Origin of the sequence: Novosphingobium sp. CF614 (assembly GCF_900113255.1) — a bacterium.
In the GTDB taxonomy this organism is placed as follows: domain Bacteria; phylum Pseudomonadota; class Alphaproteobacteria; order Sphingomonadales; family Sphingomonadaceae; genus Novosphingobium.
The window spans coordinates 167783-222286 of sequence record NZ_FOOR01000006.1; the positions used below are offsets into that span (position 1 = coordinate 167783).

The 54504-nt window shown below is 65.4% G+C and carries 47 protein-coding genes and 2 riboswitches (1 of these 49 running past the window's edge); of the genes, 25 read left to right on the forward strand and 22 right to left on the reverse strand.

From position 1 onward, the window contains the following. The 8 genes from BM052_RS09450 to BM052_RS09485 all read left to right on the forward strand — a co-directional run. Positions 1-286 carry the 3' portion of a hypothetical protein gene (locus BM052_RS09450; protein ID WP_091145943.1) on the forward strand. Its footprint begins 32 nt before the window's first position, so only the last 286 of its 318 coding nucleotides appear in the window; the start codon falls outside the window, past its left edge; its stop codon occupies positions 284-286. Between the two features lie 40 nt (positions 287-326). After that, the gene (locus BM052_RS09455) at positions 327-1487 is read left to right on the forward strand and encodes a deoxyguanosinetriphosphate triphosphohydrolase (protein WP_091145946.1); all 1161 of its coding nucleotides are present in this window, start codon (positions 327-329) and stop codon (positions 1485-1487) included. Positions 1488-1504: 17 nt separating this feature from the next. Beyond that, on the forward strand, positions 1505-2200 hold the full coding sequence (locus BM052_RS09460) for an NAD(P)H-binding protein (RefSeq protein ID WP_091145948.1): 696 nt from the start codon (positions 1505-1507) through the stop codon (positions 2198-2200). Between the two features lie 64 nt (positions 2201-2264). Beyond that, a riboswitch (glycine riboswitch) is annotated at positions 2265-2367 on the forward strand. A 1-nt stretch (position 2368) separates the two neighbouring features. After that, positions 2369-2488, forward strand: a riboswitch (glycine riboswitch). Positions 2489-2526: 38 nt separating this feature from the next. Then, positions 2527-3681, forward strand: coding sequence for a glycine cleavage system aminomethyltransferase GcvT (gcvT, locus tag BM052_RS09465; protein WP_091145951.1), 1155 nt, complete (start codon positions 2527-2529; stop codon positions 3679-3681). Positions 3682-3695: 14 nt separating this feature from the next. Continuing rightward, positions 3696-4067 (forward strand): glycine cleavage system protein GcvH, encoded by a 372-nt coding sequence (gcvH, locus tag BM052_RS09470; RefSeq protein WP_091145954.1) that lies wholly within the window; start codon positions 3696-3698, stop codon positions 4065-4067. 336 nt (positions 4068-4403) lie between these two features. Beyond that, the gene (gene gcvPA, locus BM052_RS09475) at positions 4404-5774 is read left to right on the forward strand and encodes an aminomethyl-transferring glycine dehydrogenase subunit GcvPA (protein WP_091145957.1); all 1371 of its coding nucleotides are present in this window, start codon (positions 4404-4406) and stop codon (positions 5772-5774) included. Then, entirely contained in the window at positions 5771-7354 is a 1584-nt protein-coding gene (gene gcvPB, locus BM052_RS09480; RefSeq protein WP_091145959.1) for an aminomethyl-transferring glycine dehydrogenase subunit GcvPB, read from the forward strand. The genes gcvPA and gcvPB overlap by 4 nt, the downstream gene beginning before the upstream one ends. Next, complete coding sequence (locus tag BM052_RS09485) at positions 7351-8352, forward strand: bile acid:sodium symporter family protein (protein ID WP_255406050.1); 1002 nt, start codon at positions 7351-7353, stop codon at positions 8350-8352. The genes gcvPB and BM052_RS09485 overlap by 4 nt, the downstream gene beginning before the upstream one ends. Here the strand turns inward: BM052_RS09485 and BM052_RS09490 are convergent. Both BM052_RS09490 and BM052_RS09495 read right to left on the reverse strand, forming a co-directional pair. Further along, a complete protein-coding gene (locus BM052_RS09490) occupies positions 8340-8477 on the reverse strand; it encodes an entericidin A/B family lipoprotein (protein ID WP_091145961.1) in 138 nt (45 codons plus the stop codon). The genes BM052_RS09485 and BM052_RS09490 overlap by 13 nt on opposite strands. A gap of 81 nt (positions 8478-8558) precedes the next feature. Further along, positions 8559-9485: a DMT family transporter gene (locus BM052_RS09495; protein ID WP_255406051.1), complete on the reverse strand. Its 927-nt coding sequence runs from the start codon at positions 9483-9485 to the stop codon at positions 8559-8561. 47 nt (positions 9486-9532) lie between these two features. Between BM052_RS09495 and BM052_RS09500 the strand changes: the two genes are divergently transcribed. After that, positions 9533-9739 (forward strand): LPXTG cell wall anchor domain-containing protein, encoded by a 207-nt coding sequence (locus BM052_RS09500; protein WP_091145964.1) that lies wholly within the window; start codon positions 9533-9535, stop codon positions 9737-9739. 29 nt (positions 9740-9768) lie between these two features. Here BM052_RS09500 and BM052_RS09505 read toward each other — a convergent pair whose 3' ends face one another. From BM052_RS09505 to BM052_RS09545, 9 genes are all read right to left on the reverse strand, one after another. After that, complete coding sequence (locus tag BM052_RS09505) at positions 9769-10344, reverse strand: LysE family translocator (RefSeq protein WP_091145966.1); 576 nt, start codon at positions 10342-10344, stop codon at positions 9769-9771. A 569-nt stretch (positions 10345-10913) separates the two neighbouring features. Beyond that, positions 10914-12458, reverse strand: coding sequence for a CpaF family protein (locus tag BM052_RS09510; protein ID WP_177198409.1), 1545 nt, complete (start codon positions 12456-12458; stop codon positions 10914-10916). Between the two features lie 151 nt (positions 12459-12609). After that, a complete protein-coding gene (locus tag BM052_RS09515) occupies positions 12610-14166 on the reverse strand; it encodes a hypothetical protein (RefSeq protein ID WP_143084796.1) in 1557 nt (518 codons plus the stop codon). Between the two features lie 64 nt (positions 14167-14230). Beyond that, on the reverse strand, positions 14231-15805 hold the full coding sequence (locus BM052_RS09520; protein WP_091145971.1) for a hypothetical protein: 1575 nt from the start codon (positions 15803-15805) through the stop codon (positions 14231-14233). A 117-nt stretch (positions 15806-15922) separates the two neighbouring features. Next, positions 15923-16180, reverse strand: coding sequence for an ATP synthase F1 subunit epsilon (locus tag BM052_RS09525; protein ID WP_091145973.1), 258 nt, complete (start codon positions 16178-16180; stop codon positions 15923-15925). 175 nt (positions 16181-16355) lie between these two features. Next, entirely contained in the window at positions 16356-17813 is a 1458-nt protein-coding gene (gene atpD, locus BM052_RS09530) for a F0F1 ATP synthase subunit beta (protein WP_091145975.1), read from the reverse strand. A gap of 25 nt (positions 17814-17838) precedes the next feature. Beyond that, on the reverse strand, positions 17839-18714 hold the full coding sequence (locus BM052_RS09535; RefSeq protein WP_091145977.1) for a F0F1 ATP synthase subunit gamma: 876 nt from the start codon (positions 18712-18714) through the stop codon (positions 17839-17841). Between the two features lie 148 nt (positions 18715-18862). Further along, entirely contained in the window at positions 18863-20392 is a 1530-nt protein-coding gene (atpA, locus tag BM052_RS09540) for a F0F1 ATP synthase subunit alpha (protein WP_091145980.1), read from the reverse strand. 14 nt (positions 20393-20406) lie between these two features. Next, the gene (locus BM052_RS09545) at positions 20407-20961 is read right to left on the reverse strand and encodes a F0F1 ATP synthase subunit delta (RefSeq protein WP_091145983.1); all 555 of its coding nucleotides are present in this window, start codon (positions 20959-20961) and stop codon (positions 20407-20409) included. A gap of 225 nt (positions 20962-21186) precedes the next feature. On the opposite strand from BM052_RS09545, the gene BM052_RS09550 reads away from it, so the two are divergent. Both BM052_RS09550 and BM052_RS09555 read left to right on the forward strand, forming a co-directional pair. After that, positions 21187-21678, forward strand: a complete 492-nt coding sequence (locus tag BM052_RS09550) for a DUF1203 domain-containing protein (protein WP_091145986.1) — start codon at positions 21187-21189, stop codon at positions 21676-21678. Then, entirely contained in the window at positions 21675-22712 is a 1038-nt protein-coding gene (locus tag BM052_RS09555) for a bifunctional transcriptional activator/DNA repair enzyme AdaA (protein ID WP_091145989.1), read from the forward strand. Before BM052_RS09550 ends, BM052_RS09555 begins: the two co-directional genes overlap by 4 nt. A gap of 25 nt (positions 22713-22737) precedes the next feature. Here the strand turns inward: BM052_RS09555 and BM052_RS09560 are convergent, their stop codons facing one another. Then, the gene (locus BM052_RS09560; RefSeq protein WP_143084797.1) at positions 22738-24297 is read right to left on the reverse strand and encodes a hypothetical protein; all 1560 of its coding nucleotides are present in this window, start codon (positions 24295-24297) and stop codon (positions 22738-22740) included. Between the two features lie 30 nt (positions 24298-24327). Continuing rightward, a complete protein-coding gene (locus BM052_RS09565; protein WP_091145993.1) occupies positions 24328-26505 on the reverse strand; it encodes a primosomal protein N' in 2178 nt (725 codons plus the stop codon). A gap of 48 nt (positions 26506-26553) precedes the next feature. Between BM052_RS09565 and BM052_RS09570 the strand changes: the two genes are divergently transcribed. Both BM052_RS09570 and fsa read left to right on the forward strand, forming a co-directional pair. After that, complete coding sequence (locus BM052_RS09570) at positions 26554-27246, forward strand: DUF4197 domain-containing protein (RefSeq protein WP_091146089.1); 693 nt, start codon at positions 26554-26556, stop codon at positions 27244-27246. Positions 27247-27343: 97 nt separating this feature from the next. Next, positions 27344-27994 (forward strand): fructose-6-phosphate aldolase, encoded by a 651-nt coding sequence (fsa, locus tag BM052_RS09575; RefSeq protein ID WP_091145996.1) that lies wholly within the window; start codon positions 27344-27346, stop codon positions 27992-27994. Between the two features lie 98 nt (positions 27995-28092). On the opposite strand, the gene BM052_RS09580 is transcribed toward fsa, so the two are convergent. Beyond that, positions 28093-28539: a hypothetical protein gene (locus tag BM052_RS09580; protein ID WP_255406052.1), complete on the reverse strand. Its 447-nt coding sequence runs from the start codon at positions 28537-28539 to the stop codon at positions 28093-28095. A 77-nt stretch (positions 28540-28616) separates the two neighbouring features. Between BM052_RS09580 and thiE the strand changes: the two genes are divergently transcribed. Continuing rightward, positions 28617-29288, forward strand: coding sequence for a thiamine phosphate synthase (gene thiE / locus BM052_RS09585; protein ID WP_091145998.1), 672 nt, complete (start codon positions 28617-28619; stop codon positions 29286-29288). A gap of 121 nt (positions 29289-29409) precedes the next feature. On the opposite strand, the gene cofC is transcribed toward thiE, so the two are convergent. Both cofC and npdG read right to left on the reverse strand, forming a co-directional pair. Next, positions 29410-30027 carry a 2-phospho-L-lactate guanylyltransferase gene (gene cofC, locus BM052_RS09590; protein ID WP_091146001.1) on the reverse strand — a complete coding sequence of 206 codons (618 nt, stop codon included), beginning with the start codon at positions 30025-30027 and terminating at the stop codon, positions 29410-29412. 4 nt (positions 30028-30031) lie between these two features. After that, on the reverse strand, positions 30032-30682 hold the full coding sequence (gene npdG / locus BM052_RS09595; protein WP_091146002.1) for an NADPH-dependent F420 reductase: 651 nt from the start codon (positions 30680-30682) through the stop codon (positions 30032-30034). Between the two features lie 121 nt (positions 30683-30803). Between npdG and cofE the strand changes: the two genes are divergently transcribed. The 3 genes from cofE to cofH are packed head-to-tail and all read left to right on the forward strand — an operon-like array spanning position 30804 to position 34887. Then, positions 30804-31586: a coenzyme F420-0:L-glutamate ligase gene (gene cofE / locus BM052_RS09600; protein ID WP_091146005.1), complete on the forward strand. Its 783-nt coding sequence runs from the start codon at positions 30804-30806 to the stop codon at positions 31584-31586. Then, positions 31583-32542, forward strand: coding sequence for a 2-phospho-L-lactate transferase (gene cofD / locus BM052_RS09605; protein WP_091146006.1), 960 nt, complete (start codon positions 31583-31585; stop codon positions 32540-32542). Before cofE ends, cofD begins: the two co-directional genes overlap by 4 nt. Beyond that, the gene (gene cofH / locus BM052_RS09610) at positions 32539-34887 is read left to right on the forward strand and encodes a 5-amino-6-(D-ribitylamino)uracil--L-tyrosine 4-hydroxyphenyl transferase CofH (RefSeq protein ID WP_369821518.1); all 2349 of its coding nucleotides are present in this window, start codon (positions 32539-32541) and stop codon (positions 34885-34887) included. The genes cofD and cofH overlap by 4 nt, the downstream gene beginning before the upstream one ends. A 46-nt stretch (positions 34888-34933) precedes the next feature. Here cofH and BM052_RS09615 read toward each other — a convergent pair whose 3' ends face one another. After that, positions 34934-36037, reverse strand: a complete 1104-nt coding sequence (locus BM052_RS09615; RefSeq protein WP_091146012.1) for a helix-turn-helix transcriptional regulator — start codon at positions 36035-36037, stop codon at positions 34934-34936. A gap of 117 nt (positions 36038-36154) precedes the next feature. On the opposite strand from BM052_RS09615, the gene cysD reads away from it, so the two are divergent. From cysD to BM052_RS09630, 3 genes are read left to right on the forward strand one after another with little or no spacing between them, the layout of a single operon-like run. Continuing rightward, positions 36155-37057 carry a sulfate adenylyltransferase subunit CysD gene (cysD, locus tag BM052_RS09620; RefSeq protein WP_091146014.1) on the forward strand — a complete coding sequence of 301 codons (903 nt, stop codon included), beginning with the start codon at positions 36155-36157 and terminating at the stop codon, positions 37055-37057. Further along, positions 37057-39003 carry a sulfate adenylyltransferase subunit CysN gene (gene cysN, locus BM052_RS09625; protein ID WP_091146016.1) on the forward strand — a complete coding sequence of 649 codons (1947 nt, stop codon included), beginning with the start codon at positions 37057-37059 and terminating at the stop codon, positions 39001-39003. The genes cysD and cysN overlap by 1 nt, the downstream gene beginning before the upstream one ends. Further along, positions 39003-39740: a 3'(2'),5'-bisphosphate nucleotidase CysQ gene (locus tag BM052_RS09630; protein ID WP_091146019.1), complete on the forward strand. Its 738-nt coding sequence runs from the start codon at positions 39003-39005 to the stop codon at positions 39738-39740. The genes cysN and BM052_RS09630 overlap by 1 nt, the downstream gene beginning before the upstream one ends. A gap of 181 nt (positions 39741-39921) precedes the next feature. Here BM052_RS09630 and BM052_RS09635 read toward each other — a convergent pair whose 3' ends face one another. From BM052_RS09635 to ribB, 4 genes are all read right to left on the reverse strand, one after another. Further along, positions 39922-40488, reverse strand: coding sequence for a helix-turn-helix domain-containing protein (locus tag BM052_RS09635; RefSeq protein ID WP_091146021.1), 567 nt, complete (start codon positions 40486-40488; stop codon positions 39922-39924). Between the two features lie 188 nt (positions 40489-40676). Then, complete coding sequence (locus BM052_RS19880) at positions 40677-40841, reverse strand: hypothetical protein (RefSeq protein ID WP_177198410.1); 165 nt, start codon at positions 40839-40841, stop codon at positions 40677-40679. 367 nt (positions 40842-41208) lie between these two features. Beyond that, positions 41209-41631 (reverse strand): 6,7-dimethyl-8-ribityllumazine synthase, encoded by a 423-nt coding sequence (gene ribH, locus BM052_RS09640; RefSeq protein WP_091146024.1) that lies wholly within the window; start codon positions 41629-41631, stop codon positions 41209-41211. 1 nt (position 41632) lies between these two features. Beyond that, entirely contained in the window at positions 41633-42946 is a 1314-nt protein-coding gene (ribB, locus tag BM052_RS09645; RefSeq protein WP_091146027.1) for a 3,4-dihydroxy-2-butanone-4-phosphate synthase, read from the reverse strand. A 224-nt stretch (positions 42947-43170) separates the two neighbouring features. Between ribB and BM052_RS09650 the strand changes: the two genes are divergently transcribed. Next, positions 43171-43626, forward strand: a complete 456-nt coding sequence (locus BM052_RS09650; protein WP_091146029.1) for an MEKHLA domain-containing protein — start codon at positions 43171-43173, stop codon at positions 43624-43626. 11 nt (positions 43627-43637) lie between these two features. Here BM052_RS09650 and BM052_RS09655 read toward each other — a convergent pair whose 3' ends face one another. Further along, positions 43638-44717, reverse strand: a complete 1080-nt coding sequence (locus BM052_RS09655; RefSeq protein WP_091146031.1) for a YihY/virulence factor BrkB family protein — start codon at positions 44715-44717, stop codon at positions 43638-43640. Positions 44718-44821: 104 nt separating this feature from the next. Here BM052_RS09655 and BM052_RS09660 point away from each other — a divergent pair, with 104 nt between their 5' ends. From BM052_RS09660 to BM052_RS09675, 4 genes are all read left to right on the forward strand, one after another. Next, positions 44822-47110: an autotransporter assembly complex protein TamA gene (locus tag BM052_RS09660; RefSeq protein WP_091146034.1), complete on the forward strand. Its 2289-nt coding sequence runs from the start codon at positions 44822-44824 to the stop codon at positions 47108-47110. After that, a complete protein-coding gene (locus tag BM052_RS09665; RefSeq protein WP_091146036.1) occupies positions 47110-51366 on the forward strand; it encodes a translocation/assembly module TamB domain-containing protein in 4257 nt (1418 codons plus the stop codon). Before BM052_RS09660 ends, BM052_RS09665 begins: the two co-directional genes overlap by 1 nt. A gap of 20 nt (positions 51367-51386) precedes the next feature. Further along, positions 51387-51557 carry a hypothetical protein gene (locus BM052_RS19885; protein WP_177198411.1) on the forward strand — a complete coding sequence of 57 codons (171 nt, stop codon included), beginning with the start codon at positions 51387-51389 and terminating at the stop codon, positions 51555-51557. A gap of 240 nt (positions 51558-51797) precedes the next feature. Next, entirely contained in the window at positions 51798-54263 is a 2466-nt protein-coding gene (locus tag BM052_RS09675; RefSeq protein WP_177198412.1) for a TonB-dependent receptor, read from the forward strand. Positions 54264-54504 lie beyond the last annotated feature (241 nt).

Sequence of the window (54504 nt, forward strand, 5' to 3'; positions counted from 1 at the left end):
GGTGGGCCTCGCCACCGCGCTGTGGTTCGGTGCGCACTGGTATGCCGAGTACCGCGTGCGCACCGCCTTTGCCGAGGCGGGCATGAACGACAAGGCGGCCGCCTGCATGGGCCGCCGTCTGGTCAAGCGGCTCTCGCTGCCGCAATTGCGCAGGCTCGAGGCGTTCCAGGCGGAAAAGCACACCGTCGGCGGATTGCTGCGGGCGGTGCGCCAGGTGGACGATTCCGAGGTCATCGCCGTTACCGTGAGTTCAGCGGCCTTGTGCGCGACCGGCCTTGCCCGCTAGGGAGGAAAGCCCCCCAAAGCAGCCCCCGGATACCCAGCGCTTGACTCTCGCCCCCTATGCCTCCGATCCGGCCCGTTCGCGCGGGCGTGAGTTCCCGCTGGAGAACGCGCTCGCCCGCGGGCCGCGCAGCGCCTACCAGCGCGACCGCGACCGCATCATCCATTCGATCGCCTTCCGCCGCCTGCGCTACAAGACCCAGGTCTTCATCGCGCCCGACGGCGACCATTACCGGGTACGGCTGACCCACAGCCTGGAAGTGGCGCAGATCGCCCGGGTCATCGCCCGCATCCTGGGCCTGGACGAGGACCTGACCGAGGCGCTGGCGCTGGCGCACGATATCGGCCACCCGCCTTTCGGCCATGCCGGGGAAGACGCGCTCGATGCCGCCCTGCACAAGGCCGGCGGCTTCGATCACAATGCCCATTGCCTGCGCACGCTGATGCGGCTCGACAGTCCCTATTGCGAACACGACGGGCTCAACCTCACCTGGGAAACGCTGGAAGGCCTTGCCAAGCACAACGGCCCGGTCGCCGAACCCAACTGGGCGCTGGCGGAACTGGACGCGGCCTATGGGCTCGACCTGGACACCTATCCCTCGCTCGAAGCGCAAGTCGCCGCGCTGTCCGACGATATCGCCTACGACAACCACGATATCGACGACGGGCTGCGCGCGGGTTTCCTCGATCCCGACGAACTGCTCGCGCATCCCTTCGTCGCCGAGCGCTGGGCCGAGGTCGAGCGGCGCTATCCCGGCGTCCCGCACGACCGGCAGCTGGCCGAACTGATCCGCAGCCAGATCGGGGTGATGGTCAACGACCTCGTGGCCCGCACCAGGGAGAACCTCGCCGGCGTCGGCAGCATCGAGGAGGTGCGCGCCGCCGGGCGCCCGCTGGTCGCCTTCTCTCCCGACATGGCCGAGGCCGAGCGCGGCTTCAAACGCTTCATGTACGAGAAGCTCTACTACCATCCCGAACAGATGGACACCGCCCGCCGTGCCCGCGCCGTGCTGGCCGAGCTCTATTCGGCCTATTCGCAGGAGCCGGTGCTGATGGACGAGGCCTGGATCGACACGCTGCCGCGCTTCGAGCCCGGGCGCAGCCGGCATATCGCCGACTATATCGCCGGAATGACCGACCGCTTCGCCACCACGTGCCACGCCCAGATCTACGGCCGCACGCCCGAGGGACTGAGCAATGTGTGAGCGTGGCGGCTAGGCGCATGAAGCCTGCCGGTACACGCATCTGCCTCGTCGGAGCGACGGGGCTGGTGGGCGGCGCGCTGATCGCCGAGGCGGTGGGGCGCGAGGATCTGCGCCTGGTCGGCGTCGCCCGGCGCGAGGCGCGATTGCCCGCCGGCGCGCGCATGGAGATGCTCGTCGGCGAACCGATCGACTGGCCGCAGCTGATCGCCGCTTCCCGCGCCAAGGTCATGGTCTGCGCGCTGGGCACCACGATCGCGGCGGCCGGCAGCCAGGCGGCATTTCGCGCGATCGACCACGATCTCGTGCGGTTCTGCGCGGAAGCCGCTCGCGCCGCGGGCATCGAGCACATGATTGTCGTCTCGTCGATCGGGGCGGACAGGGGCAGCCGCAACTTCTACCTTTCGGTCAAGGGCGAGATGGAGGAGGCGCTGGGCAAGCTGGGTTTCTGGCGGCTGGATATTCTGCGCCCGGGATTGCTGCGCGGACGGCGAAGGCCGCGCCGGCCGATCGAGGCCATGGCGCAAGCCCTGGCACCTGCGGTCGACGTGCTGTTCCTGCACGGCAAATACCGATGCTACCGCTCGATTCGTGCCCGTCGGGTGGCCCGCGCGATCCTGTCCCTGGCGTGCGAGAAGGCACGGGGCCGCTTCGTTCACGACCATGACGCCATGCGCCGGGCGGCGCGCCGGGCCGGGACGAGCGCCGGGGATTAGTTTCGCAGTGCGGCATGCGAGGCGTTGACTCGCCCCGAGTGCTCAACCAAGGATAGCCGCATCGCTGACACGCGCGGGAGAGTTCTGCCGATTCGGTTTACCGGTCGGGAGGCGCCGAAGGAGCAACCGCCCCGGAATCTCTCAGGCAAAAGGACCGCGCAGGGTCGATAGCGACACTCTGGAAAGTGCCACGTCCAGCAGGACGGGGCCGCCGACGGTGTAACCTCGCCCGCCTTGCAAGAGGCAGCGCGGGGGAAGCTCTCAGGTTTCCGTGACAGAGGGGGCACCTGAACGGTGTGCCATGCTTTGCGCGGAGTCTTGATCTTGTGAGCGAATATCCGAATCCCGAAGACGATCAGGAAGAGGCCCCCGCGCCGCTGCCGTTGCCGCTCGATGCCTGGCATCGCGAGAAGGGCGGCCGCATGGTCGAATTCGCCGGCTACCTGATGCCCGTCCAGTACGAGGGCATCATCGCCGAGCACCTCTGGACCCGCGAGAGCGCCGGCCTGTTCGACGTCAGCCACATGGGCCAGCTGGAAGTTTCCGGCGAAGGCGCGGCGCAGGCACTGGAAGCGCTGCTGCCCGGCGATATCTCCGCGCTCAAGGCCGGCCGCCTGCGCTATTCGCTGCTGCTCGGCGAGGACGGCGGGATTCTGGACGATCTGATGGTCACCAACCGTGGCGGGGAATACTACCTCATCGTCAACGGCGCGACCAAGTGGGATGATATCGGCCACTTGCGCGAACAGCTGCCCGACGAAATCACGCTCAATCATCTCGACGAACAGGGCCTGCTCGCCTTGCAGGGCCCCAAGGCGGCCGAGGCGCTGGGGCGGCTCGGGCTCGAGCCGGCTTTCCCGGGCATGCCGAGGCTGGAAGAACTCAAGTTCATGCAGGCCGCTCCGTTCTTCTGGCAGGGCCGGCCGCTCGGCGTGAGCCGATCGGGCTACACCGGCGAGGATGGCTTCGAGATCTCGGTTCGCGCGGACGACATCGTCGCGCTCGCCGAGGCGCTGGTCGAGCAGCCCGAGGTCAAGCCGATCGGCCTTGGCGCGCGCGATTCGCTGCGACTGGAGGCGGGGCTGCCGCTCTACGGCCACGACATCACCGTCGATACCACCCCCGGCGAAGCCGACCTCGGCTTCGCGATCAGCAAGCGGCGCCGGACCGAGATGGGCTTTCCCGGCGCGCGCCGGATTCTTTCCGAAATGGCCCTGGGCCCCAGGCGGATGCGCGTCGGCCTCGCCCTGGAAGGCCGCATGGCCGCGCGCGAGGGCGCGGAGGTCTTTTCAGGGGACGAGCGCGTCGGCGTCGTGACGTCGGGCGGGTTCTCGCCTTCGCTGCAACGCCCCATCGCCATGGCCTACGTCGAGACCGCCCATGCCGCCGAAGGTTGCGCGCTTTCGCTCGATGTGCGCGGCAAGCGGCTCGACGCCAAAGTCGTGCCGATGCCTTTCGTCCCCCATCGCTATCACCGCTGAGGAGCTTGTTTCCCATGAGCCGTTATTTCACCGAAGACCATGAGTGGATCGAAATCGAGGATGGCCTCGGCACCGTCGGGATCACCGACTATGCGCAAGGCCAGCTGGGCGACATCACCTTCGTCGATCTGCCTGCCGAAGGGGCGAGCGTGGCCAAGGGCGATTCCGTCTCGGTGGTCGATTCGGTCAAGGCCGCCTCGGACGTCTACACGCCGGTTTCGGGCACCATCGCCGAAGTCAACGCCGCGCTCGCCGATGAGCCCGAGCTGGTCAACACCGATGCCGAAGTGGGCGGCTGGCTGTTCCGCATCACCCTGTCCGACCCCGCCGAGCTGGACGCCCTGATGGACGAGGCGGCCTATCGGGAATTCGTGAATGGGCTGTGATGCCGGGTATTCGGGAGCGAGGTCCGTTTTCGCCCCTCGTCGTGGCGGTCTCGCAATGACGAAGCGAGGGGAAACACCAACTTGGCATGGGGCCGGCGAGTCCCTGCCGAAAGCCGGCTCTTCGCTCATGCGTTTTTACCCGGCGGCACGGCGGCGCGGAGAGGGGAAATATTTCGCGCAAAGGCACGGAGGCGCAAAGGGATTTGAGCGAGGAACCCGAAATCCGAATCGAGACCCGTTCGTCCTGAGCTTGTCGAAGGACCCCGGCGCGGCGCTGCCCAACCCCTTCGTGCCTCCGCGCCCTTGCGTGAACCCGTTGTCCGGAGCCCTTTGCTGATGCGCTACCTTCCCCTGACCCCCGCCGACCGCGCCGAGATGCTTGGCGTCATCGGCGCCGCCACGGTCGACGATCTCTTCGTGGACGTGCCCGAGCAGGCCCGGCTTTCCGGCCCCATCGCGGGCCTGCCCATGCATGCCAGCGAAATGGCGGTCGAACGCCACATGAGCGCGCTGGCGGCCAGCAACCTATCGGCCGGTTCGGTGCCGTTCTTCCTGGGCGCGGGAGCCTATCGCCACCATGTGCCGGCCTCGGTCGATCACCTGATCCAGCGCGGCGAGTTCCTGACGGCCTACACGCCCTATCAGCCGGAAATCGCGCAAGGCACGCTGCAAGTGCTGTTCGAGTTCCAAACCCAGGTCGCGCGCCTGTTCGGCACCGATATCGCCAATGCCTCGATGTACGATGGGTCGACCGCGTGCTGGGAAGCGATCCTGATGGCCGCGCGGGTGACTCGCAAGGGCCGCGCGGTGCTCTCCGGCGGACTGCATCCGCATTACGGCGAAGTCGTGCGGACGATGGCGAAGTTCACGCAGGACAACATCGTCTCGCTCGCCGCGGCGCTGACCGCCGAGCCGGACGACGCGGCGGTGATCGCGGCGATCGACGATGCCACCTCGTGCGTCGTCGTCCAGTATCCCGACGTGCTCGGCCGCATTCCCGATCTCATCGCGATTGCCGAGGCGGCGCATGCCCGGGGCGCGCTGCTGGTCGCGGTGGTCACCGAGCCGGTGGCGCTCGGCCTGATCGAGGCGCCCGGCGCGCTGGGCGCCGATATCGTGGTGGGAGAGGGCCAGTCGATCGGCGTGGGGCTGCAATTCGGCGGGCCTTACCTCGGCCTGTTCGGCTGCCGCGAGAAATTCGTGCGCCAGATGCCGGGGCGCCTATGCGGGCAGACCGTCGATGCCGAGGGCAAGCGCGGCTTCGTGCTGACCCTCTCGACGCGCGAGCAGCATATCCGGCGCGAGAAGGCGACCAGCAATATCTGCACCAATTCAGGGCTTTGTGCCCTGGCTTTCAGCATTCACCTGACACTGCTGGGCGGGGAAGGGCTGGCGCGGCTCGCCGCCGTCAACCATGCCCGCGCGCAAGCGACGTTCGAGCGGCTGACTCGAATCCCGGACGTGTCGCTGCTCAACCACGCCTATTTCAACGAGGCCACGCTGATCCTGCCGCGCGACGCGCGCGAAGTCGTGCGCGAGCTGGCCGATCGCAAGGTGCTGGGCGGGGTATCGCTCGCCCGCCTGTTCCCGGGGGCGGACGGGCTCTGGAACGGACTGCTGGTGGCGGCCACCGAAACGACGACCGACGAGGATATCGAGGCTTTCGCGGTCGAACTGGAAAACCTTCTGGCGGGAGTGCGGGCATGAACGTGGTCAATGCGGCGGGCTGGCGTCCCGCGATGGGTGAAGCCGATGCCGCGGCCGGCGGGCCCGCCACTTCCAGCGGCGACCGGGGGCTGATGCTCGAGGAGTGCCTGAGCTTCGAGCTGGGCGCGGCGGGCAAGTGCGGTGTCGATCTCGACGAGGCGGATCGCGCCCCGGCGGAAGGGCTGCGCAAGTTCCTGCGCAAGGCGCCGCCCGCGCTGCCGGGCCTGACCGAGCCGGAGACGGTGCGGCACTACACCCGCCTGTCACGCCAGAACTACGCCATCGACCTCGGGCCGTTTCCGCTCGGCTCCTGCACGATGAAGCACAACCCGCGCCTCAACGAGAAGGTGGCGCGCCTGCCCGGTTTCGCCGATGTCCATCCATTGCAACCGCAAAAGACGGTCGAAGGCGCGCTCGCGGTGATCGAGCAGCTTGCCGACTGGCTGGTGCGGCTGACCGGCATGGCCTCGGTGGCGATGTCGCCCAAGGCCGGCGCGCATGGCGAGCTGTGCGGGCTGCTGTGCATCCGCGCCGCGCTCGATGCGCGGGGGGAGAAGCGCGACGTGGTGCTGGTGCCCGAAAGCGCGCACGGCACCAACCCGGCGACCGCCGCTTTCGCCGGCTTCAAGGTCGAATCGATCCCGGCGACACCCGCTGGCCGCGTCGACCTGGAAGCGCTCAAGGCCAGGCTGGGGGCGGGCGGGCCGGAATGCGGCGTGGCCGGGGTGATGATTACCAATCCCAACACCTGCGGCCTGTTCGAGCCGGAAATGAAGGCGATCGCGGATGCGGTTCACGCGGTGGGCGGCTATGTCTATTGCGACGGCGCCAACTTCAACGCGATCGTCGGCAAAGTGCGGCCCGGTGATCTCGGCGTCGATGCCATGCACATCAACCTGCACAAGACCTTTTCCACCCCGCACGGCGGCGGTGGGCCGGGCGCGGGGCCGGTGGTCCTTTCCGAGGCGCTGGCGCCATTCGCGCCGCTGCCCTTCGTGACACGCGGCGCGGACGGCGTTCTCCACCTCGTCGATGAAGAGAACGCCAGCGAGGGCCATGCCAGCGCTTTCGGCCGCATGGTCGCCTTCCACGGCCAGATGGGCATGTTCACCCGCGCGCTGACCTATATCCTCAGCCACGGCGCCGACGGCCTCAGGCAAGTGGCGGAGGACGCGGTGCTCAATGCCAACTACGTGCTGCGCTCCTGCCAGGATCTGCTGCCGGCACCCTTCGCCGCCAGCGGCCCGTGCATGCATGAGGCGCTGTTCAGCGATGCCGGGCTGGCCGAAGGCTTCTCCACGCTCGACATCGCCAAGGGCCTGATCGACGAGGGCTTCCACCCGATGACGGTCTATTTCCCGCTGGTGGTCAAGGGCGCCATGCTGGTCGAGCCGACCGAGACGGAAAGCAAGGCCGGGCTTGATCGCTTCATCGCCAGCTTGCGCAGCCTGGCAGAGCGGGCCAAGGCGGGCGACCAAAGCCTGCACTCGGCCCCGCACTTCGCGCCGCGGCGGCGGCTTGACGAAACGCTGGCGGCGCGGAGGCCCGTGCTGGTCTGGCAGGGCACCGAACCCCGGTGACTCGCCTGTTCGAGCGGATCACCGGCCTCTTCGCGTTGTGGACCGTGCTGGGTGTCGGCCTGGCCTGGTTCGTGCCCGACCTGTTCGTCTGGATCGCCGACGGGCGGTATCGGCCGTTCGGGCAGCCGCTTATCAGCGTCATGCTCGGCGTGGTCATGCTGGGCATGGGTATCACGCTCAGCTTCGACGATTTCCGCCGCGTGCTGGCGATGCCCCGGCAGGTGCTGGCAGGCGTGGTGCTGCAGTTCACGATCATGCCGCTGGCCGGCTTCGCCTCGGCCTGGGCCTTCGCCCTGGAGCCCGGCCTGGCGGTGGGCCTGATCCTGGTCGCCTGCTGTCCCGGCGGGACGGCCTCGAACGTCATCAGCTACCTGGCGCGGGCCGACGTGGCGCTTTCGGTGACGATGACGATGGCCTCGACGCTTGTCGCCATTATCCTGACGCCGATGCTGACCGGCGTGCTGGCGGGCGTCTTCATCGAGATCGACCGCTGGAACCTGTTTCGCGAGATGATCGCGGTAGTGCTCGTGCCGGTGGTGGCGGGCGTGGCGATGAACCGCTACCTGCCGCGCGCGACACGGCTGGTCGGCGCCGTTTCACCCTTGGTTTCGGTGGTGTTCGTGGTGCTGATCGTCTCGGCCATCATCGCCCGTTCGAAGCCGTTGATCGAATTGCATGCCGACGTGTTGCTGATCGCGGTCTTCGCGCTTCACGCCGCCGGTTTCGGCTTGGGCTACCTGCTGAGCCGCATGATGCACCTGGGCGAGGCCCCCGCCCGGACGATCAGCATCGAAGTGGGCATGCAGAACAGCGGGCTCGGCGCCAGCCTGGCTTCGAGCCCGGCTTTCGCGCGCCAGTTCCCCGATCCCGCGCAGGCCGCGCTGGCACCGGTTCCGGCAGCGATCTCCGCGGTCATGCACGTCCTTATCGGCAGCCTGCTCGCTTCGATCTGGAACCGGCGCCAGCCGTCGGACCGGCGACCCGGTCAGTTCCCGTGAATGGCCTCGTCGCCGGCCCGGCCCACCGACTCGATGTCGCGGCCGGCGCCTTTCACGGTGTTGCAGGCGGCGGCGCCCAGCACGATGCTGCCGGCGAGAAGGGCGAGGACGAATTTTCTAGTCATGATAGCGCTCCTGTGGGCCAAGCCGTGACGGAAGAACGATCCGCCATCCAGGCCCGTCCGCGCTAAACGCACGGGGATTGCTCAGGTTTCGCGCTGATCGTCGGGTCCGGCCTCGCTGAGCGCCGAAGTGGGGGAGACGTGCCGCGACCTGACATGCTCGCGCCAGGTGATGACGAGACCGGCGGCGACGATCGCCGGAGCGCCGAGCCAGGTCGCGTGCGAGGGGAAATGCCCCCAGATCAGCCAGCCGTAAAGCGTCGCCCAGATCAGCGAGGTGTAGTCCATCACCACTACCGTCGCGACCTGGCCATAGCGCAGCGCCGCGGTCAGCAGCAGCTGCGCAAGCGTTCCGGTGAGCCCGATCGCAAGGATCACGCCCCAGGCGGCGAGGCTGTGGTTGCCGTGATAGGCCGGCATCAGCACCGATGCGAACAGGGCGCCGAAGAAGGCGAACCAGAAGACGCATGTGGTCGCGTCTTCGGTGCGGGCCAGGTCGCTGACCTGGAAGCTTACCAGGGCGACCAGGATTCCCGCGCCCAGGCCGGCGGCCACGCCCAGCATCGAAACCGGCGCCGCGCCGGGCTGGGCGATGATGAGCACGCCCACGAAGCCGAGCACCACCGCCGCCCAGCGCCAGGGCCCCACTTTCTCTTGCAGGAACAGGCCGGTGATGAGGACGACGAACAGCGGCGTGGTGAAGCTGAACGTGGTGGCTTCGGCAAGCGGCAGCAGCAGGGCGGCGGTTATGTTGCAGAACAGCGCCACCATGCCCAATGCCGCGCGCCGGGCGTGGGTGCCGATACGGCGCGTGGCCAGACGCCCAAGCTGGCCGCGCGTGCCGAGCCGGATGAGCAGCACCGGAAGCGTTATGAGCATGCGCCAGAACAGGATTTCCGGCACCGATACCCCAAGCTGGCCGGCATACTTCACCAGCATCAGCATGGTGGACAGCAGGACCATCGCTCCGGCACGCAAAGCGATCGCCAGCAACGGGCGGTGGGACTTCATCACGGGAGAGGCTTTAGTTCCGCCGCGCGGCAAGGCAAGGGCGCAAGATGGATGATTCGACGCGATATCTGGCGATTGCCGGGGGATTGGCGGCCCTGATCGCCCTTGCCGCCTGGATCGGCGACCGCCGGCGGATGCGCCGCCGCGATCTCGACCGCGTGGGCTTCATGCCCTGGACCACGATCTTTTTCCTGGCGCTGCTGCTGGCGGCGATACTCTTGGGGCTGTCGGCAAGGGCCTGGCTGGCGGGATAGGGGCTTTCCCGCGCGCGATCCGGATCGCGCTATGCCCGCAGCATCGCGCCGAGCAGCGCGACCGAAACGGTCGCCAGCCACAGCGAGGCGATCCGCTGGACTGCCTGCAAGCGCCGCGGGTGGCCGGCCCCGGCCCGCGTCATGGAACCCGCAAGGTTCCAGCCCATGGCGACCGCCACGACCGTAAGCATGAAGACGGCAAGCTTCGGCGCGAATCCGGCGTCACCGACCGGCGGCAGCAGGACCAGCCCGAAGATCAGCGCCTTGGGGTTCAGCACGGTCGTCAGGTAGAGCTTCCGGGCGGAGATCTCCCCGCCGTGGCCGGCCTGGCCGGGCATCCGCCACAGCCTGGCCGCGAGGAACAGGATCCACATCGCCGCGACGACTTTCACGCCGATCGCCGCGACCGGCCATCGCCCCAGCGTGGCGGGTCCGAGATAGGCCAGCGGGACGATCGTGGTCAGGTATCCGAGCAGTTCCGCCGGTATCAGCCAGGCCATCCGGCGCGGTCCGCCTTGCGCTCCGGCAAGCCCCATCAGCGTATTGGTGGGGCCCGGCGCCACGAGCAGCGCCAGAATGGAGCAGAAGAACAAGCTCAAGGTCATCGCGCGCGCATCATCCGAACGGCTGGCCGGTGATCGGACGGGGTGGGTAAAATGATGCGCGGGCCAGACATTGCGTGCCCATCGCTAAGGCTGCTTCCGCTGACCCGCATTTCGGAATTATACGGATGGGCGCCAGAGCGAAGAGCCCGAAATCCGAATCGAGACCCGCTCGTCCTGGGCTTGTCGAAGGGCGAGCCGGGCGGGCAGATCTTGGCACGATGTCCTATTTGGCGCCCTGGCGTTGCCGCATCACCTTCGGCGGCTCGCAACGACGAAAGCAAGGGGAGCACGAGTTCCGGTCGATGAGATTTGGCATGATTGGCCCGTCCCCAAAAATGTTCTTTCCTACATCGGCCTGATCTGGCTTAACCTTGCGGATGAAGTTCCATCCGCCCGGCATAGATCGCCTCCCCCGCCTCCCCCGCCTTCCGCGGGTGCGCGGTTCCGCGCCGCGGGTGCGTTCGCTCTTCGCCGCGATACGCAAGACGTGGCGTCGGATAGGCGCAGGGCTTCGCCGCTGGCGCGTGTTCTCCTATCCGATGCCGCGCCGGCGGGGCGCGGAAGGCCGGTCAGAGGCAGGCTTCGAGGTAGGCCTGGTCGAAACCGAACTGGCGCGCCTTTTCCAGCGTGTAGGGGCGCAGGCCCGAAGCGCGGAATTCGCCCAGGATCTTGCCGTCGTCGGTCTCGTCCATGTACTCGAACTTGAAGAGTTCCTGGGTGACGATGACGTCGCCTTCCATGCCGATCACTTCGGTGATGTTGGTGGTGCGGCGCGAACCGTCGCGCAGGCGCTTGACCTGGACGATCAGGTCCACCGATTCGGCGATCTGGCGGCTGATCGCTTCCTTGGGGATCTTGATGTCGCCCATCAGGATCATGTTCTCCATGCGCCCCAGGCACTCGCGCGGGCTGTTGGCGTGAAGCGTGCACATCGATCCGTCGTGGCCGGTGTTCATGGCGGCGAGCAGGTCGAAGCACTCGGCGCCGCGAATTTCGCCCAGGATGATGCGGTCCGGCCGCATGCGCAGGGCGTTCTTGACGAGATCGCCGATGCTGATCGCGCCCTGGCCCTCCAGGTTCGGCGGACGGGTTTCCAGCGGCAGCCAGTGCGGCTGCTGCAGGCGAAGCTCGGCCGCGTCCTCGATCGTCAGCACGCGCTCGCCGGGATCGATCATCTTGGACAGGGCGTTGAGCATCGTCGTCTTGCCCGAACCGGTGCCGCCCGAGATGACCACGTTCATGCGGCAGGCGCCGGCGATCTTGAGCGCGGTGGCCATCTTGTCGTTCATCGAGCCGAAGTCCCTGAGCATGTCGATGGTGATCGGCTTTTCGGAGAACTTGCGGATGGAGATGGCGGTGCCGCGCAGGCTGAGCGGCGGGACGATCACGTTGACGCGGCTGCCGTCCTTGAGGCGGGCGTCGGCCAGCGGCGTGGTCTGGTCGACGCGGCGGCCGACCTGGTTGACGATGCGCTGGGCGATCTGGAACAAGTGCTGCTCGTCGCGGAAGCGGATGCCCGCAAGCTGCAGCCGGCCTTTCTTTTCGATGTAGGTCTGGTTCGGGCCGTTGACCATGATGTCCGAAATGTCAGGATCGTTGAGCAGCTCTTCCAGCGGGCCGAAGCCGAGCAGTTCGTCGATCAGCACTTTTTCGAGCGCGAACTGTTCGCGCCGGTTGAAGGTGATCTTGAGCTCGGCCAGGACCTCGACGATGATCGGCCGGAATTCCTCGGACAGTTCGTCGCGGGTCAGCGTCGAAGCGGCCTCGGGATCGACGCGCTCGAGCAGGCGGGGCAGGACCTGCTCCTTGATCTTGTGGATAGAGGCTTCGAAGCCGCCTTGCTCGGAATCGATCGCATGCACCGCGTTGGCGCGGTCCGTGAGGCGGGTCATCGCATCGTCGCGCTGGTTCTGCACCGAACCGTGGCCGGTGTCGCCGGGCAGGGGCGGAAACTGGTCGCCGCCCGGCATCCCGCTGGGAATCGGCGCGCCGCCAGGAACCGGAGCCTTCTCAACCGCACCGCCGCCGCCTTTCAGGGGCTTGGCCACGCCGAATGCCGGTCTGGCACCCTGACCCATGCCACCGATGCCGTTCCGCCGCCCGAATGCCGTCATGAGACTTCCAACCTTTTCCGCCGCCCGACCCGCTATCGAGCGTGACCTAATCGCGAATGGATCCGATCATTAAGGTTGAAACTTTGAGAACTTCCTAATGGGATGGAGGAGGCGAGATACAGCGCACTCGGCTTGAGACCAGTGGCATGACCTATTGCACGGCCACCTTGAAAACGACCGCATCCTGGCTGGCCCAAACCGTCACAAGCCCCGGCCGACGCGGTATCCGCCCGGGCGGAAAACCGACAACCCAGACATGAGTGAACGCGGCAAGCGGAAGGTTCGCGATGGCGTGGTCGAGGGTTTCGTCCGGTCTTGCACAATGATCGGGGAAGATCAGCTCGGAATCATCGACAGTGTAGGACCCGGCGGCAGGATAGTGCACGCTCAACAGGTTCATGCCTGGTGTCGCCCACTGGTCATTGGAAAACACATGTTTGCGCGCGATGGCCAGGCCGCCCATGTGTGTAAGCCAGGGCATATCCCAATCGGCGATGCAGGGTTGCCGCACCAGGGTCGCCAGGCGTGCTCCCTTGGGGATGACGGTGAGCGCGGCCATATGCCTTTCCAGGTCTCGTTCACGCTCAAGGTAGACCGCGCCAGTCAGGATCAGGCGAAAGACAAGGAAGCCGATGGCGGCTGCCCACAGCAGCGCTGGCGCACGCCCTCCGTGCCTCGCCGGACGCAGCGCCAGCAACGAGACTGCCACCACATAAGGGGCAAGGCGCATGTCGGCATAAAATGATCCGAAGACCTGCTTGGGCAAGATGACATAGGCGAAAAGACCAAGCAGTGCCGCGTAAGCCATGGTGCGGTTCAGTGCGACTTCGGAACTGCGGACGCCGTAATAGACGACCAGGATCAGCATCGCAGCGCTCAACCGATCGAGTGTCGACCATTCGAGCCTGAGAAAACCGATCGCCCAAAAGGCCTTGTCATAGAGGCTGAACCAGCCGCTGATGCCAGCATCGGACGTGGCCGAGCGCCAGGCCAGCATCGGTAGCAGCGGTGCTAGCAATGGGGCACAGTGGGAAAGGATGTCGGTGAATCGTTGCCGCACGCTTCGCCCGGTTTCGCGTAATTGTGCGATGCCGTGCGCCGTGCAGAGCAGGCCGAGAAAGATCCAACCGAACGTGTGGCACAGCCACAACAACAAGCTCAACGGAACGAACACTGTCGCCCTCAACGTTGCTTTTTCCGGTCCATCCAGCGCCAGCCAGAGTCGGAATGCGTGAAGCGCGAGTGCCATCGACAAGGAGAAGTTCAGGAAGCCAAAGTTGAACGGTACGCTATAGATCAGCGGCAGGGCGAAGATCGCGAATGGCGTTATTCGGCCGTGCAGCGCCCGGGACAGGGACAGGATGGCACTGGCAGCAATGAACTGGGTAAGGACGACGATCACCATTGTGCCGCGTTCCACGCCGCAAAGTGGTGCCAGCATTTCGATCAGGATGTCCGCCCCCAGGTTGCCAATCGGCTTCCAGTGGAACGAATAGTATGGCGCCAGCCAGGGTGCCTGCTCCAGCCCCGTCTGGATGGCGTAGCGCCCCATGTGGCCTAGCGCATCGCTCATGGGCGGAGTGGCGACGAATAGGACGGGTAGAGTGGCAACAAGCGTGAAAAGGACCATCAGCAGCGGTGCCGGGATGTCCCGCACACTTGATATGAAGGCAAAAGCCGACCAAGCCTTGTCTGGTTCCGCAGGCATGGCTTGCTCCCTCACGCGCATTCTCCTGACTGCCGCTCCGTGCAACAAAGTCGGCGATGAGCTATCAAGACGTGGTTAAATTCCTGCTAAGCGACAGGGCGGCACCGGCATACGGCCGCGCGGCGCACCCGCTGGACACGGTGGCCTGCAGAGGCCCTTCATGATCGTATATGGTGAACGCTCGGTGCTGCCGGCACTGTCGCATATAGTGCGCGACCTGCCGGATGTTGGGCATGTTGTACGGGGTGAAGCGCAAGGGTTTGACGGTCACGACCGTTTCCGGCCCTGCGTCAAGGACGCGGCGGAGTTCTGCCACTTCGTCCATGCCACTGGCGCCCGCTTCCCCGCCTTCGAAGAAATGAGGCGGGAAGGCAAGCCGGCTTGGCGGGATGGCGCCAATGCGGGCGTAGAGCAGGCTCGGCGTGCCGAACACCAGCAACTTGCGATGTGGTGTCACTTCGGCAACGTAGCGTTCGAACCGCGGCAAGGCGATGTGATTGCGCCAACGATCGGCAAGGTTCCATGCCCCGCCGAACGCCAGGTTGGTGCCGATGAGTACGATCAGGCCAAGTCTGCCAGTCCGGTGTCGTTCAAAGAAGGAGGCGCTGAGAATGCACAGGGGCGTAACCAACGGCAGCAAGTAATGAATCCGGATGTTGGGGAAGATTGCAAGACCGGCAAAGGCAGATCCACTCCAAAGGATGACGAAGAGGGTGGGGGCGCGCAGCACCCGATCGCGCATCAGTTGCGGAATCGCGAGCGCACCGAACACGATCGGCATGCCCAACATGCCAAGGCCTGTGATGAAGCGCACCGTGCGGTCGGCGAAACCGGTGTAGCCTCGGGAGAAGTTCGATGCGACCAAGGCGTGCCACAGCGTCTGCAAGTGACCATCCTGCCAGTACCAGGCGAAAACAATCAGCGTCGGCAAACAGGCAGCAATCACCAGCAGCGCGATCTGCCCACTCGCGCGCGCTAATCCCGATCTGCCGCGAAGTAGGGCGACGCAAATGTAAAATCCGAAGAAAATGCATTCGAAGATAGCCGTCTGCTTGAATAAGAGGGCTAAGCCGGCAGCCATGATGCCTGTAACCAGCCTTGAATTGATGCGGCCGTCGCGCAATGCCTCCAGCGTGTTGATGATGGAACCGGCGGCAACGATCATCAGCGGATTGTAAAAAACCGGGGCTTGCCCGGTCGCCCCGCCCAGCCTGTTGAGCAAAACAAGATAGGCAAGTCCCGCCGCCAAAGCACCGAACGGGCCAGTCAACAAGCGACTGATCCGGCAGACGCCGTAAGCTCCGGCAGTAGCGGCCAGTAGAGCGGCGATTTGCCAGGCAATGGGAGCGCGCGAAACCAGCGCGATCAGGGAATATGTCAGGAAGAGGGCGGGTGGCTTGCGGTCCCAGATATCGGTGTAAAGCCGCGCGCCATCCACAAGTCGCTGGCCGACGAGCGCGTAGAACTGGTCGTCGACTTCGAAGTTCCAGTCTCCGAAAGTCGGGCTGCGGATCAGCAGGGCAAAGCCGAACAAGAACAGGAACTGGGCGAGGCGGCTACGCTCGACGAGCGCGGACAGTCGGCTTTGCGCGCCACCCGAAGGGGGTGGAATCGCCACCGTCATCGTCATGCCCGTCATGAAAAACCCCGCAATTGTGCGAGAGCCTATAGTCAAAAAAGAGTTACCAAAGGGCAAAAGCAAAAGGCGCCGCCAGTCTCCCGGCGGCGCCTTTTGGCATTCGACCAACGTATAAGATCAGCCCTCGACGTGCTCCGCGAGCACGGTCAGCCCGGTGTCGCCGACTTCGGCGAAACCACCCTGGATCATGATCTCTTCCGGTGCGGCGTTCTCGGTCCGGTAGACCTTGAGGGCACCGTCGCGGATGGTCGACATGAAGGGTGCGTGGCCCGCGAGGACGCCGAATTCGCCTTCCGTGCCGGGGACGACCACCATGTGGACATCCTCCGAACGGACGAGCTTGGCGGGGGTGACGAGTTCGAAGTGGAGAGCCATCACGATTTCCCCTCCGCTTGCAGGAGGGCCTCTATTCCCCCCTCCCGTGAACGGGAGGGGCAGGGGAAGGGCTTGTTACTGCCAGGGAAGGGGTGCCCAACAGGCCCTCCCCCGGCCCCTCCCGTTCACGGGAGGGGGGATTGAAGAGCCCGAACCTTTCGGCTGGGCGCTTCCTTTACGCTTCCTCAGCCAGCTTCTTGGCCTTCTCGACCGCCTCGTCGATGCCGCCGACCATGTAGAAGGCGGCTTCGGGCAGGTGATCGTACTCGCCTTCGACGACGGCCTTGAACGACTTCACGGTATCCTCGATCTGGACGAACTTGCCCGGGATGCCGGTGAAGACCTCGGCGACGTGGAACGGCTGCGAGAGGAACTTCTGGATCTTGCGGGCGCGGGCGACGGTCAGCTTGTCCTCTTCCGAAAGCTCGTCCATGCCCAGGATCGCGATGATGTCCTGCAGCGACTTGTACTTCTGCAGCGTTTCCTGGACCTTGCGGGCCGTTTCGTAGTGCTCCTGGCCGACGACGCGCGGCTCCAGCACGCGCGAGGTCGAGTCGAGCGGGTCGACCGCCGGGTAGATGCCCAGCTCCGAGATCGCGCGGTTCAGCGTGGTGGTGGCGTCGAGGTGGGCGAACGAGGTGGCGGGCGCCGGGTCGGTAAGGTCGTCGGCGGGAACGTAGATCGCCTGGACCGACGTGATCGAGCCCTTGGTGGTCGAGGTGATGCGCTCCTGCAGCGCGCCCATGTCGGTCGACAGGGTCGGCTGGTAGCCCACCGCCGAGGGGATGCGGCCGAGCAGCGCCGACACTTCCGCGCCCGCCTGGGTGAAGCGGAAGATGTTGTCGACGAAGAACAGCACGTCCTGGCCTTCCTGGTCGCGGAAGTACTCGGCCATGGTCAGGCCCGAGAGCGCGACGCGGGCACGGGCGCCCGGGGGCTCGTTCATCTGGCCGAACACGAGCGCCACCTTGGAGCCTTCCGAGGTCGCGTTGCCTTCGGCGTCCTTGGCGATGACGCCGGCGTCGAGGAACTCGTGGTAGAGGTCGTTGCCCTCGCGGGTGCGTTCACCCACGCCCGCGAAGACCGAGACGCCGCCGTGGCCCTTGGCGATGTTGTTGATGAGTTCCTGGATCAGCACCGTCTTGCCCACGCCGGCGCCGCCGAACAGGCCGATCTTGCCGCCCTTGGCATAAGGCGCGAGCAGGTCGATCACCTTGATGCCGGTGACCAGGATCGCCGCTTCGGTCGACTGGTCGACGAAGGCCGGGGCCGCGGCGTGGATCGGCGAGAACATGTCCGAGCCGACCGGTCCGCGCTCGTCGATCGCCTCGCCGACGACGTTCATGATGCGGCCGAGCGTCTTCGGGCCGACCGGCACCGAGATCTGCTTGCCGGTGTTGGTCACGTCCTGGCCCCGGGTAAGGCCGTCGGTGCCGTCCATGGCGATGGTGCGCACGGTGTTCTCGCCCAGGTGCTGGGCGACTTCGAGCACCAGCTTCTGACCGTTGTTCTCGGTCTCGAGCGCGGTGAGAATGGCGGGCAGATCGCTTTCGAAGGTCACGTCGACGACGGCGCCGATGACCTGGCTGATCTTGCCGGTAGTGGTGAGGTTGAGCACTGGTGCGGTAGCCATTTTGGGTTCCTTGCCTGCGATGTCTTTAGAGCGCTTCCGCGCCAGCAATGATTTCGACGAGTTCGGTGGTGATCGCGGCCTGGCGGCTGCGGTTGTACTGGATGGTGAGTTTCTGGATCAGTTCGCCCGCGTTGCGCGTGGCGTTGTCCATCGCGGTCATCGAGGCGCCCTGTTCGGAAGCGGCGTTTTCCAGCAGCGCGCCGAAGATCTGGGTCTTGAGGTAGCGCGGCAGCAGCGCGGCGAGGATTTCCTCCTCATCCGGCTCGTATTCGACCACCGAACCGGTGGCGGCAGCCGCCACCTTGGGGGCGGGAACGGGAATGATCTGCTGGCCGGTCGGCTCCTGCAGCAGCGCCGAACGGAACCTGGAGTAAAACAAGTGGGCAACATCGAACTTGCCCGCCTCGTACATCGCCACCAGTTCGTCGGCGATTTTCTCCGCCTCGTTGTAGCCGGGATCGCGCACGTCGGTGGTGTCGAACATGTGGGCGATCTGCTTGGGATATTCGCGCCGGATCACCGCGCGGCCCTTGCGGCCCACGAGGTAGAACAGCACGGTCTTGCCCTGTGCTTCCAGTTCCCGCGCCTTGAGACGCGCGGCCTTGACGATGTTGGAGTTGAAGGCGCCGCACAGGCCCTTGTCGGAATTGGCGACGACCAGCAGGTGGATCCGGTCGCTGCCGGTTCCGGCCAGCAGCTTGGGCGAGTTCTCGCTCACCGTGATCTTGCCGGCGAGCGAGCCCATCACCTCGGCCAGACGCGCGGCGTAAGGGCGCGCGGCCTCGGCATTGGCCTGCGCCTTGCGCAGCTTGGCCGCGGCGACCATCTGCTTGGCCTTGGTGATCTTCTGGGTCGACTTGACCGAGTTGATGCGGCCCTTGAGTTCCTTGAGGCTTGCCATAGCTGCCCTAACTCATCCTTCACTCGTCATGCTGAACATGTTTCAGCATCCATTCTGCCTTCACGCCCCTGTGCCATCCCGAGAGATGGCCCCTGAAACAAGTTCAGGGTGACGGGGAAACGTGAAGGCCGGGGGTTCGCCTTCGTTCTTACGCGAACTGCTTGGCGAAAGCGTCGAGCGCGGCCTTGGTCTTGCTCTTCGCTTCGTCGCCGAAGTCCTTGGTGTCGCGGATCAGCGCAAGGACGTCGGCATGTTCCGAACGCATGTAGCCGAGCATCTCGGCCTCGTACTCGGTGACCTTGTCGACCGGGATCGAATCCAGGTAGCCGTTGGTGCCGGCGAAGATCGAGACGGTCTGCTCCTCGAAGGCGAGCGGCGAGAACTGCGGCTGCTTGAGCAGCTCGGTCAGGCGCGCGCCGCGATTGAGCAGCTTCTGGGTCGAAGCGTCGAGGTCGGAGCCGAACTGCGCGAAGGCCGCCATTTCGCGGTACTGCGCCAGTTCCAGCTTGATCGAGCCGGCGACCTTCTTCATCGCCTTGGTCTGGGCGGCGCCGCCGACGCGGCTGACCGAAAGACCGACGTTGATGGCCGGACGCACGCCCTGGTAGAACAGGCCGGTTTCAAGGAAGATCTGGCCGTCGGTGATCGAGATCACGTTGGTCGGAATGTAGGCCGAAACGTCGCCCGCCTGGGTTTCGATGATCGGCAGCGCGGTGAGCGAGCCGGCGCCCATGGCGTCGTTCATCTTCGCGGCGCGTTCCAGCAGGCGGCTGTGAAGATAGAACACGTCGCCGGGATAGGCTTCGCGGCCCGGCGGGCGGCGCAGCAGCAGCGACATCTGGCGATAGGCGACGGCCTGCTTGGAAAGGTCGTCATAGACGATCACGGCGTGCATGCCGTTGTCGCGGAAGAACTCACCCATGGCGGCGCCGGTGTAAGGCGCAAGATACTGCAGCGGGGCCGGCTCGGAGGCGGTGGCGGCGACGACGATGGTATATTCCATCGCGCCGTTTTCCTCGAGCTGGCGCACGATCTGCGCAACGGTCGAGCGCTTCTGGCCCACCGCAACGTAGATGCAGTAGAGCTTCTTGGATTCGTCGTCGCCGGCGTTGGGGCCCTTCTGGTTGATGAAGGTGTCGATGGCGACGGCGGTCTTGCCGGTCTGGCGGTCGCCGATGATGAGCTCGCGCTGGCCGCGGCCGACGGGAACCAGCGCGTCGATCGCCTTGAGACCGGTCTGCACCGGTTCGTGCACCGACTTGCGCGGGATGATGCCGGGCGCCTTGTTCTCGACGCGCGAGCGCTGGTCGGAAACGATCGGGCCCTTGCCGTCGATCGGGTTGCCCAGCGCGTCGACCACGCGGCCCAGCAGGCCCTTGCCGACGGGAACGTCGACGATGGTGCCGGTGCGCTTGACGGTATCGCCTTCCTTGATCTCCGCGTCGGAGCCGAAGATCACGACGCCGACATTGTCGGCTTCGAGGTTGAGGGCCATGCCCTGGACGCCGTTGGCGAATTCGACCATTTCGCCGGCCTGGACCTTGTCGAGGCCGTGGATGCGGGCGATGCCGTCACCCACCGAAAGCACGGAGCCGACTTCCGATACCTGTGCCTCGGTGCCGAAGCTGGCTATCTGGTCCTTGATGACCTTCGAGATTTCTGCGGCGCGGATATCCATTGTTTTGCCTTTCTTCAGCCCTTCATGGCCTGGGCGAGCGAATTGAGACGAGTGCGGATCGAGCTGTCGATGCGCTTGGAACCGATGGTGACGACAAGGCCGCCGAGCAGATCGGGATCGACGCTCGCCTTGACCTTGACCTTGCGGCCTTCGCGGATCTCCAGCTTCTGGCGCAGGGCTTCGATCTGGTCGTCGCCGAGCGCATGGGCCGAGGAAACTTCGGCGGTCACTTCACCGCGCTGGGCGGCGGCGATGGCGGCGAAGGCGTGGATGATGGCGGGTAGCGCGGAAAGGCGCCGGTTGGATGCCAGCACGCCGAGGAAGTTCTTCGTCAGATCCGTCAGGCCGAGCACGCCGGCTACGGCTTCCATGACCTTGCCGGCCGCTTCGCGGCTGACTTGCGGATTGCGAATCAGCACGGCAAGATCACCGCTCTCGCGGATCGCCGCGTCCATCTTCTCGAGGTCGTCCTCGACCGCAGAAACGACGCCGTTCTCGCTGGCAAGATCAAATAGCGCCGAAGCGTAGCGCCCTTGCAAGCTGGCCTTGATGCCGCCGGAATTCTCCACGCGTGTCCTATCCTTACATCGGGTGGGCTGGGGCACGAAAGGAACCGCGCAAAAGCACGGTTCGGCCCGCAGACGGGGGGCGCATAGCGACGATATTGTTGCGATGCAAGGCACCCCTTGGCCCCCGTGAACGATTCCCGGCAATACGGTTTGAACGCAACCGGCGGGAAGCCATCTTGCGGGGATGGCGCCAGATGAGCGGGAGATGACAAACGGGAGCTTTGCATGACATATCGAATCGCCGGCCTGCCGCGCGCCGCGTTCACGCGATTCCTCGCGATGGACGACGCGGAACTGGCCGAGAACGGCGCAAGGCGAGTGATCGCCGACGCCGATCATGGTTATCCCTGCCGGATCAGCCTTGAGGATGCGAAGCGCGGCGAGAGCCTGGTCCTGCTCAATCATGTCAGTCACGACACCGCGAATCCCTTCCGCACGGCTTATGCGATATACGTCCGGGAACATGCCGTCGCCACCGGACCCGGGGCCGAACCCTGGATCGATCGCTTGCCGCCGGTCTTCGCGGGCCGCACGCTGTCGCTGCGCGGGTTCGATGAAGAGGGCATGCTGGCGGGCGCGCGGCTTGCCTCTCCCGACGAGATCGACGCAAGGATACGGGAGCTGTTTGACATGCCGCGCGTCGCTTGCATTCATGCGCACAATGCCGCCCATGGATGCTTCGCGGCGCGGATCGAGCGCCACGGAGGCGGGCAATGAGCACGACGCGGATGAAGATCGACGAGGACCGGGCCTGGCAAGCCGTGCTTGCGCGCGACCGGGACTTCGACGGGCAATTCGTCACCGGCGTGCTCTCGACCGGGATATATTGCCGGCCGTCCTGCGCGGCGCGGCATCCCCGGCGCGAGAACGTGCGCTTCTTCGATGCGCCCGAAGCGGCCGAGGCGGCAGGCTTGCGGCCCTGCCTGCGGTGCCGTCCGACGGAAGTGGCGCGGGACGAGGAAGCCGTGTCGCGCGCCCTCGAAGCCCTGGCCGGTGCCGAGGAAACCCCGGCGCTCGCCCAGCTGGCGGAACGGGTGGGATATAGCCCCGCGCATTTCCAGCGCGTATTCAAGCGCGCGGTCGGTCTTTCGCCGGCCGAATTCCTGCGGGTCCGGCGGGTCGGTATGGCGGGCGACGCCCTGAGCGCCGGGGCCAGCGTCACGCAGGCGATCTATGACGCCGGGTTCGGGGCCTCGTCCCGATTCTATGAAGCGAGTGAAGGGAGGATGGGCATGGCGCCTTCGGCATGGCGTGACGGCGGGCGGGGGGTGACGATCCGCTGGGCAGTGGTGCCAACAACCCTGGGCGAGATGCTGGTGGCCGCCACCGACAAGGGCGTCTGTCGGCTCTCCTTCAACGAAAGCGTGGACGACCTTGCCGAGCGTTTTCCCAAGGCAGACCTGGTGCAGGGCGGCGATGATTTCTCCCGGCTGCTGGTCGACGTGGTCGGCGCGGTCGAGCAGCCCGGCCAGTCACGCTCCATACCCCTCGATGTCCAGGGCACCGCTTTCCAGGAAGCGGTCTGGCGCGAATTGCAGCGCATCCCGCCCGGCGAGACCCGCACTTACGCCCAGATCGCCGCAGCCGTCGGCCGGCCCGGCGCGGTGCGCGCGACCGGATCGGCCAACGGGGCCAACAACGTCGCGGTGCTGATTCCCTGCCACCGCGTGATCCGCACCGACGGCACGCTGGGCGGCTATGCCTACGGGCTCGAAATCAAGCGTAAGTTGCTGGAAAGGGAAGGAACTTGACGGGTAGAAAGACTATTGTTCGAAGCTATGAATTCGGTACGATAGTGACCTGCTCGTTCTTAGCTGATTGCTCCATCTGTTCGATCGCCGCCAGAATTTTCTTGGCACCGCTCGATGCGTGTGGGTTATTGGCGAGAACCGTCATAACCGAGATGGCTTCCGCGAAGTGGTGCTGGTTCGCGAGATCGAGGGCGTAGGCAATACGCACCTCGTTGACTTCAGGGATGAGTTCGTACGCACGACCCAGCGCAGCTTGCGCCGATGCCGGCGGCACTATCCGTTCCTGAGCATAGGATTGATAGTAGAGATAAAGAGCCTGGGGGTCATTGGGATCAATGTTATTGGCGGCGGCGATTTCTCGCCGAACTTGTGACCATTCCTGCGTGGTGCCTTGACGTTGATTAAGACTATGCAACATCAGCCGCGCCTTGGCGAGGTGAAGGCTAGGTTCACGAGGAGAAATTTCGAGCGCGTGATCGACGAAAGCTTCAACTCTAGCGAGATCCTTGCTCTCGGATTCGGCCAAATCGTCGCTTTTGTTGTCGTCGGACGATGAGACGAAGGCTTTTTTTACGCCGAGCACCCGATCAGTCTCGGCAATGGCAGCATCGCGGATCACGCGCGGGGCTTCTGGATAGCGTTGGGCCAACGTGCGGAGTTCTTCGAGCGCGCTATCGGCAAGACGCGCAATACGAATGTTCAGCGAAAGCGCCGCTAGCCTGGAATCGATATCATCGAGAGGAACGATTCGAATTTCGCCTGAATAGACTAATGGTGTATTGGCGCGGCGAAAGGGGACGCGCCCGACCGCGTATTTACGCAGGTCCGCATCAAGTTTTTTGAGATTTCCGAACGCTGCGGCGGCCTCCTTGAGATTCTGGCCTCTTCGAAATCGTTGAAGATAGTCGATCAACTGTCCCTGGCGAGATTGGTCGAAATTCAACATATGCACAAGGAGCCAGCCGCGGGCGTAAATCATCGACACATCATCGGTTGATGGTTTCTCGTCGATGAGACCAAGCAGTTCTTCGATGGAAATGTTGCCGTGCATCACGTCGTAGGCACGTATGTCATCCACTTTGCCGATGGTCCAGATGCCGTCACGGGTGAAATCGACGGTTGATACGAACTCGGCAAAACCTTCCTGGTACCAAAGCGGAGCGATGTCCTCGAAATGGCGGAACATGAAATGATGACCGTATTCGTGGAATAGAACCGGCAGCCCACCGGCTTCGTAGCGGCTCGTTTGCAGGCGACTAGCTACGACATACGAGCCGGCTATGTCGGGATGGTAGAAGCCCGCGACAGACTGGTTACCAACTAATGTACCGATATCGCTCGAAGTATCGAGTAGATAGACGGTCAGTCGGCTGGGATGATCTTCCTGAGGCGTGTTGAGCAAGGCTCGCAGCAACGTGTCGAACCGTTCCAGCGTCTCGGCAAATTCCTTCAGTGTTGCCGCGGGGCCATCACTGTAGATCACGAAGTTGTTGGATTCCGCCTTGTTCCAGCCTGTAGCCGTCGCTGGTGCAGAAGATAGGAGCGTCCAAAGGAGCGCCAGCCCCAAACCAATCTGTTTGCGCAACTTGTTTCCCCGTCGTTGCTAATCAACCGACTAAACAAAGCTGTAGGGGTCGATGTCAATGTTTACCCGCACGCCGCGCGGGAACTGCAGGGGATCGAGCCACGCGCGCAGCGTCTTCTGGAGCTCGGCGCTGCGGCGTGCATTGATTAAGAGGCGAAAACGGTGCCGCCCTCGTAGCAGGGAGAGCGGCGCGGGAGCGGGGCCGAGGACCAGCATGTCCGGCAGGTTGGGCGCGGTGCCGCCGATGGCGCGCGCGGCGGCGAGGGCTTCGGTCTGGTCTTCCGAGCTGACGATGATCGCCGCCCACCGCCCGAAGGGAGGAGCGCCCGCATCGCGGCGGGCTTCGGTTTCGGCGGTGTAGAAAGCGTCGCGATCGCCGTTCGCCAGCGCGGCGATGACGGCGGCTTCCGGGTGCCGGGTCTGGATCAGCACTTCGCCCGGCTTCGCGCCGCGTCCGGCCCGCCCCGCGACTTGCGCGATCTGCTGGTAGGTGCGTTCCGCCGCGCGCAAGTCCCCGCCTTCGAGGCCAAGGTCGGCATCGATCACGCCGACCAGCGTCAATTCGGGGAAGTGGTATCCCTTGGTGACGAGCTGGGTGCCGATGATGACGTCGATCGCCCCGCTTTCGGCCATGGCGACGAATTCGGCGATGGCCTCCGGATGGTTCATGGTGTCCGAAGTCACCAGCGCGGTGCGCGCCTCGGGCAGGATTTCCGCGACTTCGTCGGCGATCCGTTCGACGCCGGGGCCGCATGCGACCAGGCAGTCGGCGGTGCCGCAGTCGGGGCAGGCATCGGGCACCGGCACTTCATGTCCGCAATGATGGCAGGCGAGGCGCCGGGAAAAACGATGCTCGACCAGCCAGGCCGTGCAGTTCGGGCACTGGAAGCGATAACCGCAGTTGCGGCACAGCGTCAGCGGGGCATAACCACGCCGGTTGAGGAACAGCAGCGACTGTTCGCCGCGCTCCAGCCGCGCCTTCATCTCCTCGACCAGTCGCGGGGCCAGCCAGCGACCGCGTTCGGGCACTTCCTTGCGCAAGTCGACGACGTGGATCTCGGGCAGCCTGGCACCGCCGAAACGGTCGGGCAGGGCGATCTTGCGGTAGATTCCGGCCTCCGCGAGTTGCATTGATTCGAGCGCGGGGGTGGCGCTGGCGAGAATCACCGGCAGGCCTTCGAACTTGGCGCGGATAACCGCCACGTCGCGCGCGTTGTAGCGCACGCCGTCATCCTGCTTGAACGATACCTCGTGCGCCTCGTCGACGACGATCAGCCCCAGGTTCGCATAAGGCAGAAACAGGGCCGAACGGGCCCCGACCACGACCTGGGCCGCGCCCAGCACGATCGAACGCCACGCGCGCCGCCGCTCGCTCGACTTGAGCGAGGAGTGCCACAGCACCGGCGGCACGCCGAAACGGTGCTCGAAACGGCGCAGGAAATTTTCCGTCAGCGCGATCTCGGGCAGCAGCACCAGCACTTGCCTGCCAAGCCGCAGCGCCTCGGCCACGGCGTCGAAATAGCACTCCGTCTTGCCCGAACCGGTGACGCCGTCGAGCAGGAAGGGGGCGAAGCCGTCCCCGTCGGAACTGGCGCGCACCGCGCTAACGAAAATCTCGGCGGCGGCCCGCTGGTCCTCGCTGAGTTGGGGCACCGCGAAGCCGGGCCGGGCGGCCGGGTAGGGTCGGTCGAGGTCCACCGTCACCGGTTCCAGCAGCCCGGCGCCGACCATGCCGCGCAGCACGCCTTCCGACACGCCCGCCAGTTCGGCCAGCTCGCGGATGGAGGCCTGCTCGCCTTGCAGCGCATCGAGCGCGGCGGCGCGCTGCGGGGTCAGGCGCGCGGGTTCCTGGCCGGTCAGGCGGTATTCGGTGGCGGTGCCGCCGCCGCGCAGCGCCGCCATGCTGCCCAGCGCCATGCGGGCGACCGACGAGAGCGGCGCACAGTAGTAATCGGCGGTCCATTCGATCAGCCGCCGCAATCGCGCGGGAAGCGGCGGAACCGGCAATGCTTCGAGCAGCGGGCGCAGCTTGGATTCCGGCACTTCCTGCGCGCTCAGGCGTTCCGGTTCCCAGACGATGCCCAGCACCTGGCGCGGGCCGAGCGGCGCGATGACGACCGAACCGAATTCGATCGCCATCGCTTCGGGCACGCGATAGTCGAGAACGCCGAGCGCGGTGTTGAAGACGAGGAGTCGGACGCGTTTCATCTGCGGTGCATATAGGCACCGGCGGATCGGATCGTGAAGGAGGCGGACATGGAAGGTTGGGGATCGGGCAAGGGCACTCTGGAACGCCGCGCGGTGCTGGCGGCCCTGCTGGCGGGGGCGGGCGCGCTGGCGTTGCCGGGCTGCGCCTCGATGGGGCAGGGCGGCCAGGTGGAGGTCGTGCGCCGCCTGCTGGCGCTCTCGACGCAGCGCGCCTTCGCGCGGCTGACCCAGCCGGATGGCTTCTGGAACAGCGCGGTGGCCCGTATCAACCTGCCGGTCCTGTTCGGCAAGCCGGGCTCGATCGCGTCGAAGGTGCTCAAGTCCTCGGTATTTCGCGAAAAGCTCCAGCACCTGCTCAACAACATTGCCGAGGACGGCGCCCGCAGGGCGGCGCCGGTGGTGGCCGAAGCGGTGCGGGGGACAGCGATCGGCGATGGAGCGGCGCTGCTGAAAGGGGGGCGCACCGCCGCGACCACGTACTTGCGCCAGGCGATGGGGCCGGCGCTGGTCAATGCGATGATTCCCGAGCTCGACCAAGTGATGCGCGCCGCCGACGATCCGATCCTGGGCCAGGCGATCGGGGCGCTGTCCGGTGTGAACATCCAGGACGCCGCCCATGCCCTGGCGCTGGAGGCGGATAACGCGATCTGGTACGAGATCGGCGCCAGCGAGGCGGAAATCCGCGAGAATCCAGCCTCCACCAACGATCCGGTGCTGATCGCGGGACTGAAGCTATCGTGAACCTTCCGGTCCCTGCGCCACGGGGCTGCGGTAACTCTAGCCCGGCGGAATTCGCTTCCCTATAGCGCTCCCGAGACTCGCCAGCCAGGATCCACACATGAAGTTCTTCGTCGACACCGCCGAAATCGCCGACATCAGGGAGCTTGCCGATACCGGCCTGCTCGACGGCGTCACCACCAACCCCTCGCTGATCGCCAAGTCGGGCCGGGATTTCATGGAAGTGACGGCGGAGATCTGCAAGATCACCCACGGCCCGGTCTCGGCCGAAGTGGTCGCGCTCGACCACGAGGGGATGATGCGCGAGGCCGAAGTGCTGCGCCGCATCGCCGACAACGTCTGCATCAAGGTGCCGCTCACCATCGACGGGCTCAAGACCTGCCGCAAGCTTACCTCGGACGGGACGATGGTCAACGTCACCTTGTGCTTCTCGGCCAACCAGGCGCTGCTCGCGGCCAAGGCGGGGGCGAGCTTCATCTCGCCCTTTATCGGTCGGCACGACGACAATGGCTTCGACGGCATCGACCTGATCCGCGACATCCGCCTGATCTATGATAACTACAGTTTCGAGACCGAGATCCTCGCCGCCTCGATCCGCCATCCGGTCCATGTCCTGGAATGCGCCCGGATCGGCGCCGACGTGGCGACGATGCCGCCTGCCGTCATCAAGAGCCTGTTCAAGCACGTCCTTACCGAGAAGGGCATCGAAGGCTTCCTGGCGGACTGGGCCAAGACCGGGCAGACGATCTGAGCGCGGGCCCGGACCGAGCGGTTCGGCGCTGCTTCGGCGGCTTCACCGCCTTGTGACGACGAGCGGAGAAGCCGAGTCTCGTTTTGAGAGACTTGGTATTACAGTCCGCCCATGAAGCGGAAGCCGAAGCGGTAGGTGGCCGGATCGATGGTGCCGCCCGTCACCTTTTCGGGCTGGACTTCGGCCAGTTCCAGGCTGCCGTCGGCGACCTGGACCGGCTTGCCCGACGTGATTTCCTGCATGGTCCCGCCCGAACCGAGATCGATCCGCACGCGCAGGCGCACCTGGCCGGCCCAGACGCAGCGCGCGTTCATCGGGCAGCGGCTGTCTTCCAGCACTTCGATCGGCGTCACCCTGGGGCCATCCACGGTCACGGTCTGGCCCAGCGCGGCATAGGCGAGGGAAGAAGGGTTCCCGGCCGGTGCCTGTGTAGGTGCCTGTGAAGGTGGGGGCGGCGCGGTATCGCGCGGTTCGGCGGGTGGGATCACCGTGCAGCCGGCGATGCACAGGGGAGCCAGCAGGAGGAGCAGGGGGCGTGTTTTCATCGCCCCGGCCAAGCATGGCGCGCATGAACGGCTCCGGAATGCTTGGCGCGCGCGCGCCGCGGCGTTAGAGCGCGGCGATGACTGACAGAACCGACCATGCCACCTCCGCTGAAACAGAACGCGAACCCGCACAGCTCTATCTGATCTCGCCGCTCGATGTGGGCGGCGCCTTTCCGGAGCGCCTTGCCCGCGCGCTCGATGCCGGGCCGGTGGCGGCGTTCCAGTTCCGCGTGAAAGACCTGGACCAGCACGAGGCGGCACGCCTTGCGGCGCCTTTGCAGGCGCTCTGCGCCGCCCGCGACGTGGCGTTCATCGTCAACGATTCGATCAGCCTCGCCAAACGCATCGGCGCCGACGGCGTCCATCTCGGGCAAGAGGACGGCACGGTGGAGGAAGCCCGCAAGGCGCTGGGGCGCGATGCGCAAGTGGGCGTGACCTGCCATGACAGCCGCCACCTGGCAATGGAAGCGGGCGAGGCGGGCGCCGACTACGTGGCCTTCGGAGCCTTCTTCCCGACCACGACCAAGCCCGTGAAGCACACCGCCGGGCTCGACCTGCTGGAATGGTGGCAGGCGCTGTTCGAGATTCCCTGTGTCGCCATCGGCGGGATCACGCCGGAAAACTGCGCGCCGCTGGTGGCGGCCGGGGCGGACTTCCTCGCCGTTTCGGGCGCGGTGTGGAATGGTGACGAGGCGGCGGCGGTCAAGGCCTTCCACGCGGCGATGGCGGGGGCACTACCAGCTTTTTGATGCATTGTGCCCAAGACCCGCTCCACGCCCGCTGGCACTGAGCCCGTCGAAGGATACTGGCCTGTCCCCTTCGGCAGGCCCAGGACGAGCAGGTTCCGATTCGGATTGTGAGCACGATCCTCTAACGCGCCGGCGTGAACACCGGTGCGGCATCGGTGAGGTCCGCAGGCTCGTCCACGTCCTTTTCCAGTCCGGCGCTGCAAATCGTTTCCACGGCAAGGCCGAGTCGTTCCGCTTCCCGTTGATGCAGCGCGCGGCTGTCGGCGCCGAAGCGGAAGATGAAGCGCGACGCATCGGGCAAGGGCAGCGACAGGGCATTGGTGCCGGTGCCGTGGCGGTCGGGCGCGATCCCGAGCGTTCCGGCCGGGACTTGCGCCATGAGGTCCAGATCCAGCGCGGTGACGCAGGGAAGATCGCCCGCGATCACCACCACGCGATCGGGACCTTCCGCCCCGATCGCGGCAAGCGCCCCCCCCGATGCAGTGTCCAGTGCGGCGCCCAGTGCCGTGTTGAGCCCCGTGCCCGGATCGCCCAGCAGCGGGATGGCGCCGTCCAGGCCGTGGCGCGATGGGCCCACGAGCAGCACGCGCTCGATCGAACCCGCCTGCCCGGCAGCCTGGACCACATGCGCCAGCATGGCATCAACCAGGGCATCGCGCTCGCTTGCGGAGAGCACGCCGGCAAGGCGGGTCTTGCCTTCGCCCTTGCCCTTGATCGGTATGATGGCCCAGCAGCGCATGCGATCACGGAATGGCCGGCGCGTCCGTAAGGCTGGTGAAGCGGATGCCTGCGCCGTCGGCCTTGTAGGTCTTGTTCATGTAGATGAGGATGGAGGTCAGCGCCTCGGCCGCGGCCGAATTGGCCAGCGCGCCGCCGGAAAGGCCGCGAAGGCCCATGCCGGGGCACAAGTCCACCACCGTCTTGCGCGCTTCCACGTCGTCGCTGAACACCAGGACGTCGCAGTCGATGGCATGGTCGCTGTCGAGGTGGTGGGCCGAGACGTTGTGGAACGCGGTGACGAGGCGCGCGTCCGGCCCCAGGTGTTCGCGCGCCTGCATCGCGGCGCTGCCTTCGGCGGGAAGCTGTACCCGCATGACCTTGGGCGGCACCAGCGGCACGGTGGTATCGACGATCACGGCATTGCCGACTTTGTCCTTGATGAGCTTCAGCGTGTCCCCCTGGGAGGCGTGGGGCACGGTGACGATCACCACGTCCTTGCCCTGCGCGGCATCCTCGTTGGCGGCGTAGGCCAGTCCGCCCAGCTCCTCGGCGGTGATCTTGGCCTTGTCCGCCGAGCGCGAGCCGATCGTCACTTCATGCCCGGCCCGGGCGAGCCTGCGCGCGATGCCCTTGCCGAGCGCTCCGGTTCCGCCGATTACCGCGATTGAGGCCATCTGTCCTGTCTCCTGAAAATTGCCTGTTGCGTCTTCTTGCCGTTTGCCGATAGCGGCCGGGAAACACGGCGCAAGGGCAATCGCGGAAGAGGTGCATGGTCAATCCGGAATACCGTCAGGCATGAACGACGCCCCCCGACTGTGCGTGCATGCGCTGGCCGGCCTGCCGATGTTCGCCCCCGGCATGTCGATCGCGGGGGAGATCTGCGCCGCTCTCGCTGCTTTGGGAGACGGTCTGCGCGGCGGCGATATCTGCGTGATCGCGCAGAAGATCGTCTCCAAGGCGGAAGGCCGCGCACTGGAACTCGCTTCGGTGGCAGCGGGGCCGGAAGCCGCGCGCATCGCCGCCGTCACTGGCCGCGAACCGGGGGCGGTGCAGGCGATCCTCGATGAGAGCAGCGATATTCTGCGCTTCAATCCGGCGGCGATCATCGCCCGTCACCGCACCGGACACGTACTGGCCAATGCCGGCATCGATGCCTCGAACATAGCGGGCGGGGATGCCGGCACCGTGCTGCGCTGGCCGGTCGATCCGGACGCCTCGGCACGTGCGATCCGGCGAGCGCTGATAGAGATAGCGGGGGTGAACGTCGCGGTGGTGATCGCCGATTCGATGGGACGAGCCTGGCGGATCGGCACGGTGGGAACGGCGATCGGCTGCGCGGGCCTGACCGTGCTGGAAGACCGGCGCGGCAAGGCGGTGGACCTTTACGGACGCACCTTGCAGGCAACGGTGATCGCGGTCGCGGACTCGGTCGCCGCGATGGCCGCGCTGGCGATGGGGGAGGGCGACGAAGGCACGCCCGTCGCCCTGGTGCGCGGCTGCGAACGCTGGGTTCGCGACGAGGATGGGCCGGGCGCGGCAAGCGGGCTGCGTCCGCTCGAACAGGACATGTTCCGATGAGCGCGTCCAGACGCCACGTGCTCGCCCTCTCCGGCGGCGTCGGCGGGGCCAAGCTGGCGGCGGGGCTGGGCCGCGTGCTGGCGCCGGACGATCTGACCATCGTCGTCAATACCGCCGACGATTTCGAGCATCTTGGCCTGACCATCTGCCCCGACATCGATTCCGTGACATATGCGCTCGCCGGGCTCAACGATACCGAGCGCGGCTGGGGGGTGAAGGACGAGACATGGCAGGCCATGGCCATGCTGCGGGCACTCGGAGAGGCGGACTGGTTCAACCTGGGCGACCGCGACCTCGGCATGCACATCGCCCGGTCCTGGCGCCTGCGCGCGGGTGAAAGCCTGTCGGAGGTGACGGCCCGGCTCACCCGCCAGCTCGGCATCGCCCCGGCGATCGTGCCGATGAGCGACGTGCCGGTCCGTACCCAGGTCGGCACCGCCGACGGCTGGCTGGATTTCCAGCGCTATTTCGTGGCCGAGCAATGCCGGCCGGTCGCCACCGGCATCCGCTTTGCCGGCGTCCCGGGCGCACCGCCCTCGCCGGGCTTCGCCGCCGCGCTGGCGCGGGATGACCTGGCGGCGGTGATCGTCTGCCCCTCCAATCCCTATCTCAGCGTCGATCCGATCCTGGCGGTGGACGGCGTGCGCGCGGCGCTGGTCGCCCGCAAGGTCCCGCTCGTCGCCGTGTCGCCGCTGGTCGGGGGCGCCGCGCTCAAGGGGCCGCTGGCAAAGCTGCTGGGCGAGCTGGGACAGGAAGTGGGCAACCGGGCCATCGCCGATCACTATGGAGCCCTGCTCGACCACCTGGTGATAGACACGGCCGATGCCGCCGATGCCCAGGGGTTGCGCGGGAGCGGCCTTTGCGTCACCGTCACCGGAACCGTCATGCACGATGCCCAGGATCGGGAGCGGCTTGCGCGCGCAGCACTGTCAGCTGCCGGGATCGAAACAGGATGAACATGACCAGCAACGACAGCGCATTGGTTTCGCGCCTCCTATCCACGCCGCTCGAAGCCATCCTGGCCGAGGCGCGGGACCGGCGCGGCGCACGCGGAGGGCCGTTCACGCCGGCGCGGATGACCTATTCGCCCAAGGTCTTCATCCCCCTGACGCGCCTCTGCGCGGACGTATGCCATTACTGCACGTTCGCGACGACGCCCTCGCGCCTGGAACAGCCCTACCTGACGCCGGAGCAAGTGCTCGACATCGCCCGCGCCGGTGCGGCGGCCGGATGCAAGGAAGCGCTGTTCACGCTCGGCGATGCGCCGGAGCGCCGCTATGCGGCGGCGCGCGAATGGCTGGCGGAGCGCGGTTTTTCCCGCACCGTCGACTATGTGCGTCACTGCGCCGAGCTGGTCCTGAACGAGACGGGCCTGCTCCCGCATGTCAATGCCGGCGTGCTGGAGGAGGAGGACTACCGCATGCTGCGCCCGGTCTCGGCCTCGGTCGGGCTGATGCTGGAGAGCGTGTCCGCGCGTTTGCTGAACAAGGGAGAGGCGCACCACGGCTCGCCCGACAAGGAGCCGGCGGTCCGCATGGCCTCGCTGGCGGCGGCGGGCCGGGCGCGGGTGCCGACCACCAGCGGCATCCTCATCGGCATCGGCGAGACGCCCACGGAACGCATCGAAAGCCTGATTGCGCTGCGCGATCTGCATCGTCAGCATGGCCATCTCCAGGAAGTGATCGTCCAGAACTTCTGCCCCAAGCCGGGCACCAGGATGGCCGAGGCGCCCGAAGCATCGGAAGCCGATTTCCTGCGCACGGTGGCGGCGGCGCGGATCGTCCTGCCGGACGAGGTTTCGGTGCAGGCCCCGCCCAATCTCAACGACGAGCGCCTGGCCGAGTTGATCGACGCGGGCATCGACGACTGGGGCGGCATCTCGCCGGTCACGCTCGACCATGTGAACCCCGAGGCGCCATGGCCCGAAGTGGAGCGGCTGGAAGCGATCTGCGCCCGTGCCGGCCTGCCGCTGGTGGAGCGCCTGACCATCTATCCCCGTTTCGTCGCCACCGACGACAGCTCCTGGCTCGATCCGGCGATCCGTCCCGCCGTGCTCAAGCTGGCCGATGCCGAGGGCCTCGCGCGTGACAGCGAGTGGAGCCCGGGCGTGGCCGATCCCGCGCCGGGGACCGTGCATGCACCGCTGGGCCGCCGTCACGAAGGCCCGGTCGCGGCACGGCTTCACCGCATCCTGGACCGCGCGGCGAGCGGCACCGGGCTTTCCGAGGACGAGATCGTCGCGCTTTTCGCGACCCGGGGCGCGGCGGCGCGGGCGGTGGTTGAGGCGGCGGACGCGCTGCGTGCCGAAGTCAGCGGCGAGGCGGTGACTTATGTCGTCAACCGCAACATCAACTACACCAACATCTGCACCCACGCCTGCTCGTTCTGCGCCTTTTCCAAGACATCGATCAAGGCCGGTTTCCGCGACAAGCCCTACAACCTCGATCTTGCCGAAATCGCCGAGCGTGCCCGCGAGGCGGTGGAACGCGGGGCGACCGAAGTCTGCCTGCAGGGCGGCATTCACCCGAGCTATACCGGCGAGACCTATCTTGCGATCCTGCGCGCGGTGAAGGACGCTTGCCCGGATCTGCACGTCCATGCCTTTTCGCCGCTGGAAGTGAGCCAGGGCGCGCGCACGCTGGGCATGGCGGTTTCCGATTACCTTGCGATGCTCCGGGACGCCGGGCTCGGCTCGCTGCCCGGAACGGCGGCGGAGATCCTGTGCGACGATATCCGCGCCCGGATCTGCCCGGACAAGCTGACGACGCGGGAATGGCTCGATGTCGTGGGCACCGCCCACCGCGTCGGCCTGCCGACCACCTCGACCGTGATGTTCGGCCATCTCGAAGGCACCGCGCACTGGGCCCGCCACCTGTCGGCGCTGCGCGATCTGCAACTGGACACCGGCGGCATCACCGAATTCGTGCCGCTGCCGCTGATCCACATGGAAGCGCCGTTCTACCGCCGTGGCCAGAGCCGCAAGGGGCCGACCTGGCGCGAGGCGGTGATGATGCATTCGGTGGCGCGGCTCGCCCTCAACGGCGCGATCAATTCGATCCAGTGCTCCTGGGTAAAGCTCGGCATGGACGGCGCCGCCGCCGTGCTGGCGGCCGGCGCCAACGACCTGGGCGGGGTGCTGATGAACGAAAGCATCAGCCGCGCGGCCGGCGCCGCCCACGGGCAGGACGTCAGCGTCGATGAACTGCGCGCGGCGGCGGTTTCGGTCGGGCGCGTTCTGAAGCAGCGGACCACGCTCTACCAGGACGTAAAGGGAACCGAAGTCGCGGGCGAACTGGCCTGATACCAGATCTCATTCCTTTCCCTTCGCCATTGCGAACCGTCGCAGGCTACGCCAGCACCGCGCTGCTTTCGTAGACCAGACGGACCAGTTCCGCCTGGCCGCGCACGCCGAGCTTGGCGTAGAGCCGTTTCGAATAGTTCCGCGCGGTTTCCAGCGTCAGGCCCATCGCCCCGGCCGCCTCGGCGATGGAATGGCCGTCCGCCAGCGCCATCGCCAATTCGGCTTCGCGCAAGGGCAGGTCGAAAGCTTGCGCCAGCCATTTCGCGCCTTCGCTTGAACGCGGTCGGTCCAACCGCAGCAGCGCGAGCACGGCAGGGGCACCCGGGGTCTGTACCGGGCTGGTCTCCGCCGGCATCAGCAGGGCTTCGATGCGCGGGCTTTCACGCAGTACGAGCGGCCGCGCGGGCAGCGTCGGATCCTCGGCCATGTCCGCCGCCGCCGCCGCGAGCTTCCTTTGCACCTCTACGTTCACGGCGACCAGCCTCTCGCCGAGACGCGGCTCGCCGCCGCATCGCTCCTTCCAGAACCGCGCCACCACCGGATCGACGGTCGCAAGCCGCGCTTCGCGGTCGAACGCCATCCAGCCCTGGCGCGTGCGCGCCAGGCTCAAGGCGTTCATCCGGCTTTCCAGCCGCTCGCGGTCGATCGTCACGAGATTGTCGAGCGCGATCGCAACGTAAGGCGCAAGGTTGGAAAGCAGCGCGCTGTCCGCTGCCGAACAGGCAGTGGTGCGCGCCAGCATCAGCCATGCGCTGTGGCGTTCGCCATCGGCGAGGCGCACGACGCGTTCGTCGGCGATGCCCAGCCGGGCCATCCTCCTTGCCCGCTCCGCGCGCATCACCGGGTCGTGCTCGACCAGTTCCGAGATGCCGTAGACGCGGCCCGGTCGCAGGCGGTCGTAGTGGATGCGGTCAAGATCGTAGGGCCGCTCCGTCCCCAGTTCGCGCGCGCGGCGGCTGAGGTCGGCCCCGGCAAAATATTCCGTGATCGCCCCGTTTGCGGGATCGCCCAGGCGCAGGACCAGGCTGGCGTGCACGGCATCGGTGCGGCGACGAAGGCGCGCGAGAAAAGTCGAGAATCGTGGATTCTCGTGCATCCCCTCAAACAGGGGGATCAGCAGATCGGTTTCATCCCTACTCGTAAGCGCCATACCCTCCCATATGGGAGGTTCGCATGAAAGTCACCCCTGCAATGATGAAGAGGAGGGACGGCGACGCCTTCGCCGAACCCACCGGGATCGAACCGGCGGGACCCGAAAAGGAAAGCGATGAAGACACTTACGCACCTCGAAAGGCTGGAGGCCGAGAGCATCCACATCATCCGCGAAGTCGTGGCCGAGGCCGAGAGGCCGGTGATGCTCTACTCGGTCGGCAAGGACAGCGCGGTCATGCTGCACCTGGCGCGCAAGGCCTTCTATCCCTCGCCACCACCGTTTCCGCTGCTCCACGTCGACACGACGTGGAAATTCAAGGCGATGTACGAACTTCGTAACAAGATGGCCGAGCTTTCCGGCATGGATCTGCTCGTCTATCACAACCCCGAGGCGATGGCGCGGGGGATCAATCCGTTCGACCATGGCGCGCTCCACACCGACATGTGGAAGACCGAGGGGCTGAAGCAGGCGCTCGACAAATACGGCTTCGACGCGGCTTTCGGCGGCGCCCGCCGCGACGAAGAGAAGAGCCGCGCCAAGGAACGCATCTTTTCGTTCCGCACGTCCTCGCATGGTTGGGACCCGAAGAACCAGCGGCCCGAGCTGTGGAACATCTACAACGCCCGCAAGGCCCGCGGCGAATCGATCCGCGTCTTCCCGATCTCGAACTGGACCGAGCTGGACGTGTGGCAATACATCCAGCTCAACGACATCCCGATCGTTCCGCTCTATTTCGCGGAGGAACGCCCGACGGTCGAGCGTGACGGCATGCTGCTGATGGTCGACGATGACCGCTTCCCATTGCGCCCTGGCGAGGAGCCGGTGATGCGCTCGATCCGCTTCCGCACGCTGGGCTGCTACCCGCTGACCGGCGCGGTGGAAAGCGGGGCCAGCACTCTGTCCGAAGTGATCCAGGAAACCCTGCTCACCACCACGTCCGAGCGGCAGGGCCGCGCTATCGACAAGGATGCCGGCGGCGCCGGCATGGAAGTCAAGAAGCAGCAGGGGTACTTCTGATGGCCGACGTTACCCCCACGGACAGGAACGAACCCGTCTACGTCGTCGACGAGCTGATCGCCAAGGATATCGACGCCTATCTGGAGCGGCATGAGTACAAGACGATGCTGCGCTTCATTACCTGCGGCAGCGTCGATGATGGCAAGTCCACCCTGATCGGGCGCCTGCTCTACGATTCGAAGATGATTTTCGAGGATCAGCTCGATGCGTTGCAGGCCGATTCCCGCAAGGTCGGCACGCAGGGGCAGGAAATCGACTTCGCGCTGCTGGTCGACGGTCTCGCCGCCGAGCGCGAGCAGGGCATCACGATCGACGTCGCCTATCGCTTCTTCAACACGGAAAAGCGCAAGTTCATCGTCGCCGACTGTCCGGGGCACGAGCAGTACACCCGCAACATGGTGACCGGCGCTTCGACCGCCGACCTCGCGGTGATCCTGATCGACGCGCGCAAGGGCGTGCTCGTCCAGACCCGGCGCCACAGCTACTTGTGCCATCTGATCGGCATCAGGAACATCGTGCTGGCCGTCAACAAGATGGACCTTGTCGACTACAGCCAGGAAGTGTTCGACAAGATCGTTGCCGATTACACGGCGTTCGCCAGTTCGATCGGCATCGAGAGCTTCACCGCCATGCCGATCTCGGGCTTCAAGGGCGACAACATCACTACGCTTTCGAACAACACGCCGTGGTACAAGGGCCCTCGATACGCGGGAATTCCGCTGATCGAGCATCTCGAGACCGTCGAGGTCCTGAGCTCGGTGGATGCCGACAAGCCGCTGCGCATGCCGGTGCAGTGGGTCAACCGCCCGAACCTCGATTTTCGCGGGTTCTCCGGCCTGATCGCGACCGGTTCGGTCAAGCCGGGCGACAAGATCCGCGTCCTGCCTTCCGGCAAGACGAGCACGGTCAGCCGCATCGTCACTTTCGACGGCGACCTTGACGAAGCGGTCGCCGGCCAGTCGGTCACCGTCTGCTTCGAGGACGAGATCGATTGTTCGCGCGGTTCGGTGATATCGGTCGCCGACAATCCGCCGCAGACCGCCGACCAGTTCGAATCGACCATCGTCTGGATGGCCGACGAAGTTCTCGTGCCCGGACGCGCCTACTGGCTCAAGCTGGGCACGCAGATGGTCTCGGCGACCGTCCATGCGCCCAAGTACACGGTCAACGTGAACACGATGGAGCACATGGCCGCCAAGACGCTCGATCTCAATGCCATCGGTGTCGCCGAGATCGCGACCGACAAGCAGATCGTGTTCGAGCCCTATGCCGACAATCGTTCGCTCGGTGGGTTCATTCTCATCGACAAGATGACCAACGCCACCGTCGCCGCGGGCATGCTCCATTTCTCGCTGCGCCGTTCGCAGAACGTCCACTGGCAGGCTCTCGACATCGGGCGCAAGCAGCACGCCGATCTCAAGAACCAGAAGGCGGCGGTGCTGTGGTTCACCGGCCTCTCCGGTTCGGGCAAGTCGACCATCGCCAACCTGGTCGAGAAGAAGCTGTACCGGATGAACCGGCACACCTTCCTGCTCGACGGCGACAATGTGCGCCACGGCCTGAACAAGGACCTGGGCTTTACGGAGGCGGACCGCATCGAGAACATCCGCCGCGTCGGCGAAGTTTCGAAGTTGATGGCGGACGCCGGCCTGATCGTCGTCACCGCCTTCATCTCGCCATTCCAGGCGGATCGCGAGATGGTGCGCTCGATGCTGCCCGAGGGCGAGTTCCTCGAAGTCTTCATCGACACGCCGCTCAAGGTGGCGGAGGCGCGCGACGTCAAGGGCCTCTACAAGAAAGCGCGCGCGGGCGAACTGAAGAACTTCACCGGCATCGACAGCCCTTACGAAGCGCCGCGCAATCCGGAGATACGGATCGACACCACCAAGCTGTCGCCGGAGGAGGCCGCGAACCTTATCGTCGAAACGCTGCTCGGAGACGCCTGATGACGATGACCGATGGCGATCTGGCCGCCCACCTGGCGGACGTCGCGGGCAAGATTCTCCTGCAGGTCCGCGCCTCGGGCATGTTCGAGGGCAAGTCGCTCGGCAAGGCCGGGGACCAGACGGCGAACCAGTTCCTGGTCCACGCCCTGCGTCAGCAGCGTGGCGAGGATGGATTGCTTTCCGAGGAGGAGAAGGACAATCCCGAGCGTCTTTCCAAGGAGCGCGTCTGGATCGTCGATCCGGTGGACGGCACCCGCGAATATGGCGAGGAACGCGCCGACTGGGCGGTGCATGTCGGCATGGCGGTGAACGGCGCGCCGGTGCTGGGGGCCGTGGCGCTGCCCGGCTGTGACACGGTGCTGCGTTCGGATCGGCCCGGCGCGATTCCGGCCGTGCCCGAAAAGCTGCGCATGGTCGTCAGCCGCACACGGCCGGCCAAGGAAGCGACCGGGGTCGCCGAAGCGATCGGGGCCGAACTCGTGCCCATGGGCTCGGCCGGTGCCAAGGCCATGGCGATCCTGCTCGGGCAGGCGGACATCTACCTGCATTCGGGCGGCCAGTATGAGTGGGATAGTTGCGCGCCCACCGCGGTGGCCCTGGGCTGGGGCCTGCACGCCTCGCGCATCGATGGAAGTCCGTTGGTCTACAACCAGGAAGACGTCTACATGCCCGACCTGCTGATCTGCCGGAAAGAGCATGCGGCCATGGTGCTGGAAAAGGTCCAGGCTTTCCTCTGACCGGCTCCCTCCCGGGCGTTGGGGGCGAAGTCGCTCGGATCGAACGGTCCGCTTTCGCCCCGTACCGGTTACGGATGGCCGGCACCGGGGGCAGGTGCCGACCATCCGCTCGTCTCCGTAATTCGTCCGGAAGGCCGATCCTCCCACGGGGGGAAGGAGGTGCGGATGGCCTGCCTGGTTCTTATCGTGCCACGACGGTTTCGATGGGGGCATCATCCAGCAGCACGACGGAACGGGACGCGGAGGCGAAATACTCCAGCATGGCGGCATAGCCGCGCGCGCTGAGCTTGACGTAGACGCGGCGCGCATCGCCGGGATCGGCTTCGCGCACCAGCAGGCTTTGCTTTTCCAGGATCGTGATCCAGCGCAGGGCCGTGGTGGAAGGAACGGCGGAACCGATGCAGGCGCTCGTCACCGACACGCGCCGCCTCTCCTTGGCGGCAATGAACAGGTCGAGAAGAATATCCCACGCCGGTTCGCCGAACAGGTCTTCCGACTGGAATATCTTGGTGCGCCTTCGCCGGTCGTCATAAGTCTGGCGGGCGAGTTCCACCCATATCGGGTGATCCTGGCCAGTGGCCGTCTTGCCGCTTTCACGCCCACCGGCGGCGCCGGTCTGGTGCGAGCGGTCAGATGCCGGACTCTCCCCGATCTCCAGTTCCCGCGCCATGGCCAGAAGTTCGTTCGCAACTCCGATCAGACGGATCGCCTTCGCCCGATTTCGCATCAACTGATCGGTATTCGCCATGGACCGGGATCGCCAACGTATGGCCGCGAACTTCGTCTTGCGAACGATTACGCAGCGATTACTAATCCTTTCTCGGCAGTCGACCGGAAATCAGACCCGAAATTTCGCGCCAGATCACGTAATCGCAATTGCTTGTCTACCGATGTCGACAAGCATTGACAGCAACAGCGACAGGCGTCTTGTTAAGGTTAGTCCGGTTCGGAGCGATTTCGCTCGATGTTGAACTCCCTGCAAAGGGCATTGATGGCAGCGTCCAGATGAGCAGCGGCGATCAGCGCACCAAGCTGTTCCAGCTTGGCGAGTTCAGCTTCGAGTTCGACCACCAGCGACTCGGCAATAGCAACCTTTTCCACCCAGGTATTCTCCGGCAGGCACGGCCATATGCCCGCGCCAAGACTCTATTTCACGAGCCATTGTTCTTGCGACCCGCCATGTGGTGGCGTGTGTCATCGGTTTATAACCTCCAATTTCGATCAAAATCGGAGGCAGTGTTCCGCCAGATACACCTCGATTTCAATTTTGAAATCGATTTGTCCGAGCTGTCCAAGTTATGGACAAGTTATCGAACAGACTTAAATCAGAAAAACTTGCAGACAGATGAACGGAAGCCGTACACGATTCGATGACTGAGATATCTATGTAAGTATACTTATCCGTGACATTGGACCAAGGCTTGATGTCGAGCCTCCCGATATGCCGGGCTGGATATCGGCAGGATTGTCAGCCTCCAAATCTTTCCTTCAGGTCGCGCAGCGCCACGGCCGCCTTCGCCGCCTCGCCGCCCTTGTCCTTCTGGCCAGGATCGGCGCGCACGAGCGCCTGGGCTTCATTTTCCACGGTGAGGATGCCGTTGCCGATGGCGATGCCGTCCATCGTCAGCGCCATGATCCCACGGGCGCTTTCCCCGGCGACGATCTCGAAATGATAGGTCTCGCCGCGAATGACGACGCCGATCGCGACGTAGCCGTCATAGTCGCCGGTGGCATCGGCAAGCGCGATGGCGCCGGGGATCTCCAGCGCGCCCGGCACGGTGATGACCTCCGCCTTGTGCCCGGCCGCCTTGAGCGCAGCCCTGGCACCGGCGACCAGCATGTCGTTGAGGTGGTCGTAGAAGCGGGCCTCGACAATCAGGAAACGGGCCATCTCAGTTGGATCCTTCCAATTGAGCGGCCGGAATCGGGCGCTCGTCGACAATGTTGAGGCCATAGCCTTCCAGTGCCACCAGCGAGTGGTGGGTATTGGTCAGCAGGATCATGTCGTGGATTCCCAACTCGGCCAGGATCTGTGCGCCCACCCCGTAGTCGCGCAGTTCCTCCAGATCCGGATTGCCGCCGTCGCGCGCCTGCTTCTTGATGTCCATGGCGCGTGACATCATGCGGTTCATCGGCCGGTTGATGACGACGATGACTCCCGAGCCATTTTGAGCGATCATGTCCATCGAGCGGTGCAGCAAGTTGGCCCGGTTGCCGGAATCCTCGCCGAAGATGTCGGCGAACATCGACAGCGTGTGCATGCGCACGAGCGTCGGCTTGGTCGGGTCGATGCGGCCCTTGACCAACGCCACGGTTTCATCGCCGGTCGCCTTGTTGTAATAGGAACGCGCCGTCCAGTCACCGCCGTGGCGGCTGTGGAAGGCGATCTCGTTCTTCTTCTCGACCATGCGGTCATGGCGGCGGCGATAGGCGATCAGATCCCGGATGGTGCCGATCTTGAGGTCATGCATCCGCGCGAAGCTGACGAGGTCGTCCATGCGCGCCATGGTGCCGTCATCGCGCATGATCTCGCAGATCACGCCCGATGGATTGAGGCCGGCGAGGCGCGAGATATCGACTGCCGCCTCGGTGTGGCCGGCGCGCACCAGGACGCCGCCGTCGCGGGCGCGCAGAGGGAAGACATGGCCGGGCGTGACGATATCGTCCCGAGTCTTGGTGCCGTCGATAGCAACCGAGATGGTGCGCGCGCGGTCGGCGGCGGAGATGCCGGTGGTGACGCCCTCGCGCGCTTCGATCGAGACCGTGAAGGCGGTTTCGTGGCGCGTGCCATTGTTCCGGCTCATCAGGTTGAGGCCGAGTTCCTCCACCCGCTGGCTGGCGAGCGTAAGGCAGATCAGGCCGCGTCCATGCGTCGCCATGAAGTTGATCGCCGCCGGCGTCGCCATCTGCGCGGGAATGACGAGATCGCCTTCGTTCTCGCGGTCCTCGTCGTCGACGAGGATGAACATGCGGCCATTGCGGGCCTCGTCGATGATCTCCTCGATCGGAACGAGGACTTGCCTGTCGTCGTTGGAGAACAGTACGCGTTCCAGCTTGCCGAGGGTATCGGCGGTCGGGTTCCAGCCCGGCTCGGTGCAGTCCCGCAGGGTGTTGGCGTGGAGTCCCGCCGCGCGGGCAAGGCCGGCCTTGCTCATTCCGCCGTCCGAAACCAGCTTCCGGACCTTCTCTATCACATTTCCCGACATTGCAATCCTCACCACCACATTATGATGTGATCTCGATATGAACAGTTCACATCAAAATTCAAGAGGCTTGGTGCGCACCTCGCCACGCGGAGTGGGGATTGCTACCATCAAGGCCCGGAAGGCAAACACATCGGGCCAAATCGCCCTTGGAAAGGGGCTGCATGCACGGGGAACGGGATGGAGGACGTCGAGTGCCGGATCGCCGCAGTAAGGACAGCACGCGCATGATCGCGCCGGTCCCGGCACTTTACCGTGATCCGCAGCGGGCCGGGCCTATCGCGCTCGTCGCGGAAAGCCACGTGCGGCTGCTGGGGCGATCGCTGGTCGAACCGGGCGCGGATGTGATCGCCGCGCTGTGGGCCGCGCCGCTTGCCATCGTCGCTCACGGGGTGGAAGCCGATCCGATGTTCTTCTTCGGCAACGCCGCCGCGCTCGCGGCTTTCGAAACCGATGCGGCGGCCTTCACGCGGATGCCGTCGCGGCTTTCGGCCGAAGCTCCCTTGCGCGAGGAGCGCCAAGCCCTGCTCGACCGGGTCACTGTCCATGGCTTCATCGATGATTACGCGGGAATTCGCATCAGCGCGAAAGGTAGACGGTTCCACATCGGGCCGGCGACCGTATGGAATCTCGTCGATGCGGAGGGGCGCCGCCATGGGCAGGCAGCGTGCTTCGTTCCATAGTCGCGCCCCCGTCAGCCCCCGTCGGCCCGCCTGCGGGCCATTTCCGCGCGGCGTCGCTTGTGGTCTTCGAGTTGGTGCAGCGAAGGTACGGCATCGTCGATCATGTCCGCCAGCACCGCGCCGCGCTCTCCCGGCGGGCGAGGCGGACCGATGGTGGTATCGCAATAAGTCTGCCGCTCGATCTCGGCGTTGAGCAACGCCCCCAGCAGGACGCCATAGGCCGAGAGATAGAGCCACATCAGGAACACGACGATGGCGGAAAGCGAACCGTAAGTCGCGTTGTAGTCGCTGATGTAGGCGACGTAGAGCGAAAAGCCGAACGAGACCGCAATCCACAGCAAGGTCGCCAGCACCGATCCCGGGGTCAGCCAGCGCCATCTGGCCGGGCGGCGATCCGGCCCATAGCGCATGATAAGCGCGAAGCCGGCGCTACCCAGTCCGATCGCCACGGCCCAAGTCAGCAGCTTGAACAGCATTTGCGTGGTTTCACCCCAATACAATCCGTCCAGGTAGCCGCTCGTGCGCGTTTGCAGCCAGGCGAAGACGCCGCCGGAAAGCACCCCGGTGAACGCGATCAGCACCGCCGCAAAGGTCAGCCACGCTGCGCGCAGGGTGAGGGCGATCGTCCCGCGTGTCTCATGCTCGTTGTTGATGATATTGAGCGCGCTAATCATGCCGTTGGCGGCACGCATGCCGCCGAAGATCGCGAAGAACAGCGCGATCACGAGCGCAAGGCCGGTCACGCCGGAACTGGTCGAGACGATCTGGAGCAATTGCGCCTCCAGCACGCGGGCGGCATCGGCGGGCATGACCCGGGTGATGCTTTCCATCTGCTTGCGCACCGTCGCCACGTTGCCGACAAGGCCATAGATCATCACTGTCGCCGCGATCAGTGGCGTCAGCGCAAGAAAGCTGTAGAAGGCGAGCCCCGCCGCCAGCAGCCCCAGTTCATGAAAACCCGTCATCACCCAGACACGCCTGAGCACCCGGCACCACGCCGCCCATGGCATCGACCAGGGCGCGGTGGCGGTGGCCCCGGGTGGCCATTCATCGGACGGCGGATCGAACGCCGGGGGGTCAGCTTTCGCCATGGCGGAGAGCCTGCACGGGAACTTTCGCTGTTGCAACGCGATAGGCTTGTTCAGGAAGGAGTGAGTGTCCTGGTTTCGCAAGGGGGTGATTCGTCGCGTTGCTCATGCCTTGGCTAATCGACTATCGCCCGGCTTGTTCCACGCGGGATCGCGACGGGGCGTGCCTGATCGCGCTTTCCATCGCCCTTGCGTTTTCCGCATCGCCGGCGTTCGCTCAAGAGGTATCCGGCAGCCCTGCGTCGGATGACGCGCCCGCGGTGGATCTTCAGGCAGGACAAGTACCGGTGCCCGCACCGCCCCCCGGCGTGACCTTGCCGCAGGTCGAACCGGTGATTTCCGACAAAGAGTTCAATTCCGCGATTCCCGCGCTCGATGCGCGGGATGATCCGGAACTCGACAAGCCGCTCGAATCGATCGAGGCTTTCGAGCGCAAACTGGCCGGGCAGCAGTCCAGCGCGAAACCGGAGGAGGGCCAATCGGCCCCGCTCGGCAGTGCCGCCCTGTCGGACGAGGACGCCACCGAGGAAATCGGCGATGCCCCGGTGCGCGATAGCGAGCTTACCACCCCGCTGCCGCCGATCGACCAGTTCGAGGTCGCGCCCGTCCAGTTCGCGCAGGATGCACCGGCGGACGACAAGGAGGTCGAAGTGGCCTACCGAGTCGATATCGAAGGGCTCGATGCGGCCGACAAGGAAGCCGACATCGACATCGCCAGCGAGTTCCGCGCGCTCTCCGCGCTCGAGAAGGGAGACGGGAAGGCAGCGAACGCGGCGATGGTCAGGGCGCGCCTGAACGAGGACAGCCAACTGCTGCAAACCATCCTGGCGTCGGAAGGCTGGTATTCACCGGAAGTGCGCACCCGGCTCGTGCCCGCGCGTGACGACAAGAACAAGGCGCTGACCGCGGTGCTCTCGGTCACGCCCGGCAAGCGCTATGTCTTCTCGGACATCGTCGTCAAGGCGGACCCGACCGAGCCGGCGAACCTGATCGCAAGCAACCTCGGGCTCAAGATCGGTGAACCGATCGTCGCCGACCGGGTGCAGGGGGCCGAGGCGCAAGTGGCGGTGGCGCTGCCGGAGAACGGCTATCCCTTCGCGCAAGTCGGCGACCGCGACATCCTGCTGGACCAGGACAGCGGCGAAGGCGTTTACACCCTGCCGGTGACGGTCGGCCCGCGCGGCCGCTTCGATGGTTTCGTCACCGACGGCAATCTTGCCTTCGGTGTCGATCACGTCGGCGTCCTCGCCCGCTTCAAGCGCGGCGAACTCTACGACAGCCGCAAGGTGGACGATCTGCGCAAGGCGCTGGTCGCCACCAATCTGTTCAGGGCGGTCTCGGTCGAGCCGGTCAAGGGCGGGCAGGCGGTGGGAGACGGCACCGAATACGTAACGCTCGATGTCCATCAGGAGGCCGGCCCGCCGCGCACCGTCGCCGGATCGCTGGGCTATGCCGCCGGCGAGGGGCTTACCGCCGAAGCAACCTGGACTCATCGCAACATGTTCCCGCCCGAAGGCGCGCTGATCGGCCATGCCATCGCCGGCACCCAGCAACAGGGTGCCGGCGTGACGTTCCGGCGCTCCAACGCCGGCAAGCGCGACCGCACGTTCGAGATGACCGCCGAGGCGTTCCACAATGCCTATGACGCCTACAGCGCCTATACCGGCCGCCTCGCTGCCCGCATCAGCCGCGATTCCACGCCGATCTGGCAGAAGAGGCACACTTACGCCTACGGGATGGAGCTGCTGGCGACGGCCGAGACCGACTACGATGCCGCCAGCGGCGATCGCAAGCGCCGCACGTACTATATCGCCGGCGTCAACGGCCAGGTCGGCTTCGATACCACCAACGACCTGCTCAACCCGACCGAAGGCTACCGCCTGACCGCGCTCGTCCAGCCGGAAACCACCGTGAACAGGGGTTTCAACCCTTACGTCCGCGCTCGCCTCGACGCCTCGACATACTATTCGGTCAACGACAGCCTGGTACTGGCGGGTCGCGTGCGTCTGGGCACGATCCAGGGTGCCGGCCTGTTCGACATCGCGCCTTCGCGGCGGCTCTATGCAGGCGGCGGCGGATCGGTGCGCGGCTATTCCTACCAGGGGCTGGGCGAACAGGCGCCGGACGGCAAGCCGGTCGGGGGGCGCAGCCTCAACGAGGCTTCGTTCGAGGCGCGTTACCGTTTCGGCAATTACGGCGTGGTCGGCTTCGTCGATGCCGGCCAGGCCTATCGCGAGACCATGCCGCAATTCTCCGACCTGCGTTACGGCGTCGGCATCGGCGGGCGTTTCTACACCAACTTCGGTCCGGTCCGCCTCGACGTGGCGACGCCGCTGGGCCGCAAGCCCGGTGAATCGCGGATCAACATCTACGTTTCGATCGGACAGGCGTTCTGATGGCCGGGGAAGAGGACATCGAGGCCGAAACCGCTGCCGAGACGGCGCGGGAGCCGGGCGCCACGCCACGCTCGCTCTGGCATCGCGCGCGGGTGCGCGCGTTGAAGACGATCGTCTTCGCGGTGCTGGGATTCATCGCGCTGGCCATCGCGGTGATTCTCGGCATCGATACCGGGCCTGGCCATCGCTTCGTCGCCGACCAGATCGCCGGGCTCAGGTTTGAGAACGGCATGCGGATATCGGTGGGCCGTATCGAAGGCTCGATCTACGGCCGGATGACACTGCGTAACCTTTCGGTGCGCGATCCCCAGGGCGAATTCCTGTTCTCTCCCGAGATCCACGTCGACTGGCGGCCTTTCGCCTATCTCGACAACCATGTCGACGTGCGCAGCGCCACTGCCCAGCGGATGGTCCTGCGCCGCGTGCCGGTCTTCCGGAAGACGCCGCCGAGCAACGAACCGCTGCTTCCCGACATCGATATCGACATCGGCGAACTGCGCATCGATCGCTTCATTGCCGAGCCGCCGGTTTCGGGCGAACGCCGCATCGTCACCATCGACGGCAGCGCCCATATCGCCGACGGCCGCGCGCAAGTGAAAGCCAAAGGCGCCACCATCGCCATGAAGGGCAAGGAGGGCGGCGACCGCTTCACCCTGATGCTCGACGCCGTTCCGGCCCGGAACCGGCTCGGCATCGACCTGGACCTCGCTGCGCCGACCGGAGGCCTCATCGCCTCGCTGGGGGGGCTGAAGCAGCCGCTGACGCTCAAGGTGAGCGGGAAGGGCGACTGGACCGTGTGGAACGGCACGCTCGCCGCCGATCTTGGCCAGGGCGAACTGGCGCGGCTGGTGCTCACCGCACGTAGCGGCACGTTCGCGATCAAGGGCCCGACGCGGATCGCGCGGCTGTTCGCCGGGCCAACCGCGAACCTGCTCGGCCCCATTACCGATTTCGACTTGTCCGCCGCCTTCGCCAAGCGGCGCGCGGCGCTTTCCGGCACGATCGCCAGCGACGCGTTCAATCTCACTCCGAACGGCATCATCGACTTTTCCGATAACGGCTTCGACGATCTCAAACTGGCTTTCGTGCTGCGCAAGCCCTCGGCCATCGCGGAGAACCTCAGCGGGGCGGGGCTGCGCGCGTTCCTGACGCTTGACGGCGCCTTCACGGCGCCGACGATCGATTACCGGCTGAACGCCGATCGGCTCGTCATGAACGACATGGGGCTGGAGAATCTGACCGCCGGCGGCGCGGCCAAAGTCGATGCCGATCACATCATGATCCCCGTCACCGCCAAAGCAGGGCGCGTGACCGGGCTCGATACCGTGGCTGGCGGCACGATCGCCAACGTGACGCTGAACGGCGACCTGGCGATCAAGGGCCCACGCGTGCTTTCGGACAACATGCGCCTCAAGTCCGATCGCATCGACGCCGGCCTGATCCTCGTCGCCGACATGAGCAAAGGGCTCTACACCGGTGCGATCGACGGACGGATCGACAATTACCGGCTCGCCAGCGTGGGTATCTTCAACATCCGCACCCAGATGGACCTCAAGACCGAGACCCAGGGCTTCGCCTTGCAGGGCACCGTCAAGGCGCAGTCGACCAAGCTGCTCAACGATAACCTGCGGAATTACCTCGGCGGCAATCTCGCGGCATCCTCGAACCTGCGCTACGGTTCGGACGGCGTTGTGCGGTTTTCCAGCTTGCGGCTTACCGCGCCGGAACTGCGCGTGACGAACGGGCAGGGCAGTTGGTCGCCGGACGGACGGATCGCGATCACGGCGACCGGCGTCTCGGACCGCTACGGCGCGATCGGCGTGCGTGTGACGGGCACCATCGTCAATCCCGACGCACATGTCACCGCCGAGCATCCGGGCCTGGGCATCGGCCTCGCCAATCTCGATGCGCGAATCACCGGGGCCAAAGGCGGCTATCGCTTCAACCTGACCGGCAATACCGACTATGGCCCGCTCAAGGCCGATGTGATGCTGGGCATCGGAGCCGCGACCTCGTTGCGGATCGACAGCGCCAACCTCTCCGGCGTCGATTTCGCCGGCAGTCTCGTCCAGACTTCCGCGGGACCCTTCGCGGGGCAGCTGACCGCCAGCGGCAACGGCGTGGGCGGCGTGCTCAGGCTCGACGCCGCCGGCAAGTACCAGGCGGTGAACTTCAACTTGCACGCGAACAACGCGGTGTTCCAGGGCCCCGCCCAGTTGTCGATCGGTTCGGCGATCATAAACGGGCGGGCGGTGCTTTACGACCAGCCCACGGTGATCGCCGACGCGCAGCTTTCGGGCACTCATTTCGGTGCGTTCGATCTCGCGGCGGGACGCGTGCTGATCGACTATCGCAATGGACGCGGCCAGGCCAAGGGACTGGTCGAGGGTTTCGGCGGGGTGCCGTTCCGGCTTGGCATCAATGCCGATCTCACCCCCGAAGTCTGGCGTGTCGCACTCAAGGGCCGGATGCGCGGGCAGACCGTCAGTACCATCAGCCCGGCGCGCATCGTGCCCAAGGGCGACGGTTACGAACTGCTGCCGACCTCCGTCGCGGTCGGCGGCGGCACCGCCCGGCTTGCCGGCACTTATGGCCCGGGCTTCAAGCTGCAAAGCCGGCTCGAAGGCGTCGACATTGCATCAGTCAATGCCTTCGTGCCCGGATACGGGATCGGCGGCACCGCCAACGGCAGCCTCGATTTCGAGCAGGCGGGCCCAAGCGCCTTCCCGCGCGCCGACGCGCGGCTGACGCTGAATAATTTCACCCGCACCAGCGCGACCACGGTTAGCCAGCCGGTCGACGTCAATTTCGTAGGCAAGCTGCTTCCCGACGGGGGCGAGGGGCGTGCGGTGATCCGCCGTCGCGGCTCCGTGATCGGCCGGATGGCGGTGAGCCTGCGACCCTTGCCCCCGGGCGAGGGATCGTGGACAGCGCGCCTGATGGAGGCTCCGCTAGGCGGCGGCATTCGCTACAACGGCCCGGCCGACACCCTTTTCTCTTTCGCCGGTCAGTCCGGACAGACGCTGTCGGGTCCGATCGGTCTGGCAGCCGATTTTTCGTGCCGCGTTTCCGATCCGTGCCTCAACGGCCTCGTCCAGGGCAAGGAGCTGACTTACGAGAACCAGGCCTACGGCACCCGACTCACGGGCATGAACCTGTCGGGCCGGTTCAACGGCAGTTCGCTCGAACTGATTTCGCTCACCGCCAGGGCAGGCGAGGGCACCGTCAGTGCCAGCGGCAAGGTGAGCCTCGCAGCGGACGCGGGCTATCCCATGGACCTCACCGCCAAGCTCGACCGGGCACGCCTTGCCAAGAGCGGGGCGCTTTCCGCGACCGCCACCGGCACGCTGCGCCTGACCAAGACGGCCGGCGAGGCGGCGTTGCTGGCCGGCGACTTGCGGCTGCCGGAAACCCGCTACCAGATCGTGCGCGAGGGCGCCGCGCAAGTCCCGCGCCTGACGGGCGTGCGCTTCAAGCCGCCAAAGGGTGCGGTGCGCATCACCGGCGATGAGCAGGCCCCTTCGATCTCCAGTGTCTTCGCGCTGGTCCGCCTCGACTTGCACCTCAAGGCGCCTGAAAAGCTCTACGTCTCGGGCATGGGGCTCGAATCGGAATGGAGCGCCGATTTCAACGTCGGCGGCACCACCGCGGCGCCCACCATGGCGGGCGAGGTCAGGCTGGTTCGCGGCACCCTGGGCTTCGCCGGCCATTCCTTCGCGCTGCAGGACGGCCTGATCTCGTTCCCCGGCGGGCGCACCATAGATCCGACCGTGGCGATCACCGCGACCGACACCATCGACGACGTGGATGTCAGCGTGAACGTCAGCGGGCGGGCGATGAACCCGTCAGTGGACTTCAGCTCCTCGCCGGCGCTACCGGACGACGAAGTGCTTTCGCGCATCCTGTTCGGCAGCTCGATCGCCAATCTCTCGGCGATCCAGGCGGTGCAGCTGGCCAGTTCGCTGAATTCGCTGCGTGCGACCGGCGGCGGGCTCAACCCGCTCGGCAAGCTGCGCTCGGCGGCGGGAATAGACCGCTTGCGCATCCTGGCACCGGATCAGGCCAGCGGGCGCGGCACTTCGCTGGCGGCCGGCCAGTACCTTACCGACGATATCTATGTCGAACTGATTACCGATGCGCGCGGCTTCACCGCGACGCAGCTGGAAGTGAGCGTGACCAAGTGGCTTTCAGTGCTCAGCCAGGCCGGTGGATCGGGCGTCAACAGCGTGAATGTGCGGATCAAGAAGGACTACTGATGCGCGGAAGGCGTGTGTTTTTGCCGGCGCTGTCGTTCGTGCTGCCGCTTGCCCTGAGCATCGCCGCGTGCAAGCGCGAACCGGACTTCGACGAGCGGTACGACGCCGCGAACACAAAGGTTCGGCAGACCGCGCAAGAGATCGATGCCCGGATCGCCGGAACCGGAACGCCGCCGGATGAGACGCGATGACTTTGGCAATCATCGGTTCCATTGTTTTCAAGGCGTTGAGTGCAGAGCAAAGACGAACGAAGCCGCTTTTCGCAACTGCGAAGACGCCCATTCCGAGATTTCGACTGCCCCTATTTCAGCCTTGACACATTCCCGCACGATCCGACATACTCGGCCCCGGGAATAGTAATAATTATAAATAAATGGGGAGGGGTTATGCTTTTCAAGCATCGCCGGTGTGCGCTTTTCGCGACCGCCGCAATGGGTCTTATTATTTCGGAACATGCCTTTGCACAATCGCCGGAGGACGGGACGGTCATTTCGGACGAAACGATCGTCGTCACCGCGAGGCGCATCGAGGAGCGCCTGCAGGACGTGCCGATTTCGGTCGCGGTCGTCAACCAGGACCAGCTGACCAAGGCCAACATCGTCGGTGCGGATGATCTGGCCAAAGTCGTGCCGGGCCTGAACGTCGAATCGCGGTATTCATCGGAAACCAACGTCTTCTCGATTCGCGGCTTTTCCCAGGCATTGCGGACCCAATCATCGGTCGGCACCTTTTTCGCCGAGGTCGTGGCGCCTCGCGGAGGCGCCGGCGCGTTTCCCGGTGGCGACGGCGCGGGACCGGGCAGCCTGTTCGACCTGCAGAATGTCCAGGTGCTGAAGGGACCGCAGGGTACGCTGTTCGGACGCAACACCACGGGCGGCGACGTGCTGCTGACGCCGAAGAAGCCGACCGACAGGTTCGAGGGATACCTCGAGGGGTCCTACGGCAACTATTCGATGTTCCGTGTGCAAGGCGTGCTGAACATTCCTCTGGCGTCATGGGCGCGGGCACGCTTTGGCGTCGATCGCCAGACGCGCGACGGCTTTCTGAACAATGTCTCGGGAATCGGCCCGAAGCGGTTCAACGACGTCGACTATACGGCACTGCGGGGCAGCCTGGTTCTCGACCTTACGCCCGAGCTGGAAAACTACACGATCGTCTCCTACCTCAATTCGGACCACGTCGGCTCCGCCCCGCAGCTCTATCGGTATAATCCCAATACCTCTTTCGGCCGGCGGGCGCAGGCGCAGGTGGATCGGCTCTTCGCCAGCGGAGACCCGTATCAGGTGGAGCAAACGCTCGCCAATCCACGCTCCGTTACGAAGCAGTTCCAGGTAATCAACATCACCAAGTGGGACGCCAGCGACTACATTACAGTCAAGAACATCCTCTCCTACGCCTCGTTCAAGCAGGGATTAAGGCAAAGCGTGTTCGGATTCAATTTCCCCATCACTGTCGTTCCGGGGATAGCGAGCAATTTTCCCTCTCCCCAAGCCTTCAATATAAAGGGGACTTACGGAAACGACCAGCGCTCCTTCGTCGAGGAATTCCAGATCCAGGGCAGGTCGTCCGACGGCAAGCTCCAGTATCAGGGCGGCCTGTATTACGAGCATTCCACGCCCGGTGACCTCACCCAGAATGCTTCGATCGCCGTCGGCGCGATCTGCCAGGCAGGACCTTATGAAGACTTGTCGTCGATGCGCTGCCTGTGGGCGAGCCCGGTCAATACCGTCAATGTGAACACTTATACGACCGAGTTCATCAACATGGCGGCCTATGCCCAGGCGACCTATGCCGTGACCGACCAATTGAAGCTCACGGCGGGCGCCCGTCTCAACTACGATCGCACCAAGAGCACGTCGCAGGGCCTGCTCTACAGGTTCCTGCCGGATGCCGCCAATCCGACCGCGCTTTTCGTTCCGGGGACGCTGGTCGGATGCCAGGTGACGCACGCGGCCTATGCCGACTGCACGGTCGGGAGCGATGAACTGCACACTTCGAGCACCCGCCCGACCTGGACATTGAACGCATCGTACAATCCGACCGATGACGTGATGTTCTACGCCACGTATTCGCGCGGCTATCGCCAGGGATCGGCAGCTCCGGCCGCGATCGGCGCCAAGACGTCGTTCGGACCCGAAACGGTGGACAACTTTGAAGGCGGTGTGAAGACGAGCTTCCAGGGTGCCGTACCCGGTTATTTCAATCTCGCTGGTTTCTATTCGAAATTGAAGGACGCCCAGCAGCTGATCGGGCTGCAATGCACACGTGCTTCCTGTCCGGCCGGCAACTCCGCCACCTCGGTGTTCAATGCGGGCAAGGCCCATATGTGGGGTATCGAGTTTGACGGATCGCTGCGGCCCGCGTCGTTCTTCCGCCTCGATTTCTCGGGTGCCTATCTGAAGACCCGGCTCGACAGTCTCGACGTCGATATTACGCCGTACACCGCCAATTTCGACAATATCCTGTTCCCGGCGGCGGTGGGGGATCCCTTGCCGTTGACCCCGAAATTCGGTGGAAACGTGTCGGGCACATTCACTTTGCCGATTCCCGAAAATCTCGGCAAATTGAGTGTCTCCGCACTATACCGGTACAGTACGAGCTTCTCGACCGCGGCATCGGACACCAACGCCGCCGTCAATGCCGCGCGTGCTGCCTTGGGGCTTCCTCCCATACCTGTCGACAACGCGACGCCGGTCAAACAGCTCGATCTCAATCTCGACTGGCGAGACATCGGCGGACAGCCCATCGATTTCTCGATCTTCGCTTCGAACGTGACGAAGCAGGTGACCTACACGTTGATCCAGCCGCTCTACGGCAGCTTCGGCTTCGACCTGCGCTATCTTGGCCAGCCTCGCATGTTCGGCGCACGACTGAGGGTGCGTTTCGGCGACGAGTAAACCCAGAGACATCCTCCTCTCGTGCAAGACGGGAGGAGGATGGTCCCGTGATGTCTGGCGCAAGGAACGCGAAATCCACGGCATGACACGTAAAGGGGGATGAAGCACACGGACAACCTTTAGGTTGATAATATATATTATGTTAAAGTAAGTATCCCCCGGCAGAGCCGGGGGCTTTACGATGTGAGCCGCTCAAAGCGGCTGGTTCAGGTCGCTAACGCGGCCTGACGGTTTGGAACCG

Coding starts and splice junctions, on each gene's coding strand:
- BM052_RS09460 (WP_091145948.1), top strand. CDS start 1,505: ATGAAGCCTGCCGGTACACGCATCTGCCTCGTCGGAGCGACGGGGCTG.
- gcvH (WP_091145954.1), top strand. CDS start 3,696: ATGAGCCGTTATTTCACCGAAGACCATGAGTGGATCGAAATCGAGGAT.
- gcvPA (WP_091145957.1), top strand. CDS start 4,404: ATGCGCTACCTTCCCCTGACCCCCGCCGACCGCGCCGAGATGCTTGGC.
- gcvPB (WP_091145959.1), top strand. CDS start 5,771: ATGAACGTGGTCAATGCGGCGGGCTGGCGTCCCGCGATGGGTGAAGCC.
- BM052_RS09490 (WP_091145961.1), bottom strand. CDS start 8,477: ATGACTAGAAAATTCGTCCTCGCCCTTCTCGCCGGCAGCATCGTGCTG.
- BM052_RS09495 (WP_255406051.1), bottom strand. CDS start 9,485: ATGAAGTCCCACCGCCCGTTGCTGGCGATCGCTTTGCGTGCCGGAGCG.
- BM052_RS09500 (WP_091145964.1), top strand. CDS start 9,533: ATGGATGATTCGACGCGATATCTGGCGATTGCCGGGGGATTGGCGGCC.
- BM052_RS09505 (WP_091145966.1), bottom strand. CDS start 10,344: ATGACCTTGAGCTTGTTCTTCTGCTCCATTCTGGCGCTGCTCGTGGCG.
- BM052_RS09510 (WP_177198409.1), bottom strand. CDS start 12,458: ATGACGGCATTCGGGCGGCGGAACGGCATCGGTGGCATGGGTCAGGGT.
- BM052_RS09515 (WP_143084796.1), bottom strand. CDS start 14,166: ATGCCTGCGGAACCAGACAAGGCTTGGTCGGCTTTTGCCTTCATATCA.
- BM052_RS09520 (WP_091145971.1), bottom strand. CDS start 15,805: ATGACGGGCATGACGATGACGGTGGCGATTCCACCCCCTTCGGGTGGC.
- BM052_RS09525 (WP_091145973.1), bottom strand. CDS start 16,180: ATGGCTCTCCACTTCGAACTCGTCACCCCCGCCAAGCTCGTCCGTTCG.
- atpD (WP_091145975.1), bottom strand. CDS start 17,813: ATGGCTACCGCACCAGTGCTCAACCTCACCACTACCGGCAAGATCAGC.
- BM052_RS09535 (WP_091145977.1), bottom strand. CDS start 18,714: ATGGCAAGCCTCAAGGAACTCAAGGGCCGCATCAACTCGGTCAAGTCG.
- atpA (WP_091145980.1), bottom strand. CDS start 20,392: ATGGATATCCGCGCCGCAGAAATCTCGAAGGTCATCAAGGACCAGATA.
- BM052_RS09550 (WP_091145986.1), top strand. CDS start 21,187: ATGACATATCGAATCGCCGGCCTGCCGCGCGCCGCGTTCACGCGATTC.
- BM052_RS09555 (WP_091145989.1), top strand. CDS start 21,675: ATGAGCACGACGCGGATGAAGATCGACGAGGACCGGGCCTGGCAAGCC.
- BM052_RS09565 (WP_091145993.1), bottom strand. CDS start 26,505: ATGAAACGCGTCCGACTCCTCGTCTTCAACACCGCGCTCGGCGTTCTC.
- BM052_RS09570 (WP_091146089.1), top strand. CDS start 26,554: ATGGAAGGTTGGGGATCGGGCAAGGGCACTCTGGAACGCCGCGCGGTG.
- fsa (WP_091145996.1), top strand. CDS start 27,344: ATGAAGTTCTTCGTCGACACCGCCGAAATCGCCGACATCAGGGAGCTT.
- BM052_RS09580 (WP_255406052.1), bottom strand. CDS start 28,539: ATGAAAACACGCCCCCTGCTCCTCCTGCTGGCTCCCCTGTGCATCGCC.
- thiE (WP_091145998.1), top strand. CDS start 28,617: ATGACTGACAGAACCGACCATGCCACCTCCGCTGAAACAGAACGCGAA.
- cofC (WP_091146001.1), bottom strand. CDS start 30,027: ATGCGCTGCTGGGCCATCATACCGATCAAGGGCAAGGGCGAAGGCAAG.
- npdG (WP_091146002.1), bottom strand. CDS start 30,682: ATGGCCTCAATCGCGGTAATCGGCGGAACCGGAGCGCTCGGCAAGGGC.
- cofE (WP_091146005.1), top strand. CDS start 30,804: ATGAACGACGCCCCCCGACTGTGCGTGCATGCGCTGGCCGGCCTGCCG.
- cofD (WP_091146006.1), top strand. CDS start 31,583: ATGAGCGCGTCCAGACGCCACGTGCTCGCCCTCTCCGGCGGCGTCGGC.
- cofH (WP_369821518.1), top strand. CDS start 32,539: ATGAACATGACCAGCAACGACAGCGCATTGGTTTCGCGCCTCCTATCC.
- BM052_RS09615 (WP_091146012.1), bottom strand. CDS start 36,037: ATGGCGCTTACGAGTAGGGATGAAACCGATCTGCTGATCCCCCTGTTT.
- cysD (WP_091146014.1), top strand. CDS start 36,155: ATGAAGACACTTACGCACCTCGAAAGGCTGGAGGCCGAGAGCATCCAC.
- cysN (WP_091146016.1), top strand. CDS start 37,057: ATGGCCGACGTTACCCCCACGGACAGGAACGAACCCGTCTACGTCGTC.
- BM052_RS09630 (WP_091146019.1), top strand. CDS start 39,003: ATGACGATGACCGATGGCGATCTGGCCGCCCACCTGGCGGACGTCGCG.
- BM052_RS09635 (WP_091146021.1), bottom strand. CDS start 40,488: ATGGCGAATACCGATCAGTTGATGCGAAATCGGGCGAAGGCGATCCGT.
- ribH (WP_091146024.1), bottom strand. CDS start 41,631: ATGGCCCGTTTCCTGATTGTCGAGGCCCGCTTCTACGACCACCTCAAC.
- ribB (WP_091146027.1), bottom strand. CDS start 42,946: ATGTCGGGAAATGTGATAGAGAAGGTCCGGAAGCTGGTTTCGGACGGC.
- BM052_RS09650 (WP_091146029.1), top strand. CDS start 43,171: ATGATCGCGCCGGTCCCGGCACTTTACCGTGATCCGCAGCGGGCCGGG.
- BM052_RS09655 (WP_091146031.1), bottom strand. CDS start 44,717: ATGGCGAAAGCTGACCCCCCGGCGTTCGATCCGCCGTCCGATGAATGG.
- BM052_RS09660 (WP_091146034.1), top strand. CDS start 44,822: ATGCCTTGGCTAATCGACTATCGCCCGGCTTGTTCCACGCGGGATCGC.
- BM052_RS09665 (WP_091146036.1), top strand. CDS start 47,110: ATGGCCGGGGAAGAGGACATCGAGGCCGAAACCGCTGCCGAGACGGCG.
- BM052_RS09675 (WP_177198412.1), top strand. CDS start 51,798: ATGGGTCTTATTATTTCGGAACATGCCTTTGCACAATCGCCGGAGGAC.